Source organism: Clostridium perfringens, from assembly GCF_016027375.1.
Taxonomy (GTDB): Bacteria; Bacillota; Clostridia; order Clostridiales; family Clostridiaceae; genus Sarcina; species Sarcina perfringens.
In genome coordinates this window covers 207,501-265,171 of record NZ_CP065681.1, presented here as the reverse complement: position 1 = coordinate 265,171, position 57,671 = coordinate 207,501, and the positions used below count along the sequence as shown (strand labels likewise).

Genomic DNA, 57,671 nt, shown 5'->3' with positions numbered 1-57,671 from the left:
AGCAGTATTAATAATAAAGGGGATTATAAATCCTATTGGAGATTTAGAAAAGGTTAATTCAGGTAAGTTATTTATGACTGGGATTACTCAAGGATATCAAACAATGGATGCTTTAGGAACTGGAGGAATTGTAGCACTTGTTATGGCTTCATTTGCAAGTAAAGGCTATAAGGACAAAAAAGAAAATAGAATACTTACAATAAAATCTGCCTTAATTGCATGTATTGGACTAGCTATTGTTTATGGAGGATTAACATTCTTAGGGGCTACATCTTCAACTTTATATGATAGCAGTATTTCACAAACAACATTACTTATGAATATAACTAATGCAATTTTAGGGTCAACAGGTACTATTATGTTAGCAATAGTAATAGGACTTGCTTGTCTTACAACGGCTGTAGGATTAACTTCTGTTACGGCTAAATACTTTGAAGATGTATCTAACAAAAAATTAAAATACAAATATATAGTAATAGCAATATGTGTATTTAGTGCATTATCTTCTAATTTAGGAGTAGATAAAATAATAGAAATTGCAGTACCTGTATTAAGCTTAATTTATCCAGTTTCTATATTATTAGTAGTAATGAGTATATTTGAAAAATTCGTTACAAATAATGTAGTGGTAAAGGGAGCTACTTATGCAACTCTTTTAATAAGCTTACTTACTGTAATTGATAGCTTAGGAATAAAATTTGAATTTGTTCATAAGTTACCTCTTGCAAACCTAGGATTTAACTGGGTTGTTCCAGCTATAGTTGGAGGATTAATAGCAGGGTTAGTATTTAGAAAAAGAGAAGTTGTATCTTTAGAAGAATCATATTAAATAATTAAATAAAAAGTTATAAAAAAAAGTAAAACTCCATTAAGTAGATATTTCATATGTCTACTTAAATAGGAGTTTTTACTTTTTATTAAGTCATTAGGAATAAGCATTATAATAACCTCTAAATAAATTATAGCTAAGGATATATTGAAGATTATATCTTTTTATAGTTAAAAAACTTAAACTTATTACCATTTTCTTCATGAATAGAACTTTCATAAGTTTTTATCCATTTAGAATAATCTACTTTAGGGAAATAAGTATCTCCTTCATATTCCTTTAAAACTTCAGTTATATATAATTTTGAAGTATATTTTAAAAGCTCAGAATATATTTTTCCACCACCTATTACAAAAATTTCTTCCATGCTATATTTATACTCAGAAATAAGCTTATTTAAATCATTATAAATAATTACGTCCTTATGATTATAAGAAAAATCTTTCTTTGTAGTTAAAACTAAATGAGTTCTTCCAGGTAAAACAAAAGGAAGAGATTCAAAGGTTTTTCTTCCCATTAATATTTTTTTACCCATAGTAAGTTCTTTAAATCTTTTTAAATCAGATGGAATATTCCAAGGCATTTTGTTATTAACTCCAATGATATTATTAATACTTTTGGCAACAATTATAGAAAACATATAAAAAATCCTTTCAAGGTTAACATAAAAATATTATTAAGATAATTATATATTTATTTTTAAAAAAGAAAATATTAATCATGATATAATGGTTTAACTAAGAAAAATATAAAATAAGTGTGATAGGTATTATGGCTTGTTTTGATGTATAATAATTATATGTTAATACAGGCTTAGAGAGGTGAATAATTTGGCATATAAAGCTTTGTATAGAGAGTGGAGACCACAAACCTTTAATGATGTTGTAGGTCAAGAACATATAACCACTACATTAAAAAATCAGATAATAAATGAAAGAACAGCTCATGCATATTTATTTTGTGGTACTAGAGGAACTGGTAAAACCTCTACAGCTAAGGTAATGGCTAAGGCTTTAAACTGTTTAGATTTAAAAGACGGAGAGCCTTGTAATCAGTGTGAGATGTGTAAAAAAATAAATGAAGGATTAGCAATAGATATAACTGAACTTGATGCAGCTTCAAACAATGGGGTAGATAACATAAGAGATATAATTGATGATGTTCAATACCCACCTCAAGAAGCTAGATTTAAAGTTTACATAATGGATGAGGTTCACATGCTTTCTATTGGGGCAGTTAATGCTTTTTTAAAGACTTTAGAAGAGCCACCAAAGAATGTAGTCTTCATTTTGGCTACAACAGATCCTCAAAAATTACCTATAACTATACTATCAAGATGTCAAAGATTTGACTTCAAAAGGATTAGTAGAAAAGATATAACAGGAAGATTAAGAAAAATAGTTACTGAGCAAGGTATATTCTGTGATGATAAAAGCTTAGACCTTGTTGCAAGAGTATCTGATGGAGCTATGAGAGATTCCTTAAGTATATTAGATCAAGCTATTTCTATAGGGGATGGTAAGGTAGATTATGATGAATTAGTTTCTATGTTAGGTCTTGTAACTAATGATAATTTATTTAAAATAGTAGATTCTATAATAAAAAGAGATATAGAAAGTGCTATGGAAATAATAGAAGAATTAGTTCTTACAGGAAAGGATATGACTCTTTTCATAAAGGACTTAATAGTTCATTATAGAAACTTGCTTATGATAAAGGTAACTTCAAATCCAGAGGAAGTTTTAGATACTGCTGAGGAAAATATAGAAAAACTTAAAGTTCAAGGTGCTAAGTTAAAGGTTGAAGAAATCATGAGATGCATAAGAATTGTGCAAGAATGTGATGAAGAGGCTAAACTTAGCAAGCAGGCTAGAGTTTATTTAGAGCTTGCAGTAATAAAAATGTGCAAAATAGAGTATGATACTTCTAAGGAAGTTATGTTAGCAAGAATAAATAAGTTAGAACAAGCAATAAGAAGTGGAAATATACAGGTTAATACTAATTTAGAAGAGGTTAAATCACAAGTTTCAAATGAAGCTTCAAATAATAAAACTTTAAATAATAAACAACAGAATGCTACTAAAAGTTCAAATAATTATGAGGTAGTAAATGAAAATTCAACCCTAACACCAGAGTATTTAAGAAAGGTTTGGAAAGATATACTTGAAACCTTTAAGAGTAGAGGAAAGTATATGGTTTATATAGCCTTAGCAAAGGGTATAAGCAAAGTTTCTTGTAACAAAGGTGTTGTTGAATTTAGATATACTTATGAATATAGACATAATAAAGAAAGACTTGAAAAACATGATTTCTCTAAAATAGTAAATGATATATTTTCAGAAGTTTTAAAGGAACCTGTAAGAGTTGTATATAGTGTAGAACAAGGAACAGAAGAGGAAAAAGCTGAGGAAGCTGATTTAGAAGCTAGACTTTCAGGCATTATGGGTGATGGTCTAGAAATAGTTGAAGAATAGAATAAAATTGTAACCAAATAATAATGGTTAAGCATATAATCTAATATTATAGTAAATTTTTCAAAAATACTATATAATATTAAGGAGTTAATTTTTAAGGAGGATGTAAGTATGGCAAGAGGTGGATTTCCAGGCGGAATGGGAAACATGAATAATTTAATGAAGCAAGCACAAATGCTTCAAAAACAAATGCAATCAATGCAAGAGGAAATCGAAGCATCAGAATTCGAAGGCTCAGCTGGCGGTGGTGCAGTTGTTGCAAAAGTTAACGGAAAGAAAGAATTAATCGCACTTAATATAAAGCCAGAAGTTGTAGATCCAGATGATGTTGAAATGTTAGAAGATCTAGTTTTCTCAGCTGTTAAGCAAGCTTTAGAAAAAGCTTCTGAAGAAACTTCAGAAAAAATGGGTAAATTAACTGGTGGAATGGGAATGCCAGGATTATTCTAATAGAAATACTTATTAATTTTGAAAACTCTGCTGAAACTTCTCAGCGGAGTTTTTTATAAATATAGAGAATTTAGTTTAAATAATAGGAGGAAAAATAATGGAATTTTATCCAGTAGCTATAGAAAAGTTAATTGAAGAGTTTGCTAAGTTACCTAGTATAGGAAAAAAATCAGCTCAAAGGTTAACTTTACATATTTTAAATTTGCCAAAGGATGAGGTAGAGGAATTTGCAAATGCCTTAGTAAAAGCAAGAGGAACTATTAAATATTGTTCTGTATGTGGTAACTTTACAGATACAGATCCATGTGCAATATGTTCAAATCCTAATAGAGAAAAAGATATAATATGTGTGGTTGAACAACCTAAGGATATTATGACAATGGAAAAAGTTAAAGAATTTAATGGTTTATATCATGTTTTACATGGAACTATTTCTCCAATGCAAGGAAGAGGACCACAGGATATAAGAATAAGAGAATTAGTAGCAAGAATGAGCGGAGATGTAAAAGAGGTTATTGTAGCTACAAACCCTACTATTGAAGGGGAAGCTACAGCTATGTATATTTCAAAGATATTAAAGCCATTAGATGTTAAGGTTACTAGAATTGCAGCAGGAATCCCAGTTGGGGGAGATTTAGAGTATGCAGATGAAGTAACTTTATCTAAAGCCTTAGAAGGTAGAACTGTTATATAAAGATTATTTAGGGCTTGTGATTCTAAATAAGAGCTAAATTATTTTATAGTACAAATTGAGATTAAAATATAGTATTAAATCTTTATATCGATAATTAAATAATATAAATACAAGGGAATTAACTAGTTAAAAAAGTTAAAATACAAAGTTAAATCTTTATAACACCTGAATATAACTTGGACATTTTGGTAATAATTCCAAAGGAATAAGTTGGAGGTGTTAGTTATGGATAAAAAGAAAATTTCTGATTACTTAATAAAAAAGATAGATTATTCAAATGAAGATGAGGAAATATTAAAAGCTATTGAGCAAACAATACTGGAAATGGAGGTTGCAAGATCAGCTTTTCAAAATGCTTGTGATGATAAACTTATAGAATCTTTAATATATAAAGAGCAAGATATTAACGCTAGATATGAATACCTAATAAGAGAAGCTAAAAAAAGAGGTATAAAAGTTAGTATGGAACATATATTTAAGAATGCTAGGATAAGTATAATTTAAAAAGGTGGTAGATTTATGGATATAGGAGCTTTATCCTTAGATGATATAATTCTTCTAATTGTAGGAGTGCTTGTTGCAATATTAATTTTAAGGTTAATATTTGGATCAATAGGGAAAATAATAGGCTTGGTTATTAATAGTGTCTTTGGGGCTATACTACTTATGATTGTTAATTACTTTGGAGCTTATTTTGGAATAACTATAGGAATAAATTTGTTAACTGCTTTAATAGCAGGTATTTTAGGAATACCTGGAGTAGTTTTAATGATATTATTCCAAGTTTTTGTTAGATAAATATAAGAATTTATATAAATAAAAAAACAGGTGAAATCACCTGTTTTTTTATTTTTAGATGGGAGGAAACTTGCAAAGTAAGCAAGGAATGTATTAAGCACTTCTTCCTTTTCTAAGGAGAGGAGTAGTCAAAAAATGAAGAAGCAATTAATCACTCTTTATATTAATATATGTTTTTAAATAAAATTTGCTACTTAAAGAAATAAAAATCATAAAAATATATTTATAAAAGTATATTTATAGAGAATTTATACTTTAGTGAATGGAGAATTTTATGAAGAGTAATAACTTAATTCTAGATAAATACAAGTCTAGAGGGATTAGAGGATTAATAGTCTTAGGAATAACCTATTTCTTTTTAATGGGAAATTACAGTATGATAAGATACTTTTTTCAGGCAGGGCAAGGGAATTTAGATATTTCCATAATAAATAAATGTTTTTCAATGGGGAGTGTAGATAAATTTTTATTATTTTTATTTTTAGTTTGGAGTGTTGGATTTTTATTTGAAGATAAGGAAAAGGAGCTAAAGGAAAATTTAGCTGTGGGAGAGGAGAATACAAAGAAATATTTCTTTTCTAAAGTTATTTTAATTTATGGAGTTTCTCTAATGCCTATGGTGATTAACATATTTATAAAATTAATTTTTTATATACCATATAGAAATTCTTTTAGTTTAGATAAGCTTATTATAAGTTTTCTTTATTTCATAGCATTAGGATTATTATTTACTTCAATAATTTTTACTATGAATTTAATTGTTAAGGATAGAATGTTTGCAGGAATCTTTCCAATATTCTTTATGGAGGGTTTAATTTTAATCTTTTCAGTAAGTGAGCTTTTAATTAGTGATAAACTTATTTGGGTAAGAAACTTCTTAAATTTTATTGGTGAGAAAGTCTTATTAATTTTTAATTTATTAAATTTAGATTTTGATAAAAATTCCTTTTCTTTATGGAGACAGTTTATATTTATAATAATCTTAGTGTTAATTTCAGTATTACTTATTTATCTTTCAAGATTAATTTTAAAAATAATGAATTTTAAATATTTAGATAGACCATATTTCTTTGAAATATCTAGATATTTTATTTATATTTTTATGAGTATATTAATTGGATTTGTATTTGTAAATGCCGTAGGATATTTAATTATAATGTTTATTCAAAGTGTAAGTTATGTTAATGGAACCTTTATTGTTAACATTGTATCTTTAATTTCTATGGTTTTATTATTTGTTTTTCTAGAAGTTTTATATAGAAGAAAGATATTAAACAAGGATTTAGTAGAAGATAATATTGAAGTATGCAATGAGATTCAACCTTGTATAGGTGATTTTATTGAATTTGATGAAAATACAGGGTTTTTAGATAATAAGACAATTGATAAGGAAGAAAATTTTTAATAATAGTTTATAAGATAAATGAGAATTAAACAAATATATTAGTCTTCCTCTTAAACTTACAATTTAAATAAATATAATATTTATAAGAATCTTTTTGTTTTAAAGAAAAGATTAAAAGTGATATACTTTTAACTGTATGTAAGAGAGAAACAGGAGGTTTGTTATGGCTGTTGGAACAAGTATAAATTGTAAGTATTGTATAGATTTTAAGAATGATAGATGTGATGGAACAGAAAAAAATTGTCTCTGTAGACTTTGCCCTAGAAATTTAGGACAATGTATATGTGTAAAATACTGTAGAGAAACAGAGTCAGTTTTATTTTGGAATGATGAAGAGGAATAATTTAGTATAAAAAAACTTTCTTAGAAAATACTAAGTATATAGTATTGTTCTGAGAAAGGAGAATTTGTATGGCTATTAGTGAAGAATTTATAGATATAGCAGAAAATTGTGTTGATTATTCAGCTAGACATAGAGAAGCAGTATCTTCAATGAATTCTTGTAAAAGCTGTTTAAATTGCAATGAGTTTCATAGTGGAACTTGTGAAAAGGAAATGGAGAATAAATTCAACATTTTACAGGATATGATTTAATTTATATTTGAAAGACCTTAATCAATATTTTTTTGATATAGGTCTTTTTTTATTTCTAAAAGGGCAATTTATAATTATTTTTATTTATTTTTGTATCACCAATGAAGAAAATTTATTATATACTAATAAATAAAATAATTGTTCAAGTAAAGGAGGGGATTACATGCATAAAAAGTTATTTATACCAGGACCTGTGGAGGTAAGAGAGGAAGTATTAGAGAAAATGGCTACTCCTATGATTGGACATAGAAGTAAAGAGGCATCTCAATTACAAAGAAGAATAAGCGATAATTTAAGGAAATTATTTTTTACTAATAATGAAATACTTTTATCAACAACTTCAGGAAGTGGATTAATGGAGGGAGCTATAAGAAGTTGTACTTTAAAGAAGGCTGCTGTATTTTCTTTGGGGGCTTTTGGGGATAGATGGTATGAAATGGGGATAAGTAATAATGTTCCTGTGGATAAATTTGAAGTTCCTTGGGGAAAAAGTATTAATGTAGATTTAATTGATTCAGTTCTTAAAACTGGACAGTATGATTTAATAACAGTAACTCATAATGAAACATCTACAGGGGTTATGAATGATTTAGAAGCAATAAGCAAAGTTATAAAGAAATATCCAGAGGTTATATTCTGTGTTGATGCAGTTAGTTCTGCAGGTGGAAGTAAAATAGAGGTAGATAAACTTAATATAGATATATGTATTACTTCTTCACAAAAAGCTTTAGGGCTTCCTCCAGGAATAGCAATATGTACATTTTCAGAAAGAGCTAGGGAAAGAGCAGAAAAAGTTAAGTTTAGAGGAACATATTTAGATTTATTAGCTTTATATAAATATATTAAAAAGAAGGATTATCAATATCCATCAACTCCTTCTATTTCACATATGTATGCTTTAGATTACCAATTAGATTATATATTAAATGTAGAAGGGCTAGAAAATAGATTCAATAGACATATTGAAATGGCTAAAATAGTTAGAGAATGGTCAGAAAAATACTTTGAAATTTATCCTGAAAAGGGGTACTATTCAAATACTCTTACAACTATAAAAAATAATAAAAATATAGATATTGGGGCTTTAAATAAGGAACTTGGAAAAAGAGGATTTCAGATATCTAATGGGTATGGAAAGCTAAAGGATAAGACATTTAGAATAGCACACATGGCTGACTGCCAAGTTAAAGATATAAAAGAATTATTAAGTAATATAAATGAAATTTTAGAATTGGAATAAATCTAAGCCCACACTGATTAGTGTGGGTTTCTTTTATACTAAATAATTTATAAGGGGGCTATTTTAATATGTTAAGAATACTTTTAAATGATGGATTAGATAAAAAAGCTATTAGCAATTTGGAATTGCTAGGTTTTGATGTTGATACTAATCATTATGATATAGAGGATTTAAAAGAAAAGATTAAAAAAGTAGATTGTATAGTTATAAGGTCTGCTACAAAAATTAGAAGAGAATTAATAGATGAAGCGATTAAAGGTGGAAACTTAAAATTAATTATAAGAGGTGGAGTTGGGTTAGATAATATAGATGTTCAATATGCTGAACAAAATGGAATTAAAGTAAGAAATACTCCTAATGCAAGTTCTTCATCAGTTGCAGAGATTATATTAGCCCATATGTTCTCTTTAGCAAGATTTTTAAATCAATCTAATATAACTATGAAAGCTGGTCTTTGGAAAAAGAAAGATTATGTTGGTGTTGAGCTTGAAGGAAAAACTCTTGGAATTATAGGTATGGGAAGAATAGGCGCTGAATTAGCTAAGAAATGTACAGCTTTAGGTATGAAAATAATATACTTTGATCTAATTGATATTAAGAATATAGACAATAATTATAGAAAAGTAGAATTTGATGAGTTATTAAGAAAATCAGATTTTATTTCTATAAATATTTCTGGAACTAAGAGTATAATTGGAAGTGAAGAATTAAAAAAGGTTAAAAAGGGAGCCTTTATAATAAATACTTCTAGGGGAAAAGCACTAGATGAGGAGGCAATAATACCTAGTTTAAATGATGGAAGTTTAGGTGGCGTTGGACTAGATGTATTCTTAGAAGAGCCAAGTAAAAATTTAGAATTAATAAATCATCCTAAAGTAAGTTTAACTCCTCATATTGGAGCTTCAACAAAAGAGGCTCAGATGAAAATAGGGGAGGAAGTTATAGAAATAATAAAAGAAGAGATGTATAAGTAAAATTTAAAATATATAACTGTAGATTTAAAGATTAAACTTTAGATAAAAAAGAAAAAAGCCTTATTTTAAATATTACTGATTTTATATATGAATGCAATCTAATAATAATTAAAATAGGGGTTAATTTTTAGAGGGAGAGTGAGGAATATGGTTAATATAAAAGCTTTTAAAGCTTTAAGACCAAGAAAGGACTTAGTAGAAAAAGTTGCTGCATTACCATATGATGTTTTGAGTAGGGGTGAAGCAAAAGAGGAAGTAAAAAACAATGAGTTTTCCTTTTTAAATATTGATAAAGCTGAGACTTATTTTCCAGAAAATATTAGTGAGTATTCTGAAGAGGTTTATAAAAAAGCGGGAGAGAATTTGGAAAGATTTATTCAAAATAATATTCTTATAAAAGAAGAAAAAGATTGTTTATATGTTTATGAGTTAGTTTTAGATGGAAAGGCCCAAAGGGGAATTGTTTCATGCTTATCTGTTGATGATTATTTAAATAACACAATAAAAAAACATGAATTTACTAGAGCCAAAAAAGAAGAAGATAGAGTAAAACATATAAAAGCTTGTAATGCTCAAACAGGGCCAATATTTTTAACCTATAGAGATTCAGAAAAAATAAGTAATATAGTTTCAAAAATAGTTTTAGAAAAGCCTTTATATGATTTTATTTCTGATGATGGAGTTTTGCACAGAGTTTGGAAGATAGATGATAAATCTATTATAGATGAAATAATAAAAGAGTTTAAAGAAATTAATTCAATATATATAGCAGATGGGCATCATAGGTCAGAAGCAGCTGTAAAAGTATGTTTAGAAAGAAGAGAAAAGGGAGAATGCTTACCTGAGGATGAATGTAATTATTTCTTAGGAGTTTTATTTCCTAAAACAGAACTTACAATTATAGATTATAACAGAGTAGTTAAAGATTTAAATGGATTAAGTGAAGAGGAATTTTTATTGAAATTAGAAGAAAAATTTCAAATAACTAAATTAAATAAGGAAGATAATCCAAAACCTAAACATAAAGGTGAGTTTGGGATGTATATTAATGGAGATTGGTTCAAATTAGAGTATAAAGAGAAAAATGAAAGTTCACTAATAGAAAAAACAAAAAATGATTTAGTTAAAAATTTAGATGTTTCTATACTTCAAGATAATATTTTAGAGCCTATATTAGGAATAAAAGATGTAAGAAATGATGAGAGAATAGATTTTGTTGGAGGTATAAGAGGTCTTAAAGAATTGAAAAGAAGAGTATCAGAGGATATGAAAGTTGCTTTTGCTCTTTATCCAACAAGTCTAGAAGAGGTAATGAAAATTTCTGATAAAGGGTTAATAATGCCACCAAAATCAACATGGTTTGAGCCTAAGCTTAGAAGTGGAATATTCATTCATAAAATATAAAAAGGGATATTATCCAAAATATAATAAAACTTATTTTGGATAATATCCTTTTATATTAAGCCATTTTTAAAATCATTGATTTTAATATTGAAGTAGAGTTTTTAACTCCTATAGCTGTAAACTCAGCGAAGTCCATATGTGCTCCATTATTTGCATTATCAGATATTGATCTTATAACAAGGAATGGAATATTGTTTAAGTAACAAACGTGAGCTATACTTCCACCTTCCATTTCACAAGCAGAAGCTCCAAATTCTTCTTCTAACCATTTAACCTTTTCTACACTAGCAACAAATTGATCACCAGTAACTATTCTTCCAGTAAAGCTCTTTATTTCTTCATTTTCTTTACAAGCTTCTTCACAAAGGTCAACTAATTCTTGTGAGCATTTAAAATCAAAGGTATCTAATCTTGGTATTTGTCCTATAGGATCTCCAAAGGCAGATGTGTCCATATCATATTGAACTAATGAGTTAGCTATAACAACATCCCCAGGATATATTTCCATGCCTATACCACCAGCAACACCAACATTTATAACCTTATTAACTTTGTACTCACTTATTAATATTTGAGTACAAACGGCAGCATTAACCTTACCTATACCACATACAACGGCTACAACCTCTTGACCCCAAAGAGTACCTTGGTGGAAAGTCATATTAGCCTTAGTTTCTTTAGATTTTACTTCCATGTCTCTTAAAAGAATTTCTAATTCTTCGCTCATAGCGGCGATTATTCCTAAAGTCATTTTAAATTCCTCCTCAAATTAAATTCATAAAGTTATTATATATTAAAAAAAGATCATATCATAGAAATTTAGAAAGTAAATAGATTTAAAAACACACTTTAGCCTTTTATTATTAATTAGAATTTACTTAAATTAGGGCTTAATCCAAGAAATTTTATATAAATTTTCTAGATAGAAGTAAGTTTTTAAAAGAATTATATGTTAATATAAATGAAAAACTTTATTTATATTAAGTAGAATGTATATAATATTAATGAATTTGTGTGTTTATTAAGTATAAGAATAAACATTATAAGTTTGAGATATTTATTTTAGAACATATTATAAGGATTAACATAGGGGAAATTTTATTAACTTAAGAAGGAGAGAAAGTTTATGTTACAACATTCATTGTCAAGAACAGAATTACTAATAGGTAAAGATGCTTTAGATAAATTAGCAAAGAGCAAAGTTATGGTATTTGGAGTTGGTGGAGTAGGAAGCTTTACTGTAGAAGCTTTAGCTAGAGCAGGAGTAGGAAACTTAATTTTAGTTGATGATGATACTGTTTGTTTAACAAATTTAAACAGACAAATACATGCTACATATAAAACTATAAGTAAAAACAAAGTAGAGGTTATGAAGGAAAGAGTTCTTTCAGTAAATAGAAATTGTAATGTGGAAACTATACAAGTTTTTGTTACTCCAGATAACTTAGAAGAAATAATACCAGATGATGTAGATTATGTGGTAGATGCTATTGATACTGTTTCAGCTAAGATAGCTCTTGCTGTTTATTGTGAACAAAAAGGAATAAAACTTATGAGTTCAATGGGAACTGGAAACAAATTAAATCCAGCAGAGTTTAAAGTAGCTGATATATACAATACAAAGGTATGTCCGCTTGCTAAGGTTATGAGATATGAACTTAGAAAAAGAGGAGTTAAGAAGTTAAAGGTTGTTTATTCAGAAGAAATGCCTAGAAAACCAAAGGTTGAAGATGTAGTTACTTGCAAAACAGGATGTGTTTGTACTGGTGGAACTAAAAAATGTTCAGCTAAAAGACAAATACCAGGAAGTGTATCTTTCGTGCCTCCAGTAGCTGGTATGATAATAGCATCAGAAGTGGTTAAAGATTTAATAAAAGAATATATTTAATATAGATAATTTGGGGCTTTATCAAAATATGATAATAAAAATTATTTTGATATAAGCTCTTTTTCTATTTATAAAGCTTTTAATTTTAAAATATAAAGAAGTTTTTAATTATGTAGAGTAAGTATACATAATTAAGCACTATTCAATGTTTTTATGGTATAATTTTTATGTTTTTGTTTTTTATAAATAACTACTATAGATTATATATTTTTTATGGTTTAAAGTAGTATATTTTAATAATATAGATCTAATACAGTTTTATTTATTTTAAATAATAAGGAGAGTAATAATGAACAGTAAAAAGCAAAATTATGTTGCATTAGCTTTTCTATTTATAATGATGATTTTAGCAGCTATAGTTGAAAATACTAAGGGTATATTCATACCAGTATTTAAACAGGAATTTGGAGTTAACGATAATACTATAAGTAACTTACTTATTTCTACTTCAGCTGCTTATATGGTATTAACATTTATAGGTGGAATGCTTTGCGAAAAGTTTGGACAGAAAAAGGTATTTTTAGCTGGATTGATGGTGATATTTTTATCACTTATATTTTTATCTTTTACAAAAAACTATTTAATGTTATACACAGGAATGGTAATAAGTAGTGCTGGTATAGCTATGGTTGCAATATCATGTAACACAGTTCTTCCTATATTAGCATTAACGGCACAAAACGTAATAATGAATGTTATGCATGCTTGCTACGGGTTAGGCTCTTCAGTTGGCCAAGGATTATTTGGTTCATTAACTGCAAGAGGGGTTAACTGGAGAACTATGTATTTCTTTGTAGGTTTAGTTTACTTAGCAGTATTCATATGCTTTATATTCGTTAAAATACCTAGAACAGAAATAGTTAAAGAAAAAGATAAAATGACTATAATAGAAGCTTTATCAAATAAGGTAATAGTTGCCTATATGCTTGCCTTAGGATTATATGTATTTACAGAGCAGGGTATATCAAATTGGTTCGTAAATTATATGAAGTATGGTTATAATATAAATGAGCAAAAAGCAGGAATGTATTTATCACTATTTTTTGCTATATTCACCATAGGAAGATTATTTGGTGGATTTGTAGTAGAAAAAAGAGGATATTTCAATATATTATATAAAACATTAATAATAGGAGCTGCACTTTGTATCTTAGGTTTACTTTTAGGTAGAAACGGTATGGTGATAATATCTGTATCAGGATTATTCTTCTCAATAACATTCCCAACTACAGTTTTAACTATTAGTAAGGTTTTTGATAAGAATGTTGCATATATTACAGGTATTGTAATAACATCAGCTAGTTTAGTTGGTATGATTCTTAACAAGGCTATTGGATTGTTAAATGAAAGTGTTGGACCAGATAAGGCATTTTATATTATACCTGCAAGTGCAATTTTATCTGCCGTTTTAATGTTCTACTTATACTTAAATACTAAGAAGAGGCTAGTAAAGTAAAAAATATAAATTGGAGAGTAGAGTATGTCTTTTGATAAGAATGTATTTATAGAAGCAATAAGAGGAAATGATAGGGAATACGTTGTAAAAGATAAAGTTGGCATAATACTAGGTAGATTTTTCTTGAAGGATTTAGATAGTAAAAATAAAAAAGTTGATGTTAAGTTTAAATTTTACAAAGAAGATAACTATAAACTTATGAAAGAGACTTTAAGAAAGATTTTAAAGGTTTTATTTGCTGAAAAAGACATATATAAAATTAATCTTTTTGTTTCAGATATAAAAAACTTTAATGCTTATTTAGATTTAGGTTTTATGCTTGAGGGTATATTATCAGATAATGTATGTAACAATGGTATTCAGAAAGATGAATATATTATGGGGATAAATATAAATGACTTTAATGATAAGGTTAAATTAGTTCAGTTTCAATTAAATACTGAAAGATTAACACTTAGAAATTTAACTCCAGAGAATACAGAAGAAATGCTTGATTATTATATAAGAAATGAAGAGCATTTAAGACAGTATGAACCTACTAGAGATAGCGGTTTTTATACTTATGAAGGACAAAAAGAAATTTTAACAGAAAGTTTTAGACAGTTTATAGATGGAACTTCAATTGATTTAGGTATATTTAAAGATGAAAAACTAATAGGAAAAATAAAATTATCTAATATAGTCTATGGAATATTAAGAAATGCCTTTGTTGGATACTCCATAGATAAGGAGCATCAAGGAATGGGCTATATGAAAGAAGCACTTAATACAGTATGTAGTTACGCTTTTGAAGAAATGGGTTTACATAGACTAGAGGCTTCAACCTTAATGGAGAATTCTAGATCTCAAGGAGTATTAAAGGCTTGTGGATTTAATGAATTAGGTATTAGTGAAAAATATTTATACATTAATGGTGAATGGAGAGATCATAAAATATTTTATAAGGTGAACGATGACTTATAAGGCTTAAGGAGGAACAATATTGTCTCTAAATACGAAAAATAATCTTTACAGAGAGATACTAGATAGGATAGATAGAGGAGGAAATTGGGAAATGATAGTTGTAGATGGAGTTGTTGGAGTAGGTAAGAGTACTTTAATGAACATCTTAGCAGAGAGAGGGTTAATAGCTTATGAGGAACCTGTGGTGGACAATCCTATATTAGAAAAATTCTATTATGATAGGAATAGATATTCTTTTCCACTTCAAGTATTCTTTTTAAATAAAAGATTCAAGCATATAAAAGAAGCTGGACTTGTAGAGAATTCAGTTATGGATAGAAGTATATACGGAGATGTTATATTTGCTAAGATGCTATGTGAAAAGGGCGAAATGACAGTTGAAGAGTTTGAATTATATAAGGAGCTTTTAGAAAATATGCTAGAGCATGTTAAAGCACCAAAATTAATGGTATATCTAGAAATATCAGTAGATGAAGCTATGAAAAGAATTCAAAAAAGAGGTAGAGATTATGAGCAAGTAGTTGAAAGAGAATATTGGGAAAAGCTTAATAATGAGTATAGAGAGTATTTTGAAAACTATAATGTCTCTCCTATATTAAGAATAAATGTTGATGAGTTAGATTTTGAAAATGTACCAGAAGATAGAGAATATGTTTTAAATCTTATAGATGAGAAATTAAGCGAATTAGAAAATAATAAATAAGTTTATTTAAAAGAAGAGGATATTTAGTTATTCTCTTCTTTTTATATTATTAAAGTATTTTTTTTTATTTAAGTTGAGTAATTATATGAATATTTTAAAGAAAAAAGGGTGATTATGATAAATGATTTATTATTAATTTAGGGTTTTACAAGGGTTAAACATACAAAACTATCCATAAATGAATAGTAATTGAATATAATATCTATAAACTTTTCCTAGTGTGTCAATATATGATATACAGAGAAAATAAAAGGATTTAAAAGATTAGTTTGGATGTTTTTCAAAAACTAAAGTAAAATTTAAATTAAATTAAAGAAATGGTGTTAAGATAATACCTGTCACTAAGGACGGGCAACAAAAAAAGACAATAAGTTGAAAGAAAACAACTTAAAAAGTTTTTTAAAAAAAGTGTTGACAAAGTTCGAAGGTGATGATAAAATAAAGAAGTCGCTTGAGGGCGACAAAGAAATGGTCTTTGAAAATTAAACAGAAGATATTAACATAAACCAGCAATTCTTTTATAAGTAATATGAGTATAGATTAAACTTTTAAATTGAGAGTTTGATCCTGGCTCAGGATGAACGCTGGCGGCGTGCTTAACACATGCAAGTCGAGCGATGAAGTTTCCTTCGGGAAACGGATTAGCGGCGGACGGGTGAGTAACACGTGGGTAACCTGCCTCATAGAGTGGAATAGCCTTCCGAAAGGAAGATTAATACCGCATAATGTTGGAAGATGGCATCATCATTCAACCAAAGGAGCAATCCGCTATGAGATGGACTCGCGGCGCATTAGCTAGTTGGTGGGGTAACGGCCTACCAAGGCGACGATGCGTAGCCGACCTGAGAGGGTGATCGGCCACATTGGGACTGAGACACGGCCCAGACTCCTACGGGAGGCAGCAGTGGGGAATATTGCACAATGGGGGAAACCCTGATGCAGCAACGCCGCGTGAGTGATGAAGGTTTTCGGATCGTAAAGCTCTGTCTTTGGGGAAGATAATGACGGTACCCAAGGAGGAAGCCACGGCTAACTACGTGCCAGCAGCCGCGGTAATACGTAGGTGGCGAGCGTTATCCGGATTTACTGGGCGTAAAGGGAGCGTAGGCGGATGATTAAGTGGGATGTGAAATACCCGGGCTCAACTTGGGTGCTGCATTCCAAACTGGTTATCTAGAGTGCAGGAGAGGAGAGTGGAATTCCTAGTGTAGCGGTGAAATGCGTAGAGATTAGGAAGAACACCAGTGGCGAAGGCGACTCTCTGGACTGTAACTGACGCTGAGGCTCGAAAGCGTGGGGAGCAAACAGGATTAGATACCCTGGTAGTCCACGCCGTAAACGATGAATACTAGGTGTGGGGGTTTCAACACCTCCGTGCCGCCGCTAACGCATTAAGTATTCCGCCTGGGGAGTACGGTCGCAAGATTAAAACTCAAAGGAATTGACGGGGACCCGCACAAGTAGCGGAGCATGTGGTTTAATTCGAAGCAACGCGAAGAACCTTACCTACACTTGACATCCCTTGCATTACTCTTAATCGAGGAAATCCTTCGGGGACAAGGTGACAGGTGGTGCATGGTTGTCGTCAGCTCGTGTCGTGAGATGTTGGGTTAAGTCCCGCAACGAGCGCAACCCTTGTCGTTAGTTACTACCATTAAGTTGAGGACTCTAGCGAGACTGCCTGGGTTAACCAGGAGGAAGGTGGGGATGACGTCAAATCATCATGCCCCTTATGTGTAGGGCTACACACGTGCTACAATGGCTGGTACAGAGAGATGCAATACCGTGAGGTGGAGCCAAACTTTAAAACCAGTCTCAGTTCGGATTGTAGGCTGAAACTCGCCTACATGAAGCTGGAGTTACTAGTAATCGCGAATCAGAATGTCGCGGTGAATACGTTCCCGGGTCTTGTACACACCGCCCGTCACACCATGAGAGTTGGCAATACCCGAAGTCCGTGAGCTAACCGCAAGGAGGCAGCGGCCGAAGGTAGGGTCAGCGATTGGGGTGAAGTCGTAACAAGGTAGCCGTAGGAGAACCTGCGGCTGGATCACCTCCTTTCTAAGGAATACATCTTAGGACAACTAAGATGACAATGAATTCTGGATAATATCTCTGTTTAATTTTGAGAGACTATCTCTCAAAATTGTTCTTTGAAAATTGCACATAATTTAATTTATAGAAACAACAAGCCAAATTGGCAAAACCAATTTCTATTCTTTGTAAAATGAGAACTATAACTAATATAGGTCAAGCTACAAAGGGCGCATGGTGAATGCCTTGGCATCAGGAGCCGATGAAGGACGTGATAAGCTGCGATAAGCTTCGGGTAGGCGCACATAGCCTGAGATCCGAAGATCTCCGAATGAGGAAACTCACATGGGAAACCCCATGTATCATTAAGTGAATACATAGCTTAATGAAGGTAACCCAGGGAACTGAAACATCTAAGTACCTGGAGGAAGAGAAAGAAAAATCGATTTTCTTAGTAGCGGCGAGCGAAAGGGAAAGAGCCCAAACCGGAAACTTGTTTCCGGGGTTGTGGACATAGCATGAAAGTGGAGGCTATTGTAACTGAAGAGAACTGGAAAGTTCCACCGTAGAAGGTAATAGTCCTGTAAGTGAAACGAGAAGACCACGAGTTATGATCCAGAGTACCACGAGACACGTGAAACCTTGTGGGAAGCAGGGAGGACCACCTCCCAAGGCTAAATACTACCTGATGACCGATAGTGAAGCAGTACCGTGAGGGAAAGGTGAAAAGAACCCCGGGAGGGGAGTGAAATAGAACCTGAAACCGTGTGCCTACAACCGCTCAGAGCCCCTTATGAGGGTGATGAGGTGCTTTTTGTAGAACGAGCCAACGAGTTACGGTATGTAGCAAGGTTAAGTACTTAAGGTACGGAGCCGAAGGGAAACCGAGTCTGAATAGGGCGACTAGTTGCATGCCGTAGACCCGAAACCGGGTGACCTATCCATGGCCAGGTTGAAGCGAGGGTAAAACCTCGTGGAGGACCGAACCACGTTGCTGTTGAAAAAGCATGGGATGAGCTGTGGATAGCGGAGAAATTCCAATCGAACCCGGAGATAGCTGGTTCTCTCCGAAATAGCTTTAGGGCTAGCGTCGAGTATGAGTAGTGGAGGTAGAGCACTGAATGGGCTAGGGGGCATAGCGCTTACCGAACCTTATCAAACTCCGAATGCCACATACTTTGAGCTCGGCAGTCAGACTACGAATGATAAGATCCGTGGTCAAAAGGGAAACAGCCCAGATCGTCAGCTAAGGTCCCAAAGTGTAAGTTAAGTGGGAAAGGATGTGAGATTTCTAAGACAACTAGGATGTTGGCTTAGAAGCAGCCATTCATTAAAAGAGTGCGTAATAGCTCACTAGTCGAGAGATCTTGCGCCGAAAATGTAACGGGGCTAAACTTACCACCGAAGCTACGGGCTTGAACTTAGTTCAAGCGGTAGGAGAGCGTCGTAACCGGGCTGAAGTCGTACCGTAAGGAGCGGTGGACTGGTTACGAGTGAGAATGTTGGCATCAGTAGCGAGATGTGGGTGAGAATCCCACAGGCCGAAAACCTAAGGTTTCCTCAGGAAGGTTCGTCCGCTGAGGGTTAGTCGGGACCTAAGCCGAGGCCGAAAGGCGTAGGTGATGGACAACTGGTTGATATTCCAGTACCACTACCATCGTTATTATCGATGGCGTGACGCAGGAGGATAGTGTGTGCTAGCTATTGGATGCTAGTCTAAGCGTTTAGGCAGTGAGAGTAGGCAAATCCGCTCTCATAATGCTGAGGCGTGATGGGGAAGGTTCTACGGAACCGAAGTACATGATTCCACGCTGCCAAGAAAAGCGTCTAGAGAGAGAAGTAGTGCCCGTACCGCAAACCGACACAGGTAGGTGAGGAGAGAATCCTAAGGCCGGCGGAAGAATTACAGTTAAGGAACTCGGCAAATTGACCCCGTAAGTTCGCGAGAAGGGGTGCCTACGAGAGTAGGCCGCAGAGAATAGGCCCAAGCAACTGTTTAGCAAAAACACAGGTCTCTGCTAAAGCGTAAGCTGATGTATAGGGGCTGACGCCTGCCCGGTGCTGGAAGGTTAAGGGGAACACTTAGCGCAAGCGAAGGTGTGAACTTAAGCCCCAGTAAACGGCGGCCGTAACTATAACGGTCCTAAGGTAGCGAAATTCCTTGTCAGGTAAGTTCTGACCCGCACGAATGGCGTAATGACTTGGGCACTGTCTCAACTGTAAATCCGGCGAAGTTGTAGTGCGAGTGAAGATGCTCGCTACCCGCGATTGGACGGAAAGACCCCGTAGAGCTTTACTGTAGCTTAGCATTGAGTTTTGGTATTGTCTGTACAGGATAGGTGGGAGACTAGGAAACCAGGGCGTCAGCCTTGGTGGAGTCAACCTTGGGATACCACCCTGACAGTACTGAAATTCTAACTGGCGGCCATGAATCTGGTCACAGGACATTGTTAGGTGGGCAGTTTGACTGGGGCGGTCGCCTCCTAAAAAGTAACGGAGGCGCCCAAAGGTTCCCTCAGAACGGTCGGAAATCGTTCGAAGAGTGCAAAGGCAGAAGGGAGCCTGACTGCGACACCCACAAGTGGAGCAGGGACGAAAGTCGGGCTTAGTGATCCGGTGGTACCTCGTGGGAGGGCCATCGCTCAACGGATAAAAGCTACCTCGGGGATAACAGGCTGATCTCCCCCAAGAGTCCACATCGACGGGGAGGTTTGGCACCTCGATGTCGGCTCGTCGCATCCTGGGGCTGAAGTAGGTCCCAAGGGTTGGGCTGTTCGCCCATTAAAGCGGCACGCGAGCTGGGTTCAGAACGTCGTGAGACAGTTCGGTCCCTATCCGTCGCGGGCGTAGGAAATTTGAGAGGAGCTGTCCTTAGTACGAGAGGACCGGGATGGACTGACCTCTGGTGTACCAGTTGTTCCGCCAGGAGCACAGCTGGGTAGCTAAGTCGGGAATGGATAAACGCTGAAAGCATCTAAGCGTGAAGCCAACCTCAAGATGAGATTTCCCATAGCGTAAGCTAGTAAGATCCCTTGAAGAACACAAGGTTGATAGGTCGGGGGTGTAAGCATGGTAACATGTTCAGCTGACCGATACTAATAGATCGAGGGCTTGACCAAATATAGTAAATTAAATATGTGCAATTTTGAAAGAACAAAGTTTTTTCAAACATCTGGTGATGATGTTCTTTAGGGTAACACCCGTTCCCATTCCGAACACGACGGTTAAGCCTTTAGAAGCCGATGGTACTGCACGGGAGACTGTGTGGGAGAGTAGGTGGTCGCCAGGTCTTATGATTTGCTAGCTCAGTCGGTAGAGCACGTGACTTTTAATCACGGTGTCCAGGGTTCGATTCCCTGGCAGATCACCAAAAACCTCTCTAATAAGAGAGGTTTTTTTTGTATATAAAAATATATTATATAAATTAGTGGTAAAATAATTTATACTTAAGTTAGTTAAGAATGTAAAAAAGAGTTTTAATTATATTTTTATAGTATTTGGGAGGAGAGTAATGAAAGGAATAAAGAAAATATTATCATTAGGTTTGCTTTTAGTATTTTCATTTTCAATGGTATCTTGTGGTGGATCAAAAGAAAATACTTTAGAGGGTACAGTAGTAGTAACAAGTAAATATCCTGATGAAGTTAATAGTTATATAGCTGAAGAATTTAAAAAAGAAACTGGAATATCAGTTAAATATGAAGTGAAAGATGAAATAAAAGAAGATGATTTTAAAAATACAAATACTGATATTATCTTAGGTGGAGATAATGAATTATATAAAAAAATGGCTTCAGATAATATTCTTAAAGGATATAAAACAAGTTGGTATAGTGATGTAGATGATAATTATAGAGATAAAGATGGATATTGGTATTCAATATTTAGAAACCCTATGGTAGTTGCTTATAATAAAGCTAACTTAGCAGCAAATCTTGTACCAAAGAGTTTAGCTGATTTAAAAAATGGGAATTTAGCTAATAAATTATTAATGGTAAATTCTAATAATGATTATACAAAGTATTTTATATCTGCTACAGCTTCTTATTTAAGTAAAGAAGCAAATAATGATGATAATATAGGAAGTACTTTCTTACAAGGTGTAAAGTTAAATGTGGCTACATTTTTTAATAATTACGAAGAATTATTTACAGCTTTAGACAATAAAGAAACTCCAATAGGAATTTTACCTTTAGATGTTTTAAATAAAAAAATCAAAGATAATGCCAATATAACAAGAATTGATTTTGAAGAGGGTGTACCCGTTATAACTGAATGTGCAGGTATATTAAAATCAGCTCCTAATCCAAATGCTTCAGAACTATTTATGGAGTTTGTAGCTGGGCCAAAGATTCAATTAGAACTAGCTCAGAAATTTAATATAATGCCTACATTACCTGTAGCAATAAAATATTCTCCTGACTGGATTAAGAATTTTAAAACCTTAGATATAGAAAATAATGTTGTTCTTGAGAATGAAGATAAATGGGTTCAATTCTTTAATGGTGTTGTTAAACCAGAAGTACCTGCCAAGACAACTAACAATCCTGTTATTAAAGGTAAGAAGAAATCTTAATACATATTAAAAAAGAGATATTATGTTTAAAACATAATATCTCTTTTATATTTAAAGTGTGAATTGTAAATAGCTTATTCGTATTTAAATTTAATGATAACTTCTTTGATTTCTCCTTTAGAGTTAGTTCTAACCTTAAAATCTTTGATATCTTTAAATTCATTGTTAATTTGGAAGTTAAGTTCATTTATAGTAGCTTTGGCTTTTTTAGCTAAATCACTATCTTCGATAACTTCAAATCTTTGCTTTTTAGTTGTAATTTCCTTGTTTCTATCATCAACTACAACATAGTATTTATCGCCTTCTTCAATTACAACATACTCTTTACCAAAAGTTAGGCTTGAGCATAATGAATTATCTATACATCTTACTAGCATAGCTACTCTCCTCTCAATTAATATATTAAATTCTCTACACCTTTAATATATCACAATAAGAGGCTTTGTCCATTATAAATGGATAATTAGATTAAATTTGTGATATCTTACAAATATACTATTTCTTAAGTTTTAATATATTTACTAGTAAATCATTTTTAGCAAAAATAAAGAATCTTTTTACTGAAGCAAGATCATCTTTTAAGGTACTAGTGCTATCATCTTTCCAGTAATCATTGAAGTATATACATAGGATGAAAAATAAAATAGCTAAATTTATATATATATCTTTAAAATCAGCTATAAATAAATTGCTTATACCTATGAAGTCTAAGCTTCCACCATAAAACACTTTATCTATTAAAGAGCATAAAGCACCAGCCATTATAAACACTATACACATATCTGCATTAAAATCTTTATGGCCATTATGGACATAATATCTATAACATTCAAAGAATATTATTAATGCTATTAAATTTAATATTATAAGGAATCCAAAGTCTAATCCAGTTCCAAAACGAACATTTAGCCAAGAGCCATCTGTATTTATAATTGGTTGGAAGGTTAAAAAATTACCTATAATATTAAAATGATCATTGAAAAACCATTTATGTATAATAAATTTTATTCCTTGATCTAAAATCATTAGAATCATGAATATCCATAGCAATGTTTTTTTGCTAAATCCATCTTTATATTTATTTACTAAAACATATACGAGATATCCTACTAATGCAAAAGGAATTATTAAAAACAACATCATAAGAGTTTCAGAATTCTTTTCAATTCTTCCAGTTAAAAACTCAAATAAGAAATAAATCAACCACATTATAGGCAGTATCCCTATAGTTACCCATTTCTTTTTATTCATTATTACCTCCCTATAAGATATACCATTAGAATATTTAATTAAAATAACAATAACTTTTATAAATATTAAAGAGATATCTATAACTTTAGTCTATAATAGTGTCATTAATTAAACTAAATCAATTTTAACATAGTTAATTATTACAATTAAAGAGGATATATAGAATTTTAAAAGAATATATAAATTATCACACATAATAAATAACGAGGTGTTTTATGACAGATATTATAAGAGAGTACTATAATAAAAATAGTAAGAATGAATGGCTTAGATTAAATGATCCATATAATAGATTAGAATTATTTAGTACTATGTACATGATAAAAGAGTATTTTCCTCAGGAAGGAAAAATATTAGATATAGGCTCAGGACCAGGAAGATATTCAATAGAGCTATTAAAAAGAGGATATGAAGTTAGTTTAATGGATTTGTCAGAAAAATCTATAGATATGGCAAAAAATAATATAGAAAGTATGGGATTAAAAGCAAAGGATTATATTTGTGGAGATGCTTTATATTTAGACTTTATAAAAGATAATACCTTTGATGGAATACTTCTTATGGGTCCTATGTATCATGTTAAGTCAAGAGAAGATAGAATTAGAATATTAGAAAATTGTATGAGAATATTAAAACCAGGTGGGATTATATTAATAGCTTATATAAATTCTTTAGGGGTATTAAAGGTAGGTCTTTCAGACTTCCCACAAGAGTATAAAGATATAAATAAGATATATGACTTATTTGATGAAAAAGGATTTAGTCAGGAAGAATCTTTTACTGAAACATATTTTACTGTTCCAGAAAAGGCTATTTCTGAGGTTAATGAGGTAGGTTTTAATATATTAAGTAGAGCAGGGGCTGAAAGCTTTTTAAGTGGACAAGCTTTTTATATGACTAAATATTATTTAGAAGACAAGGAAATATACTTTAATTTATTAAAGGTTGCAACTGAAAAATGTGAAGATGAAAGATTTAGAGACTCAACAGAACATCTTATAATAGTTGCTAAAAAATAATAGTATTTTAAAGGTTAAATAGTTTATTTATATAAATAGTAACTATGAGAATTAATTTGAATCTATGGTTTAAAAGCTCTAGTAGCTATAAAATATAAAAACTAAAAGGGAAAAGAGAGTAAATTACATTAAAAAAACAACAATAATAATATAGTTGTTTTTAGAGGAAAAGAGAGGAGTAATTTTTATGTTAACAATTTTTGCAGTTTCAGATTCCATAGGAGAAACAGCACAGCAGGTGGCTATGGCTGCTGCTAGTCAATTTAAGGATAATGCTGAAGTTAAAAGAATTCCTTATGTTAAAAGCTTAGAAGATGTAGAGGATTTAATGAAAACCATTGAGGATTGTGAAGCATGTATGATTGTATCTACCATAATAACTGTTAATGTTAGAGAGTATCTAACACAAAAATGTATTGAGAAAAATATAAATATAATAAATGTATTAGGTCCAATAATAAATGTAGCTTCAACAATATTAAATAAATATCCAGATTATAATCCAGGTGCTATGTGGAATACTGATGAAACTTATTATAAGAGGATAGAAGCTATGGAATTTGCTATGCAGTATGATGATAGCAAAGACTATAGAGGATTAAAAAATGCTGATGTAGTTCTTGTTGGATTATCTAGAACATCTAAAACTCCACTATGTATGTATCTTGCTAACAAGGGAATAAAGGCAATAAATATTCCACTAGTTCCAGAGGTAGGTGTACCAGAAGAATTATATGAAATTGATAAAAAGAAAATATTTGGACTTACAATAAATCCACTTCAACTTATAGAAATAAGAAAAAGAAGATTAGATAAGTTTCATAGAATATCAGCAGATATAGAGTATGCTTCTGATTCAAGAATATTAGAGGAGTTTGAATTTGCAGATAAGATACTTAGAAAAATAGGATGCAGAACCATAGATGTAACTCAAAGAGCTATAGAAGATACTGCTTTAATAATAATGGAAAAGTTAGGTATGAAATAATTTTTTATAAACATAATTATTTTAAAACACAAAATTTAATATGGATAAATATAAAGCTACTAGTATTTTTTACTTAGTAGCTTATATTTTTATTATTTTAAATAAGTGATTAAATTAATGTTACATAAATAAAAAATAGTATTTTTAAATTTATTAGTATATTAGTTTGCATTATGTTTTGGAATTATTTTGAATATATTATATTAGAATGTAAATAAGAACTAAATATACTAATCCAGGTGTATCAATATAAGAATTAATAAGAAAATAGATGAAAATAAAAGAATTATAATTATAATTTAGAATTTTTAATGTTAATAAATAGTGAATAGAATTAATATCATGGTAAGATAAATCTCGTCGCTGAGAGACACACAAACAACTTAACAAAATAAATTAAAAGTTTTGAAAAAAAGTTGTTGACAAAGTTTCGAAGTGATGATAAACTAAGGAAGTCGCTTGAGAGCGACAACGAAATGGTCTTTGAAAATTAAACAGAAGATATTAACATAAACCAGCAATTCTTTTATAAGTAATATGAGTATAGATTAAACTTTTAAATTGAGAGTTTGATCCTGGCTCAGGATGAACGCTGGCGGCGTGCTTAACACATGCAAGTCGAGCGATGAAGTTTCCTTCGGGAAACGGATTAGCGGCGGACGGGTGAGTAACACGTGGGTAACCTGCCTCATAGAGTGGAATAGCCTTCCGAAAGGAAGATTAATACCGCATAATGTTGAAAGATGGCATCATCATTCAACCAAAGGAGCAATCCGCTATGAGATGGACCCGCGGCGCATTAGCTAGTTGGTGGGGTAACGGCCTACCAAGGCGACGATGCGTAGCCGACCTGAGAGGGTGATCGGCCACATTGGGACTGAGACACGGCCCAGACTCCTACGGGAGGCAGCAGTGGGGAATATTGCACAATGGGGGAAACCCTGATGCAGCAACGCCGCGTGAGTGATGAAGGTTTTCGGATCGTAAAGCTCTGTCTTTGGGGAAGATAATGACGGTACCCAAGGAGGAAGCCACGGCTAACTACGTGCCAGCAGCCGCGGTAATACGTAGGTGGCGAGCGTTATCCGGATTTACTGGGCGTAAAGGGAGCGTAGGCGGATGATTAAGTGGGATGTGAAATACCCGGGCTCAACTTGGGTGCTGCATTCCAAACTGGTTATCTAGAGTGCAGGAGAGGAGAGTGGAATTCCTAGTGTAGCGGTGAAATGCGTAGAGATTAGGAAGAACACCAGTGGCGAAGGCGACTCTCTGGACTGTAACTGACGCTGAGGCTCGAAAGCGTGGGGAGCAAACAGGATTAGATACCCTGGTAGTCCACGCCGTAAACGATGAATACTAGGTGTGGGGGTTTCAACACCTCCGTGCCGCCGCTAACGCATTAAGTATTCCGCCTGGGGAGTACGGTCGCAAGATTAAAACTCAAAGGAATTGACGGGGACCCGCACAAGTAGCGGAGCATGTGGTTTAATTCGAAGCAACGCGAAGAACCTTACCTACACTTGACATCCCTTGCATTACTCTTAATCGAGGAAATCCCTTCGGGGACAAGGTGACAGGTGGTGCATGGTTGTCGTCAGCTCGTGTCGTGAGATGTTGGGTTAAGTCCCGCAACGAGCGCAACCCTTGTCGTTAGTTACTACCATTAAGTTGAGGACTCTAGCGAGACTGCCTGGGTTAACCAGGAGGAAGGTGGGGATGACGTCAAATCATCATGCCCCTTATGTGTAGGGCTACACACGTGCTACAATGGCTGGTACAGAGAGATGCAATACCGCGAGGTGGAGCCAAACTTAAAAACCAGTCTCAGTTCGGATTGTAGGCTGAAACTCGCCTACATGAAGCTGGAGTTACTAGTAATCGCGAATCAGAATGTCGCGGTGAATACGTTCCCGGGTCTTGTACACACCGCCCGTCACACCATGAGAGTTGGCAATACCCGAAGTCCGTGAGCTAACCGCAAGGAGGCAGCGGCCGAAGGTAGGGTCAGCGATTGGGGTGAAGTCGTAACAAGGTAGCCGTAGGAGAACCTGCGGCTGGATCACCTCCTTTCTAAGGAATACATCTTAGGACAACTAAGATGATAATGAATTCTGGATAATATCTCTGTTTAATTTTGAGAGACTATCTCTCAAAATTGTTCTTTGAAAATTGCACATAATTTAATTTATAGAAACAACAAGCCAAATTGGCAAAACCAATTTCTATTCTTTGTAAAATGAGAACTATAACTAATATAGGTCAAGCTACAAAGGGCGCATGGTGAATGCCTTGGCATCAGGAGCCGATGAAGGACGTGATAAGCTGCGATAAGCTTCGGGTAGGCGCACATAGCCTGAGATCCGAAGATCTCCGAATGAGGAAACTCACATGGGAAACCCCATGTATCATTAAGTGAATACATAGCTTAATGAAGGTAACCCAGGGAACTGAAACATCTAAGTACCTGGAGGAAGAGAAAGAAAAATCGATTTTCTTAGTAGCGGCGAGCGAAAGGGAAAGAGCCCAAACCGGAAACTTGTTTCCGGGGTTGTGGACATAACATAAAAGTGGAGGCTATTGTAACTGAAGAGAACTGGAAAGTTCCACCGTAGAAGGTAATAGTCCTGTAAGTGAAACGAGAAGACCACGAGTTATGATCCAGAGTACCACGAGACACGTGAAACCTTGTGGGAAGCAGGGAGGACCACCTCCCAAGGCTAAATACTACCTGATGACCGATAGTGAAGCAGTACCGTGAGGGAAAGGTGAAAAGAACCCCGGGAGGGGAGTGAAATAGAACCTGAAACCGTGTGCCTACAACCGCTCAGAGCCCCTTATGAGGGTGATGAGGTGCTTTTTGTAGAACGAGCCAACGAGTTACGGTATGTAGCAAGGTTAAGTACTTAAGGTACGGAGCCGAAGGGAAACCGAGTCTGAATAGGGCGACTAGTTGCATGCCGTAGACCCGAAACCGGGTGACCTATCCATGGCCAGGTTGAAGCGAGGGTAAAACCTCGTGGAGGACCGAACCACGTTGCTGTTGAAAAAGCATGGGATGAGCTGTGGATAGCGGAGAAATTCCAATCGAACCCGGAGATAGCTGGTTCTCTCCGAAATAGCTTTAGGGCTAGCGTCGAGTATGAGTAGTGGAGGTAGAGCACTGAATGGGCTAGGGGGCATAGCGCTTACCGAACCTTATCAAACTCCGAATGCCACATACTTTGAGCTCGGCAGTCAGACTACGAATGATAAGATCCGTGGTCAAAAGGGAAACAGCCCAGATCGTCAGCTAAGGTCCCAAAGTGTAAGTTAAGTGGGAAAGGATGTGAGATTTCTAAGACAACTAGGATGTTGGCTTAGAAGCAGCCATTCATTAAAAGAGTGCGTAATAGCTCACTAGTCGAGAGATCTTGCGCCGAAAATGTAACGGGGCTAAACTTACCACCGAAGCTACGGGCTTGAACTTATGTTCAAGCGGTAGGAGAGCGTCGTAACCGGGCTGAAGTCGTACCGTAAGGAGCGGTGGACTGGTTACGAGTGAGAATGTTGGCATCAGTAGCGAGATGTGGGTGAGAATCCCACAGGCCGAAAACCTAAGGTTTCCTCAGGAAGGTTCGTCCGCTGAGGGTTAGTCGGGACCTAAGCCGAGGCCGAAAGGCGTAGGTGATGGACAACTGGTTGATATTCCAGTACCACTACCATCGTTATTATCGATGGCGTGACGCAGGAGGATAGTGTGTGCTAGCTATTGGATGCTAGTCTAAGCGTTTAGGTAGTGAGAGTAGGCAAATCCGCTCTCATAATGCTGAGGCGTGATGGGGAAGGTTCCACGGAACCGAAGTACATGATTCCACGCTGCCAAGAAAAGCGTCTAGAGAGAGAAGTAGTGCCCGTACCGCAAACCGACACAGGTAGGTGAGGAGAGAATCCTAAGGCCGGCGGAAGAATTACAGTTAAGGAACTCGGCAAATTGACCCCGTAAGTTCGCGAGAAGGGGTGCCTACGAGAGTAGGCCGCAGAGAATAGGCCCAAGCAACTGTTTAGCAAAAACACAGGTCTCTGCTAAAGCGTAAGCTGATGTATAGGGGCTGACGCCTGCCCGGTGCTGGAAGGTTAAGGGGAACACTTAGCGCAAGCGAAGGTGTGAACTTAAGCCCCAGTAAACGGCGGCCGTAACTATAACGGTCCTAAGGTAGCGAAATTCCTTGTCAGGTAAGTTCTGACCCGCACGAATGGCGTAATGACTTGGGCACTGTCTCAACTGTAAATCCGGCGAAGTTGTAGTGCGAGTGAAGATGCTCGCTACCCGCGATTGGACGGAAAGACCCCGTAGAGCTTTACTGTAGCTTAGCATTGAGTTTTGGTATTGTCTGTACAGGATAGGTGGGAGACTAGGAAACCAGGGCGTCAGCCTTGGTGGAGTCAACCTTGGGATACCACCCTGACAGTACTGAAATTCTAACTGGCGGCCATGAATCTGGTCACAGGACATTGTTAGGTGGGCAGTTTGACTGGGGCGGTCGCCTCCTAAAAAGTAACGGAGGCGCCCAAAGGTTCCCTCAGAACGGTCGGAAATCGTTCGAAGAGTGCAAAGGCAGAAGGGAGCCTGACTGCGACACCCACAAGTGGAGCAGGGACGAAAGTCGGGCTTAGTGATCCGGTGGTACCTCGTGGGAGGGCCATCGCTCAACGGATAAAAGCTACCTCGGGGATAACAGGCTGATCTCCCCCAAGAGTCCACATCGACGGGGAGGTTTGGCACCTCGATGTCGGCTCGTCGCATCCTGGGGCTGAAGTAGGTCCCAAGGGTTGGGCTGTTCGCCCATTAAAGCGGCACGCGAGCTGGGTTCAGAACGTCGTGAGACAGTTCGGTCCCTATCCGTCGCGGGCGTAGGAAATTTGAGAGGAGCTGTCCTTAGTACGAGAGGACCGGGATGGACTGACCTCTGGTGTACCAGTTGTTCCGCCAGGAGCACAGCTGGGTAGCTAAGTCGGGAATGGATAAACGCTGAAAGCATCTAAGCGTGAAGCCAACCTCAAGATGAGATTTCCCATAGCGTAAGCTAGTAAGATCCCTTGAAGAACACAAGGTTGATAGGTCGGGGGTGTAAGCATGGTAACATGTTCAGCTGACCGATACTAATAGATCGAGGGCTTGACCAAATATAGTAAATTAAATATGTGCAATTTTGAAAGAACAAAAACTTTCAAAAATATGTTGACAAATTATTAGAGATTTGATAACATATACATGTCATCTGGTGATGATGCTCTTTAGGGTAACACCCGTTTTCCATTCCGAACACGAAGGTTAAGCCTATTGAGGCCGATGGTACTGCACGGGAGACTGTGTGGGAGAGTAGGTGGTTGCCAGGTAATATGGATCTTTAGCTCAGTTGGTTAGAGCAACCGGCTCATAACCGGTAGGTCCGGGGTTCGAGTCCCTGAAGGTCCACCATTTTTGGGGGTATAGCTCAGTTGGGAGAGCACCTGCCTTGCACGCAGGGGGTCAGGAGTTCGAATCTCCTTACCTCCACCATTAAAGCTATGAACAAAGTTCATAGCTTTTTTATTTTGTAAATAAGAGTATATTTCTATCTAAGATATTGATAATAGTATATTTAGGATCAATACAATTACTATTTATAATTAAATTTCATAGTGCTTATTTAGCAAAACCTTAAGATATTGTTGTAATTTTAGAGTCATTTTTAAAAGATGACTCTAATTTTTCATATTCATTATAATATTATAGAGGTTAAAAAGATCATAATATATGGAAAAAATAAAAAGCTTAATACAATTAAGCATATATTTGAACAATAATTAAGTAAATATATGTAAACTGAGTTTAAAGTATTTTTACAAAAAATAATGCATAAATACTTATATTTTATAGAAAATAATCATGTTTTTATTTATAATTATTTATGAAAGTTAAATTTTGATTATTGTTATAAGTTTTATATTAAGAGAATCTAAGGGCTAGTAATAAGTTCAAAATAAAGTAATAAGATAATATTCTATAAGTAGCATTTTATTTATATATACTTTAAATTATACTTATTAAAATAATTTTTAAACTTTAGCGATTTAAAGTTATATAGTTATTTTTATTAGAGTTTCTTTAAATAATTAAAGTTCTATTTATGTTAATTTACATAGAACTTATATTACAATGAGCAAAGTAAGGGATTTAAAAATTTTAATTGGGGTTATATATACTATATAAAATTATTGAAATAGTACAAACTAATTTTTATATAGTGAAAATTAATGTTTTGGATTTATTCGCTTTTAGGAGGATTAAAAATGGGAAAACCTAAATTAAAAAAGGAAATAGGATTGTTTACTGCTACAGCTTTAGTAGTTGGTAACATGATGGGATCTGGGATATTTATGCTTCCAGCCAGTTTAGCTAGTGTATCTGGTCCTGGTTCAACTATAATGGCATGGTTATTAACGGGATTAGGTTCTTTGGTTTTGGCATTAACGTTTGCTAACTTAGGTTCAAAGATTCCAAAGACAGGAGGAACTTATGAATACTCTAGACTAGCTTACGGAAACTTTATGGGATTCATGACTGCATGGCTTTATTGGAATGGATCTTGGATTGGAAATGCTACTATTTTTATAGTTATTACTACTTATTTAGGTGAAGTTATAACAAGTTTAACTAATTCACCAATAATAGGTTTCTTATTCTGTTCGTCTATCTTATGGATTTGTACATATATAAATATAAGAGGAACAAAGTTAGCAGGTAGAGTAGCTTCAGTAATAACTGTTTTTAAAGTTTTATTATTTATATTCTTCATAGTTGTTGGATTAATTTACTTTGATCCGTCAAACCTAACACCAATGTTTCCAGAAGGAAAGGGTGTTTCAACTATTCCTGTAGCAGCATCTTTAACTTTATGGGCATTTATGGGCTTAGAAACTGCATCTGTAGCAGGAGGAGAAATAAAAGATCCTGAAAAAAATGTTAAGAGAAGTACTATATTAGGTATGTTAATTAGTACTGTTTTATATATATTAATAAGTGTCGTAGCTATGGGAGCTATGAGTCAAAGTGAATTAGCTTCAAGTACTGCTCCTATTTCTGATATAATAGTTAAAGTTTTAAATTTAAAGAGTTTAAACTTCTTAAATATAGCTATAGCTATTAGTATTTTAGGAACAGCTATGGGATGGCTATTATCAACTGCTAGAGTAGGATATGCTGCTGGAGAGGATGGAATTTTCCCTAGTGTATTTGCTAAGGTACATCCTAAGTATAATACGCCACATGTAGCCTTAATAATAGGTAGTATATTTATAAATATTATATTCCTAATGAACTTTACTAAGGGTTTAGCAGGGGCATATAGCTTTATAGTTGTATTAGCTACTTTAAGTTACTTACCAATATATGCGATTTCAACTATTGCAGAAATAATACTTATGGTTAAAGAGGATAAAAAACCTACATTTAAAAAACATTTAGGTTTAATAATAAGATGTTTAATAGGTTTTGCTTTTGCAATTTGGGCAATATATGCTTCAGGAGCTGAAATAGTAATGTATGGATTTATTTTAATATTACTAGGAGTTCCGATTTATGGATATATGAGCATAAAAAAACACTTCCGATAAATTGAATTTTGATATTTAACAAATTTGTTATGTAATATTAGTTAATTTATTATATAATAAATATAAGTTTTGAAATTGGGGTTATATTATTTATGGTACAGAAATTTGCGTGGGGAGTGTATTGAGATGGCAAAAGTAGAAGCTTTAGAAGATGAATTAGTTGAATTAAAACTTAAAAAAAGAAATTTCATTTTAGCCAATAAAGATACAAAAGAGATTGATAATCTTATAAAAAATTTAGAAGAAGAAATTATGAGAATTAAATCAAATAATTGATATTCAGTAGCTATGAAAGAGAAATTACTCTTTCATAGCTTTTTTGTTTAATAAAAAAGAAAGTATTCCCAAAGAAACTTTTAAAGTGAGAGTAGTCAAATATGCCATCATAAGGCTTGAGAGGGATTGGGCAGGAAAAATATTATTTTTATTATATAAAATTTATTTAATGATATGAAATTTTTAAATATTGTTTTGGTAAAAAAATACATTTAATATATTAATGGGTTTATTTTTTATAAGATTATTTTAGAATAATTTAATTAAATAATTAGATTTGAATTTGTATAAATAATATTTTTATTTATATCTTAAGAAGGGCAAGGAGATTTGTGATGACTTTAGTAGAGGTAAAAGATGATAAATTAGAGATAAAACCTGTTGGGGTGAGAAAAGAAAAATATAAAACACAATTAAAAAATAAAATTTTTAATGAAGATGATTTATATTTATTTCATGAAGGGCGAAATTATAATGCTTATAATTTTATGGGAGCTCATTTTACTAGTGAAAATAGAAAACGAGGGGTAAGATTTACCCTTTGGGCTCCAAGGGCAAAGAATATTTTTTTAGTTGGAGATTTTTCAAACTGGGAGACAAAAGAAGAAAATAAACTTGAGAGAATAAATGAAACAGGGCTTTGGAGCATTTTTATACCTAGATTAAAAGAGGGAATTAAGTATAAATATTATATTGAGCAGGAAGATGGAAAAGCAGTATTAAAGGCTGATCCTTATGGAATTTATTCAGAGGTTAGACCTAATACTGCTTCTATTTTATGCGAAAAAACTAAAATAAGATGGTCAGATAAAAAGTGGTTAAATAAAAGAGAAGAAACTAATTATTTTGAAAGTCCTATTAATATATATGAATTACACTTAGGCTCATGGAAAAGAAAAGATGAGGATGAGTTTTTATCCTATGATGAGTTAAGTGTGGTTTTACCTAAGTATGTTAAGGAAATGGGATATACTCATGTTGAATTTATGCCATTAAATGAGCATCCATTAGATGCCTCTTGGGGGTATCAAGTTACAGGATATTATTCAATAACAAGTAGATATGGAGATATTAAAGGATTAAAAAGGCTAATAAATGCTCTTCATAAGGAGGATATAGGAGTTATTTTAGATTGGGTACCAGGTCATTTTTGCAAGGATGAACAAGGATTATATATGTTTGATGGTACACCAACTTATGAATATGAGGAAAAGTGGAAAGCTGATAATAAGGGTTGGGGAACTTTTAATTTTGATTTGGGAAAGCCAGAAGTAAAAAGCTTCTTAATTTCTAATGCTTTTTACTTTATAAATGAATTTCATATAGATGGATTAAGGGTTGATGCTGTTTCTAATATGCTTTACTTAAATTATGGAAGAAATCATGGAGAATGGTTTCCTAATATATATGGAGGAAATGAAAATTTAGAAGCTATTCAATTTATAAAAGAGCTTAATGAGGCTATAAAAACTTATAGCAAAGGGGTAATTACAATTGCAGAAGAATCAACATCTTGGCCTAATGTAACTAATGATACTGAATATGGTGGCTTAGGATTTGATTTTAAATGGAATATGGGCTGGATGAATGACACTTTAGAATATAATGAGTTAGATCCTATATATAGAAAGTATCATCATAATAAATTAACTTTCCCTATGATGTACAATCATTCAGAAAAGTTTATATTACCTATATCTCATGATGAAGTTGTTCATGGGAAAAAATCTCTTATAGATAAAATGCAGGGAGATTATTGGAATAAGTTTGCTAATTTAAGAGCATATATGGCATATATGTATGGTCATCCAGGGAAAAAACTTATGTTTATGGGATGTGAATTTGGGCAATTCATAGAATGGAGAGAATATGAAGAGCTTGAGTGGAAGTTAATTGATAAGTTTGATATGCATAGAAAAACTCATAATTTCTTTAAGGATTTAAATAACTTTTATAAAAATAATTCTGAGCTTTGGGAATTAGATTATGATCAAGAGGGATTTCAATGGATTGATGCTGATAATAATGAACAAAGCATATATATTTTTATAAGAAAAAGTAAAAATATAGAAAAGTATAAAATATTTGTATGCAATTTTACTCCAATGGTTTATTATGATTTTAATATAGGAGTTCCTGAAAAGGGAGTTTATAGAGAAATTTTCAATACAGATAAGAAAGAATATGGTGGCTCTGGACAAGTTATTAAAGAAAATTTATTCTCAAGAAAAGGTTGGTGCCATAATCAGCCATATACTTTAACCATAAAGGTTCCGCCAATGGCAGTTTCTGTTTTTGAAAGAATAATTGAAGAAAATAAAACAGAAGAAAAGATAGTAAAAGAAGATAAATATATTTAATAAAAGATAAAATGGAAGATATTTTATTTGGAGGGGTTTAAATTGATAAAAGTTTTATTTGCAACATCAGAGGCAAATCCATTTATAAAAACTGGGGGACTAGGTGATGTAATGGGAGCATTACCTAAGGAGCTTAAAAGAAAGGGAATAGATGCTAGAGTAATTTTGCCTAAATATAGTGCTATAAAAGGAGAACTTTTAGATAAGCTTAGTTTTAAAAAATGGTTTATGGTTCCTGTTGGTTGGAGAAATCAATATTGTGGAGTATATCAGTGTGAATATGATGAAGTTATATATTATTTATTAGATAGTGAGTTTTATTTCCACAGAAATGGTTTATATGGTGAAGGTGATGATGGAGAGAGATTTGCTTTCTTTGATAGAGCAGTTTTAGAAACTTTAAAAGAGATTGATTGGTGTCCAGATATTATTCATTGTAATGATTGGCAAACAGGAATGATACCAGTACTTCATAAATTAGAGTATTCTAAAGATCCATTTTATAAGTATATTAAGACTGTGACTTCAATTCATAATCTTTTATTCCAAGGTAATTTTTCAGCAGATATTTTACCGGAACTTTTTGGTTATGATTATGAACCAGTGAGAAATGGAAGTTTAGAATTTTATGGTGGAATGAGTTTTATGAAAGGAGCTATAAATTATAGTGATAGGATTTTAACTGTAAGTGAAACTTATGCCAAGGAAATTCAAACTCCTTACTTTGGAGAAAATTTAGATGGCTTATTAAGAGAAAGAGGATATGCACTAAAAGGAATAGTAAATGGTATAGATTATGATGAATTTAATCCTAGTAAGGATAGTTTAATAGCTAAAAATTTCTCAGTGGAAACTATAGAAGATAAAGTGTTAAATAAATTAGCTCTTCAAAAGGAATTAGGGTTACCTATAAATCCAGATATACCTATGATAAGCATTGTATCTAGGCTTACAAATCAAAAGGGATGCGACTTAATAGTTAATATAGCAAATAGATTACTTCAAAGAAATGTGCAATTAGTTATATTAGGAACAGGTGATTATAATTATGAAAATCATTTTAAGGGATTACAAGAGCTTTATCCAACTAAGGTATCTGCAAATATAAAGTTTGATAATGGATTAGCTCATAGAATATATGCATCTTCAGATATTTTCTTAATGCCATCATTATTTGAGCCTTGTGGACTAGGACAACTTATAGCATTAAGATATGGAGCTATTCCAATAGTTAGAGAAACAGGTGGATTAAAGGACACAATTCATTCATATAATAAATATACTGGAATAGGAAATGGCTTTAGTTTCACAAATTATAATCATAATGATTTAATGCATGTTATTGAATTAGCTTTAGAAACATATGATGATAAAGAGATTTGGAGATCATTAATTATACAAGCTATGGATTCTGATAATAGTTGGAATAAGTCAGCAGAAAAATATAAGGAATTATATGAAGAATTAATCAAGTAGTTTTAATCAAGTTTGTAGGAGGCGAGTAGATGCTATCTATAAATAAGGAGAGTTTTAAGAGAGATTATAAAAAAAAGTTCTTAGAACTTCATGGTATAGAACTTGAAGAGGGAAAAAATTTTCATAAGTATGAGGCTCTTGGATGTTTAGTTAGAGATTATATTGCAGAAGACTGGGTAAATACTAAAAAGAAATATGAGAGTTCAAAGCAAAAACAAGTTTATTATTTCTCTATGGAGTTTTTATTAGGAAGACTTTTAGGAGATGCCTTACTAAACTTAGGTATAAGAGAAACATGTAGGGAAGCTTTAAAGGAATTAAATATTGACTTAGAAGAACTAGAAGAGTTTGAAAGTGATCAGGGGTTAGGTAATGGTGGATTAGGTAGATTAGCAGCATGCTTTCTAGATTCAATGGCATCTTTAAATATAGCTGGACATGGATGTGGCATAAGATATAAATATGGATTTTTCAATCAAAAAATAATTGATGGATCACAGGTAGAAACTCCAGATAGTTGGCTTAAGAACGGAAATGTATGGGAAGTTAAAAAGCCTGATAAATCAGAAGTTGTTAAGTTTGGTGGAAATATTAAGTGTGAAAACATAAATGGTAGATTAACTTTTACCCATGTAAATTATGAGCCAATTTTAGCAGTTCCTTATGATACCCCTATTGTTGGATATGAAAATAATGTGGTAAATAATTTAAGGTTATGGAGTGCAGAGCCAGTAGATAATGAATTCGATTTTTGTTATTTCAATAGAGGTCAATATTTAAAGGCTATAGAATATAGAAATTCTATTGAAGCCATATCACAGGTATTATATCCTGATGACTCAATGTATGAAGGGAAACTTCTTAGATTAAAACAGCAATATTTCTTTGTATCAGCAGGACTTCAGAGTATAGTTAGACATTATAAGAAAAATGGTGGAAAAATAGAAGAGTTTGATGAATATATTGCTATTCATATAAATGATACCCATCCAACCTTAGCAATACCAGAGCTTATGAGAATTTTATTAGATGAAGAGGGACTTTCATGGGAAAGTGCCATGAGAATAACTACAAACACAATATCATATACAAATCATACTATTTTATCTGAAGCCTTAGAGAAATGGCCAATAAATATGTTTAAGGAGCTTCTTCCTAGAATATATATGATAGTTGAAGAGATGAATGAAAGATACTGTGCTGAACTTTGGCATAAGTATATTGGTCAATGGGACAAGATTTCTAAGATGGCCATAATAGGAGATGGCTTTGTTAGAATGGCTAATCTTGCAATAGTAGGTAGTCATAGTGTAAATGGTGTAGCAAAATTGCATACAGAAATACTTAAGAAAAAAGAGATGAGTGATTTTTATTATCTTTATCCAAGTAAATTTAATAATAAAACTAATGGAATAGCACATAGAAGATGGCTTCTAAAAAGCAATCCTGAACTTACTAATCTTTTAAAAGAAACAATAGGAGACAGCTTTATAAAACATCCTACAGATATGGAGAACTTTGAGAAGTATATTGATGATGAGTATGTTTTAAAAAGATTAGGAGAAATAAAAAGAAAAAATAAAGAGAATTTAGCTAAGGTAATTTTTGATAATCAGGGAATTAAAGTTGATCCAAATTCAATTTTTGATGTACAAGTTAAGAGAATACATGCATATAAGCGTCAGACTTTAAATTGTTTGAGAATAATGGAGCTTTATAATAGATTATTAGAAAATCCAAATTTAGATATAGCTCCAAGAACTTTTATATTTGCAGGTAAAGCTGCCCCTGCATACTATTTAGCTAAGAATACTATTGAATTAATAAATGCTGTTGCAAAGAAAATAAATAATGATAAAAGAATTAATGATAAAATCAAAGTAGTTTTCTTAGAAAATTATAGAGTTTCTCTTGCAGAAAAGATAATTCCAGCTACAGACTTAAGTGAGCAAATCTCAACTACAACTAAGGAAGCTTCAGGTACTTCTAATATGAAGTTTATGATGAATGGTGCTGTTACTATAGCTACCTTAGATGGAGCTAATATAGAAATAAGAGATGAAGTTGGAGACGACAATATTGTTATTTTTGGATTAACAGAAAATGAAGTTCTCGATTATTACTCAAGAGGTGGATATTCAGCTTGGGATGTAAGAAATAATGATAATAGGTTAATTAGAGTTACAGATGATTTAATAAATGGAGTTTACTCTAAGGATAGAGATAAGTTTAGAAGTGTATATGATAATTTATTGACCTATAATGATGAATTTTTTGTACTAAAAGATTTTGATTCATATTTGAAAGCTCAAGATAAGGTAGATTTGCTTTATAGAAATAATAAAGAGTGGCAAAGAAAATGTGGAGTAAATATAGCACATTCAGGTATATTTTCTTCAGATAGAACCATAACTGAGTATGCTACAGGAATATGGGGTTCAAAAGTTATATACAAAAACCTATAGAAATTTATAACAAAGTATAATCCATAAAGCACTTATATTAATACTATATATTAATATAAGTGCTTTGTTTTATTAAGTAAGAAAGGGGTATTGCCATGGGAAAAGCTTATATTTATCATGATTCTCAAGATACCTTTTATAGGGAACCTTTTGGAGCTGTTTCTGTAGGTTCTAAGGTAAGTTTAAGATTAGAATGCAAAGAGTGTGGAGAAGTTTTTATAGAGGTAATAAAGTTTGATGGAAGTAGATATTCAATACCTATGACAATTGAAGAGCGTAGAAATGAATGCATAATTTATAAAGGAATAATAGACACTACAAACTCCTCAGGAGTAATAAATTATTACTTTAAATACATTAAAGATGGATTTACTAAGTATTATGGAAATAATGATGAGTGTTTAGGAGGAGAGGGAAAGATATACTATGATTTTCCTAATTATTATCAAATAACAGTTTATGAGGATAATAAAATTCCTATTTGGTATAAAGAAGGTATTATTTATCAGATATTTGTGGATAGATTTTTTAATGGGAATAAGGATAGTGTGATATTTAATAAAAAGAAAAATAGCTTTATATATGGTAATTGGTATGATGAGCCAATGTATATAAGAGATAATAATGGAAGTATTAAACGGTGGGATTTTTATGGAGGTAATTTAAGGGGAGTAATTGAAAAATTAGATTATATAAAATCTTTAGGGGTAAATATTATATACATGAATCCAATATTTGATGCTGTGAGTTGTCATAAATATGATACTGGAGATTATGAAAATATAGATAAGATGTATGGAACTAACTGTGATTTTAAGGAATTGTGCCAAAAAGCTGAGGAAAAAGGCATAAGGATAATATTAGATGGTGTTTTTAGTCATACAGGATCAGATAGTAGGTACTTTAATAAATACGGAAACTATGGAGAGCTTGGAGCCTATGAATCTAAATACTCTAAATATTATAAGTGGTATAGGTTTTATGACTATCCTAATAGTTATGAATGTTGGTGGGGTTTTGAAAATCAGCCTAATGTAGAGGAACTAGAAAAGACATATTCAGATTATATAGTTAATAGTGAAAATTCAATAATAGCAAAGTGGCTTAGATTAGGAGCAAGTGGTTGGAGGCTAGATGTAGCAGATGAACTTCCAGATGAATTCATACAAATGATTAAGGAAAGGATGAAAAATGAGAAAGAAGATAGTGTGCTTATAGGAGAGGTTTGGGAAGACGCTTCAAATAAGGTTAGCTATTCAAAAAGAAGAAAATATTTATTAGGAAATGAATTAGATTCTGTAACAAATTATCCTTATAGAGATATAATTTCTAATTTTTTAAATGAAGAAATAAGTTCAAAGGATTTTTATAAAGTGATAATGAGCATAAAAGAAAATTATCCAAGAGAAAATTTTTATGCAAACATGAATCTTCTAGGTAACCATGATACAGAAAGAATACTTACAGTATTAAAGGAGAATTTAAATAAGTTAAAATTAGCCCTATGCCTTCAAATGACTTTACCTGGAGTTCCCTTAATTTATTATGGAGATGAGGCAGGACTTTTAGGAAATAAGGATCCTGAAAATAGAAAGACCTATCCTTGGGGACGAGAAAATAAGGAAATATTAAGTTATTATAGCTTTTTTGGAAACTTTAGAAAGAATGAAGAGGTTTTAAGAAAGGGAGATTTTTATATTTTTAAGGATACACCTGAGGATGTTATTGCTTTTAAGAGAGTTTATAAAGAGAAAGAAATGATAATTATAGTAAATAGGAGTAATTCTAGAAAAACCATAACCTTAGATAGCGAGAAAGGAAGATATAAAGATAAATTTTCTAAGGAAGAATTTTATGGTGATGGTAGCATTACTTTAGAAGTAGAAAGAGAAAATTATAAAATTTTAACTAATTAGAGGTATTTTCTAAGTGAAAAAATCATATTAATCCAATATATGGAGGTGGATAATATGATAAGAACAATAGTATGCCAAAGAGAAGGATGCAATGGAAATGCTTTTTATATAAATAGTCATGATGGTGAAATGAGTGTTGTATGTAAGGAGTGTAATAGTGAGTATAAATATGAAACTGAGAATAATTCACTTTTGATGTTATCTACTTGCTCAAACTGTAATAATGATACTTTTAAGGTCTTTAAAGATACTGAGAGCAATAATATATATGCAAAATGTATTGTTTGTGGTAATCCACCAGAAAATATTTTTATTGATGCTGATGGAAATCAGGTATCTTATGAATCTAAAATTTTAAACGATATAAAGGACATGGTTTATAGAGTTGAGCAAAGAATAAGCAATCTTGAGAGAGAGGTTGAGAGTTTAGGAAGTGGTCAAGTATTGATAGAGCAATCTATGGCATATATAAATCAATTTTTATCAGAAAATAAATAAGGTGTTAAATCAATTTGGGTACTAGAAGGGTTTCTAGTACTCTTTGTTATTAAAAAAAATAATAAAATTTAAGGCTATTTAAGAATATTGTTTTAAAATATTTAATTAATTTAAAATAATTATTTTTTAAGATTAAATTTATTATAAATTAATTTTAATAACTATTAAATTTAAAGTTAAATTATGTTATAATTTCAATATCCATTTAATGGTATATAAGGGGTAAATTGGAGGGGAGACTTGTGTCAAAAAAAGAGATAGTTGCAATGATATTAGCTGGAGGTCAAGGATCGAGATTAGGAGTGTTAACTAAGAATTTGGCTAAGCCAGCAGTTCCTTTTGGGGGAAAGTATAGAATAATAGATTTTCCTTTAAGTAACTGTTCTAATTCAGGTATATATACTGTTGGTGTTTTAACACAGTATAAGCCTTTAAAATTAAATGAACATATTGGTATTGGTGATACATGGGATTTAGATAGAAGAGATGGAGGGGTAAGTATATTGCCTCCATATCAAAAAGAAAAAGGTGGAGATTGGTATAAGGGTACTGCCAATGCAATCTATCAGAATATTGAATTCATAGAAAGATATGATCCAGAATATGTTCTTATTTTATCAGGAGATCATATTTATAAAATGGATTATGATAAAATGCTAGAAATGCATAAACAGAAAGAAGCTGATGCTACTATAGCAGTAATAAATGTTCCTATGCATGAGGCAAGTAGGTTTGGAATAATGAATACAAATGAAGATTTATCAATATATGAATTTGAGGAAAAGCCAGAGCATCCAAAGAGTACAAATGCTTCAATGGGAATATATATTTTTAATTGGAAAGTTTTAAAGAAATTTTTAGAAGAAGATGAATTAGATCCAAATTCAAGTAATGATTTTGGAAAAAATATAATTCCTAAAATGTTGAATGCAGGTAAAAGGCTTATAGCTTATCCATTTAAGGGTTATTGGAAAGATGTTGGAACTATAGAAAGTTTATGGGAAGCTAATATGGATTTATTAAAGCATGAAGATGAATTAAGTCTTTATGATAGTGAATGGAGAATTTATTCAGCTAATCCTGTTAGACCTGCTCAATTTATTGGAAAAGATGCAGAAATAAAGTCTTCATTAACTGTTGAAGGGTGTATAGTACATGGTAAGGTGGAAAATTCAGTTTTATTCCAAGGGGTTTACGTAGGAAAGGGAGCTGTAATTAAAGATGCAGTAATAATGCCAAATACAAGAATTGAGGATGAAGTTGTAATAGAAAAAGCGATTATAGGTAGTGAAGCTATTGTTGGTAAAGGATGCAAAATAGGCGATGGAAATAAAATTTCAGTTATAGCATCTAAAGAGGTTGTAGTAGGCAATAAAGAGATAATAGAAGAATGTGCTATGGTGAAGTAAGAAGAGGTATATGAGAGGGGTAATAGTTCATGAATAATTGCATAGGTATAATAAATTTAGATGAGAATGAAAGCAGAATTGGAGAATTAGCAAAAAATAGGCCTTTAGCAGCAGTACCTATAGCGGGAAGATATAGAATAATTGATTTTATACTTTCTAATATGACTAATGCAGGAATAGAATCTTTAGGTATTTTAAGCAAAAATAAATCTCGTTCATTAGTAGATCACTTAACTAATGGGAGACCATGGGATTTACACAGAAAAAGAGATGGACTAAGAGTATTTAACTTTGGTGAAAGAGATCCTTATTATGATGATATAACTAATCTTTATGAGAATTTAGATTTTTTAACTAAAAGTAGAAGAGAATATGTTATCATGTCACCATCATATATGATTTGTAATATAGATTTAAAAGAAGCTTTAGAATATCACAAGAAAAATGACAATGATATTACAGTAATATATAAAAAAGTTAAAGATGCGGATTCTAATTTTATTGATTGTGATGTTTTAAATTTTGATGAAAGTGGATTTATAAAAAGTATAGGAAAAAACTTAGGTAGAGAAGAAGAAAGCAATATAAGCATGGAAATGTATATATTAAGAACAGATCTTCTAATAGAAATAATATATGAATGTATAAGAAGAGGTTCACATAGAAAATTCAAGAGTTATTTAAGTGAATTCTTAGATGAAATGAAGGTTAGTGGATTTGAATTTAAAGGTTATTTAAGCTGTGTTAATTCACTAAAATCTTATTATAAGGCTAATATGGATTTATTAGAAGAGAAGGTTTATAAGGAATTATTTATAGATAATAATCCTATATATACTAAATCTAGAGATGAAGGACCAACCCATTATACTAAAAATAGTGAAGTAACTAATTCGATAATAGCAAATGGTTCTTATATTGAAGGGAAAGTTGAAAACAGTATAATTGGAAGAAGAGTTTATGTAGGACCAGAGGCGGTTATTAAAAATTGTATTATAATGCAAGAAACTGTTATAGGTGAAAATGCCCATTTAGATAAAATAATAACAGATAAGGCAGCAGTAATAAGAGATGATGAGAAAATAGTAGGTCTTGAATACTGTCCTATGGTTTTAAGCAAACCTAATATAATATAAACTTGAAATAAATCATAGCATCCTTTAAATTTAATTTATACAAAAGGAGAAGAGGAGATGCTATGGAGAATAAAAGAAAAAGAATAATTGCATGGAGTTTAATGATATTATGGATGGCTTTTATATTTTTTATGTCTAGCCAGCCAGGAGAGGTTTCTTCTAAGCAAAGTAATTTTGTAGTTGTTTTACTTGATATGTTTGGAATGGACTTAAATAGTCGTTTCGGTGAATTATCAACTTATATTATAAGAAAGGGAGCACACTTTACTGAATATATGATACTTTATTTCTTAGCTTTTAATCTTTTAAGATTATATATAACTAGAAAGAAGGCATATATATATTCCTTAATTATAGTATTTGGATATGCTTGTAGCGATGAATTCCATCAATTATTTGTAGAAGGAAGAAGTGGACAGTTTAAAGATGTTCTTATAGATACATCAGGAGGAATTTTTGGAAGTTTATTAGCTATTTTAAAAAGTAAAATTTTCTCTAATAAAGCTTAAAATGAAAAAAACATTAAAATATATTTATTTTAAATACAAAAATGGCCTATATTAAAATAACTTTTAACAAAACTTACAAACAGTATGAAGAGAAAACTTGTAATTCTCTGAATATGTTTGTAAGTTTTATTATTCTAATACAGCACCTTTTTCTAATTAATAATTTTTTATAATAATGCTGAGAAAATTCTAGTAACTCCCTCTATAAACTTGTCAAACTTAGTTGATTTTTCATATTCTTCAATTTTAAAATGTCTAGATTTAAGTAAATCTTCAAAAAACAGAGCATCTAACTTACATGTTATTTCCTTATCATATATAACAGTATTTATTTCATAATTAAGCTCAAAACTACGTATATCCATATTAGCTGTTCCTAAAGTACATATTTTCCCATCTATTGTCATTGTTTTAGAATGTATAAAAGAACTTTTATCATAAAAATAAACTTCAATTCCACAATCCATAAGTTCAGCTAAATAACTTTTAGATGCCTTATTTACCATAAAGTGATCTGATTTTTCAGGAAAAATAATCTTTACGTCAACTCCACTTAAAGAAGCTATTCTAAGAGCTTCTATTATGCTTGATGGAGGTACAAAATAAGGAGTAGTTATATAAATATTTTCCCTTGCAGTCATAATCATTTTTAAAATGCTCTGCATTATTGCAGGAAATGTTGAATCAGGTCCGCTTTTAACTAACTGCATTAAAACTCTTTCCTTAGCAACTATATTTTCAGGAAAATATTTATCAAATTCTTTATCATAAAAAGTATAACTATTATTAGCTTTTTCTATGGTTATGAAGTCATCTAGGAAAACTGCTTGCAGTGCTAAAACAAAATCACCTTTAATCATTAGGTGGGTATCTCTCCAATAACCAAACTTTTTGTTTCTCCCTAAATATTCATCTCCTATATTAATACCACCTAAAAAACCTACTTGTCCGTCTATAACAACTATTTTTCTATGATTTCTATAGTTGATTTGAGTGTTTATTACTTTAAGAAGGGGTGCTAAGAAGTAAGAGTACATAACAACTGAGACCCCTGCTTTTTTTAAATCTTTAATGTAGCTTCTTTTTAAGCTGCTTGAACCAACTTTATCAATAATAAATCTAACCTTAACTCCTTCTAGAGCTTTCTTTATCAATATATCTTTAATTTCATTGCCTATTTCATCACTATTTACTATATAGTACTCAAGATGAATATGATGCTTAGCCTTAAGAAGTTCCTCTTTTAAATCTTTAAACTTTTCAACACCATCCTTATATATCTTTATATCATTATTAACAAAGATAGGAGAATCACTGTTAAAAGCTAAAAGCTCCATTAAAGGGACATATTGTTTTTCAGGATATTCATCTAAAATAGGACTTATTAAGTCATTAATTTTAGGATTGGTTCTATCATTAAGTTTATTTCTTTTCCAATTACGTCCTAAGAATATATAAAGTATTAATCCTATAGGAGGCAATAGGGTTAGTATTAGTAACCATGCTATTGTTTTTTCTGGTTGTTTTCTTTCTAGTACCACAATTATGACAGACAAGATTACATTAATTATAAATGCCAAGTATAAAAATGTTGTTATATAGTTTATAATAATCCCTCCCTCATAAATAAAATACTAAATCTTATTGTAACATTAATTATCTCAATAACTAATACTTTCTAAACAGTTTTACATAAAATATATTATCAAAATGTAATTATAAACTATATAAAATATTATAATCTACATATTTATTATTGAAAGTATGAAATCAATAGAGTATTAATAAATTTTAAATAGTTAACATCAAAAAAGATAAAATTTATTTTAGACTAATAATTTTATTTTTCTTTAACAAGATAAAGTGAGAAAATTATCAAAAATATAACCAAAATATTAATATTGTGTTATATAAATGTGATTATATTGAAATTTTAATAATAAATGATATAATAAATTAAGATAATAATAAAAATAAGTTGTTTTTGTTGGGGGTTTATAAACAAAAATCAATAACTATTAATAAAAGGGGGGCATATATATATGAAAGCTGTAAAAGAAGTCAATCAGAAAAAAAGCGGAATTTTAGGCTTCATAGAAACAGTAGGTAATAAATTGCCGCATCCAGCTACTATATTCGTAATATTATGTGCTGGTGTAGTAATTTTATCTCATGTTTTAGCATCAAGGGGTGTATCTGTTACATATGAAGGAATAGATAGAGCTACAAATGAAATTAAAGAGATAACGGTTTCTGTTCAAAGTTTGTTAACTCCAGATGGAATAAGATATATTTTTGAATCATTAATAACTAATTTTACAAGCTTCGCGGCTTTAGGTACAGTGTTAGTTGCAATGTTAGGGGTTGGTGTTGCAGAAGGAACTGGACTTATAGGAACAGCTTTAAGAAGATTAGTGTTAAAAACTCCAAAGAGTTTAGTTACAATGGTTGTTGTATTTGCAGGAGTTATGTCAAGTATAGCTTCTGACGCTGGTTACGTTGTTCTTGTACCACTAGGTGCAGTAATATTTATGAGTTGTGGAAGACATCCACTAGCAGGTATAGCTGCAGCCTTTGCAGGGGTATCAGGTGGATTTAGTGCAAATCTTTTTCCAGGACCTGTTGATGCTTTATTAGCAGGTATGACTACAGAGGGTGCTCATATGTTTGATCCATCATATTCAGCATCACCAGTAGGAAACTGGTACTTTATAATGGCTTCAACAGTTGTAATAACTTTAATAGGAACTTTAGTTACTGAGAAGATAGTTGAACCTAGATTAGGTAAATATAGAGGAGAACTAATAGCGGGTGATGAAGATGCTATGAAACCTCTTGATGAAAAAGAAAAAAGAGGATTAAAATTTGCAGGTTTATTTGCTTTAGTAGGAATTATATTAATAGGAGCTTTAGTTGTTCCAGCTAACGGTATATTAAGAAATCCTGAAACAGGAGAAATATTAAGTTCACCATTTATGAACTCAATAGTTGTTTCTATCGCATTTGTATTCTTACTAGCAGGTGTTGGATATGGAATAGGTGAAGGAAAAATAAAGAGTGATAAAGATATAATTGGTGAAATGGGCAAGACAATGTCTACAATGGGCTCATATATAGTATTAGTATTCTTTGCAGCTCAATTTGTAGCTTACTTTGGAAAAACTAATTTAGGTACTGTAATAGCAGTAAAAGGAGCCGACTTCTTAAAGGCAACAGGAATTCAAGGTATTCCTTTATTAGTAGGATTCATACTTGTAACAGCATTTATAAACTTATTCATGGGATCAGCTTCAGCTAAATGGGCTATAATGGCTCCAATATTTGTTCCAATGCTTATGGGAGTTAATATAAGTCCAGAAATGACTCAAATGGCATACAGAATAGGTGACTCAACAACAAACATTATATCTCCACTTATGACTTACTTTGCGTTAATAGTATCATTTAGTGAGAAGTATGATAAAGAGTCTGGAATAGGAACAATGATATCAACAATGGTTCCATATTCAGTTTGCTTACTAATAGGATGGACAATCTTATTAATGCTTTGGTATGTATTTAAATTACCTTTAGGACCTGGAGCAGGAATAGTTATATAATATATGAATATAAAAAGTTATACATTATATAAGTTAGAAGTATTATTTATAAAGATAATATAAATATAAAAAATATAGAGTATTAAGATATAGGATTTAATATATAACTATTAAATCCTATATCTTTTTTTATGTTTAAATTTAAAAGGGCAGTTATTGATAGTTAATAATCTAATATTATAAATAGTTAATAATTTAATGCTATAAGTTGAAAATAAAAAATAACTTATATTTAAATTGAGTTATAGTTAAATTGAGATTTTACTATAACTAAAAGTTATATTTAGTTTTTAATATGGAATTTTCTAAGTAAAATTTTGGTTGTAAGCTTAAATAAATAGAGTATTTATGTCCTAAATGTAGTAATTATCAAGGAATAGGATTTATAAAAATGGAATGTTTGGAATTAAGTTGAATTAAAATAAAGAACACAAAACCAGGCGTATCAATATAAAGAAAATAAAGTATTCTAATGAAAAATAGAGTATTTTAAGAATAATTGTCGTAACTAATGAAATATATAGTAAGTATATATTATCTAACATGGTAAGATAAATCTCGTCGCTGAGAGACACACAAACAACTCAACAAAACAAATTAAAAGTTTTGAAAAAAAGTTGTTGACAAAGTTTCAAAGTGATGTTAAACTAAGAAAGTCGCTTGAGGGCGACAAAGAAATGGTCTTTGAAAATTAAACAGAAGATATTAACATAAACCAGCAATTCTTTTATAAGTAATATGAGTATAGATTAAACTTTTAAATTGAGAGTTTGATCCTGGCTCAGGATGAACGCTGGCGGCGTGCTTAACACATGCAAGTCGAGCGATGAAGTTTCCTTCGGGAAATGGATTAGCGGCGGACGGGTGAGTAACACGTGGGTAACCTGCCTCATAGAGTGGAATAGCCTTCCGAAAGGAAGATTAATACCGCATAACGTTGAAAGATGGCATCATCATTCAACCAAAGGAGCAATCCGCTATGAGATGGACCCGCGGCGCATTAGCTAGTTGGTGGGGTAACGGCCTACCAAGGCGACGATGCGTAGCCGACCTGAGAGGGTGATCGGCCACATTGGGACTGAGACACGGCCCAGACTCCTACGGGAGGCAGCAGTGGGGAATATTGCACAATGGGGGAAACCCTGATGCAGCAACGCCGCGTGAGTGATGAAGGTTTTCGGATCGTAAAGCTCTGTCTTTGGGGAAGATAATGACGGTACCCAAGGAGGAAGCCACGGCTAACTACGTGCCAGCAGCCGCGGTAATACGTAGGTGGCGAGCGTTATCCGGATTTACTGGGCGTAAAGGGAGCGTAGGCGGATGATTAAGTGGGATGTGAAATACCCGGGCTCAACTTGGGTGCTGCATTCCAAACTGGTTATCTAGAGTGCAGGAGAGGAGAGTGGAATTCCTAGTGTAGCGGTGAAATGCGTAGAGATTAGGAAGAACACCAGTGGCGAAGGCGACTCTCTGGACTGTAACTGACGCTGAGGCTCGAAAGCGTGGGGAGCAAACAGGATTAGATACCCTGGTAGTCCACGCCGTAAACGATGAATACTAGGTGTGGGGGTTTCAACACCTCCGTGCCGCCGCTAACGCATTAAGTATTCCGCCTGGGGAGTACGGTCGCAAGATTAAAACTCAAAGGAATTGACGGGGACCCGCACAAGTAGCGGAGCATGTGGTTTAATTCGAAGCAACGCGAAGAACCTTACCTACACTTGACATCCCTTGCATTACTCTTAATCGAGGAAATCCCTTCGGGGACAAGGTGACAGGTGGTGCATGGTTGTCGTCAGCTCGTGTCGTGAGATGTTGGGTTAAGTCCCGCAACGAGCGCAACCCTTGTCGTTAGTTACTACCATTAAGTTGAGGACTCTAGCGAGACTGCCTGGGTTAACCAGGAGGAAGGTGGGGATGACGTCAAATCATCATGCCCCTTATGTGTAGGGCTACACACGTGCTACAATGGCTGGTACAGAGAGATGCAATACCGCGAGGTGGAGCCAAACTTAAAAACCAGTCTCAGTTCGGATTGTAGGCTGAAACTCGCCTACATGAAGCTGGAGTTACTAGTAATCGCGAATCAGAATGTCGCGGTGAATACGTTCCCGGGTCTTGTACACACCGCCCGTCACACCATGAGAGTTGGCAATACCCGAAGTCCGTGAGCTAACCGCAAGGAGGCAGCGGCCGAAGGTAGGGTCAGCGATTGGGGTGAAGTCGTAACAAGGTAGCCGTAGGAGAACCTGCGGCTGGATCACCTCCTTTCTAAGGAATACATCTTAGGACAACTAAGATGATAATGAATTCTGGATAATATCTCTGTTTAATTTTGAGAGACTATCTCTCAAAATTGTTCTTTGAAAATTGCACATAATTTAATTTATAGAAACAACAAGCCAAATTGGCAAAACCAATTTCTATTCTTTGTAAAATGAGAACTATAACTAATATAGGTCAAGCTACAAAGGGCGCATGGTGAATGCCTTGGCATCAGGAGCCGATGAAGGACGTGATAAGCTGCGATAAGCTTCGGGTAGGCGCACATAGCCTGAGATCCGAAGATCTCCGAATGAGGAAACTCACATGGGAAACCCCATGTATCATTAAGTGAATACATAGCTTAATGAAGGTAACCCAGGGAACTGAAACATCTAAGTACCTGGAGGAAGAGAAAGAAAAATCGATTTTCTTAGTAGCGGCGAGCGAAAGGGAAAGAGCCCAAACCGGAAACTTGTTTCCGGGGTTGTGGACATAGCATAAAAGTGGAGGCTATTGTAACTGAAGAGAACTGGAAAGTTCCACCGTAGAAGGTAATAGTCCTGTAAGTGAAACGAGAAGACCACGAGTTATGATCCAGAGTACCACGAGACACGTGAAACCTTGTGGGAAGCAGGGAGGACCACCTCCCAAGGCTAAATACTACCTGATGACCGATAGTGAAGCAGTACCGTGAGGGAAAGGTGAAAAGAACCCCGGGAGGGGAGTGAAATAGAACCTGAAACCGTGTGCCTACAACCGCTCAGAGCCCCTTATGAGGGTGATGAGGTGCTTTTTGTAGAACGAGCCAACGAGTTACGGTATGTAGCAAGGTTAAGTACTTAAGGTACGGAGCCGAAGGGAAACCGAGTCTGAATAGGGCGACTAGTTGCATGCCGTAGACCCGAAACCGGGTGACCTATCCATGGCCAGGTTGAAGCGAGGGTAAAACCTCGTGGAGGACCGAACCACGTTGCTGTTGAAAAAGCATGGGATGAGCTGTGGATAGCGGAGAAATTCCAATCGAACCCGGAGATAGCTGGTTCTCTCCGAAATAGCTTTAGGGCTAGCGTCGAGTATGAGTAGTGGAGGTAGAGCACTGAATGGGCTAGGGGGCATAGCGCTTACCGAACCTTATCAAACTCCGAATGCCACATACTTTGAGCTCGGCAGTCAGACTACGAATGATAAGATCCGTGGTCAAAAGGGAAACAGCCCAGATCGTCAGCTAAGGTCCCAAAGTGTAAGTTAAGTGGGAAAGGATGTGAGATTTCTAAGACAACTAGGATGTTGGCTTAGAAGCAGCCATTCATTAAAAGAGTGCGTAATAGCTCACTAGTCGAGAGATCTTGCGCCGAAAATGTAACGGGGCTAAACTTACCACCGAAGCTACGGGCTTGAACTTAGTTCAAGCGGTAGGAGAGCGTCGTAACCGGGCTGAAGTCGTACCGTAAGGAGCGGTGGACTGGTTACGAGTGAGAATGTTGGCATCAGTAGCGAGATGTGGGTGAGAATCCCACAGGCCGAAAACCTAAGGTTTCCTCAGGAAGGTTCGTCCGCTGAGGGTTAGTCGGGACCTAAGCCGAGGCCGAAAGGCGTAGGTGATGGACAACTGGTTGATATTCCAGTACCACTACCATCGTTATTATCGATGGCGTGACGCAGGAGGATAGTGTGTGCTAGCTATTGGATGCTAGTCTAAGCGTTTAGGCAGTGAGAGTAGGCAAATCCGCTCTCATAATGCTGAGGCGTGATGGGGAAGGTTCCACGGAACCGAAGTACATGATTCCACGCTGCCAAGAAAAGCGTCTAGAGAGAGAAGTAGTGCCCGTACCGCAAACCGACACAGGTAGGTGAGGAGAGAATCCTAAGGCCGGCGGAAGAATTACAGTTAAGGAACTCGGCAAATTGACCCCGTAAGTTCGCGAGAAGGGGTGCCTACGAGAGTAGGCCGCAGAGAATAGGCCCAAGCAACTGTTTAGCAAAAACACAGGTCTCTGCTAAAGCGTAAGCTGATGTATAGGGGCTGACGCCTGCCCGGTGCTGGAAGGTTAAGGGGAACACTTAGCGCAAGCGAAGGTGTGAACTTAAGCCCCAGTAAACGGCGGCCGTAACTATAACGGTCCTAAGGTAGCGAAATTCCTTGTCAGGTAAGTTCTGACCCGCACGAATGGCGTAATGACTTGGGCACTGTCTCAACTGTAAATCCGGCGAAGTTGTAGTGCGAGTGAAGATGCTCGCTACCCGCGATTGGACGGAAAGACCCCGTAGAGCTTTACTGTAGCTTAGCATTGAGTTTTGGTATTGTCTGTACAGGATAGGTGGGAGACTAGGAAACCAGGGCGTCAGCCTTGGTGGAGTCAACCTTGGGATACCACCCTGACAGTACTGAAATTCTAACTGGCGGCCATGAATCTGGTCACAGGACATTGTTAGGTGGGCAGTTTGACTGGGGCGGTCGCCTCCTAAAAAGTAACGGAGGCGCCCAAAGGTTCCCTCAGAACGGTCGGAAATCGTTCGAAGAGTGCAAAGGCAGAAGGGAGCCTGACTGCGACACCCACAAGTGGAGCAGGGACGAAAGTCGGGCTTAGTGATCCGGTGGTACCTCGTGGGAGGGCCATCGCTCAACGGATAAAAGCTACCTCGGGGATAACAGGCTGATCTCCCCCAAGAGTCCACATCGACGGGGAGGTTTGGCACCTCGATGTCGGCTCGTCGCATCCTGGGGCTGAAGTAGGTCCCAAGGGTTGGGCTGTTCGCCCATTAAAGCGGCACGCGAGCTGGGTTCAGAACGTCGTGAGACAGTTCGGTCCCTATCCGTCGCGGGCGTAGGAAATTTGAGAGGAGCTGTCCTTAGTACGAGAGGACCGGGATGGACTGACCTCTGGTGTACCAGTTGTTCCGCCAGGAGCACAGCTGGGTAGCTAAGTCGGGAATGGATAAACGCTGAAAGCATCTAAGCGTGAAGCCAACCTCAAGATGAGATTTCCCATAGCATAAGCTAGTAAGATCCCTTGAAGAACACAAGGTTGATAGGTCGGGGGTGTAAGCATGGTAACATGTTCAGCTGACCGATACTAATAGATCGAGGGCTTGACCAAATATAGTAAATTAAATATGTGCAATTTTGAAAGAACAAAAACTTTCAAACATCTGGTGATGATGTTCTTTAGGGTAACACCCGTTCCCATTCCGAACACGACGGTTAAGCCTTTAGAAGCCGATGGTACTGCACGGGAGACTGTGTGGGAGAGTAGGTGGTCGCCAGGTCTTATGATTTGCTAGCTCAGTCGGTAGAGCACGTGACTTTTAATCACGGTGTCCAGGGTTCGATTCCCTGGCAGATCACCAAAAACCTCTCTTAATTAGAGAGGTTTTTTTGTATATAAAAATATATTATGTAAATTAATATAAAAATAATTATAGTAAAATAAATCATAATTTAATAAAGTTTCATATAAATTCGACTAGAGTTCAGAATATATTAATATTTAACAGGATTCTAGTCGACTTTATATATTAGTAAAAATAAAAGTTTTAATATATAATTATATGTAATGAATAAAAAAGTATATATTTTTAAGTTACTTTTTTATAAATATGGAATGACTTTAAATAAGAGTTAATATAAATTTAGTTAGCAGTAATAGTGTGGTATAGAGGAGAATATTATGATAAAAAAAACGGAAAAAGCATATGAGGTAAAAAGAGCCTTCAACAATAATATAGTTTTGGTTGATGATGATGAAAAAGAAATTATATTATTTGCTAAAGGTATAGGCTTTAATTGTAAAAAAGGTTCAATAATACCTGAGAATACTAATATAGAAAAAATATTTACTATACAAGATGAGAATAATATTGCTAACTTTAGAAGAGTGGTTGGAAGTAATGATGAGAAGTTTATTGCTTTTTGTGAAGAATTAATATTAGAGATTTCAAGAGATTTTAGTGAGGAATTAAACGAGATTATACATATAGGTTTAATAGATCATATTTCTTTTGCTATTGAGAGAATGAAAAAAGGAGAGATTTTAAGAAATCCTTTTTTAGTAGAAATAGAAACTCTATATCCTAAAGAGTTTGAGGCTGCAACTAAAATGGTTAAAAAGCTTGAGGATTTTACAGGGGTAAGTATAGTTGATGATGAGATTGGATTTATTGCTATGCATATACATTCGGCAAGAACAACAGGAAAGATTTCTCATACAATAAAATTTACCTATATAGCAAATACTGCTGTAGAATATATTGAAGATGCTTTTAATATTGAAGTAGATAGAACTTCATTATCTTATGCTAGATTTATAAGTCACTTAAGATTTGCTATTGAAAGACTTATAAATAATACTCCGGTAAAAAATGAATTACTTTCTATTATAAAACTAAAGTATCCAGAATCCTTTAAGGTTGCTGAAGAAATAGGAAAAGCTATAAATGAAGATTTTTCTCTAGAAGTTGCAGAAGATGAGATAGGGTATTTAGCCTTGCATGTAGAGAGAATAAGAAAAAATGAATAAATAAAAAAGCTGACTTTTAAGTCAGCTTTTTATTATTTAACTTTATAAGTTAAAACAGTATCATTTCCAGCAGTAACTGTTTCACCTATAACAGGTTTCATATCTTTTACCATATCAGGATTTGTGATTAATACAGGAGTGTGTAATTTTAAGCCTTTTCCTAATATAAAATCTCTATCTATTTTTAATATTGGTGTACCAGCTTTAACTTGTTGTCCTGGTTCAGTTAATCTTTCGAATCCTTCTCCTTCTAGAGAAACTGTATCTATACCAACGTGAACTAATAATTCAATACCATTACTTAAAGTCATAGCGAAAGCATGGTTAGTTTTGAATACTAATGATAATTCTCCATCAGCAGGAGCAACAATAGTATCTCCAGTTACTTCAATAGCAACTCCATCTCCAGCCATTTTTTCAGCGAAAACTTGATCTGGTACTTGTGATAAATCAATAGTTTTTCCAGTTGCAGGAGCAATTAATTTTAATTCTTTTTTAAATAATCCAAACATATTTATTTTCTCAACTTATTATATTAAGTTAAGAAATTCACTTCCTTTCTATATATAGAATCAAATATAAAAAAACAGGCATAAGTCTATTAGAACTTATGCCTGATTTAACAGTAACATGTTATGATTACATTATATATTCTTTATTTTTATAAGTCAACACTATATTTATACAATATCATTTGAAGATTTGTATTTATATGTAATAAATTTAGGAAGCGTGAGAAAGATAATATTATAGTGATTATAAAAAATATGTTTATCTTAAAGTTGACACCCTAAAAAAGATATAGTAATATTTAAATGCAAACATTACAGATGTAATGTTTAAGAGATTATTTTAAGCGTGTAACCATAAATTTTGGGCATTAGCTGAAAAGAATTACTATGTTCTTTTCAGCTTTTTTTATGTGTGAATATAATTGTATTAATAGGACAATTTTTAGCTAAAGGGGAAAGGATTTCAAAAGGAATTTCTATATAAGCATTTTATGATTAAAAATATAGATTATAAAATGCTTATATAGGTATTCAATAGGAATAGATAACTTTTATATTTTATTTTTAGAATACCTAATGCTTTAAAGAAGTTAAATTTTTTAAAGTATTACACAAACTTAAACTAAATGAAAAAAACTTATAAGGAGGAATGAACAAATGAGTAAAAAAGGTTCAAAAGTTTTAGGCTTTCTTCAAAGAATAGGTAAATCTTTAATGGTTCCTATAGCAGTAATGCCAGCTTTAGGATTATTATTAAGACTTGGAGATAAAGACTTATTAAATATCCCTTGGATCAGCGCTGCTGGTGGAGCTGCCTTTGGAGATAATATGGCAATGCTTTTTGCTGTAGGTATAGGATTTGGACTTTCAGATGAAAATAATGGAGTTGGAGGATTAGCAGGTCTTTTAGGATTTTTAGTTATGAAAAATGTTGCAACTTCATTTGATCCAAGTATAAATATGGGAGCTTTTGGTGGAGTTGTAGCCGGAGTTGTTGGAGGACTTTTATATAATAAATTTAAAGATATTAAAGTTCCTCAATTTTTAGGATTCTTTGGTGGAAAAAGATTTGTTCCAATAATAACATCAGCGGTATGTCTTATTTTAGGGGTATTCTTTGGATATACTTGGCCAACATTCCAAGCTGGATTAGACGGATTTGCTAATATAATGGTAGCGGCAGGTGCTATTGGGGCTGGAATATATGGAATATTAAATAGATTATTAATACCAATTGGATTACACCATGTAATGAACACAGTAATTTGGTTCCAATTAGGAAGCTTTACAGATCCAGTTTCAGGTCAAATTGCAACTGGAGATATTGCAAGATTTTTAGCTGGAGATCCAACAGCTGG

General features: G+C 33.3%; 38 protein-coding genes, 4 tRNA genes and 9 rRNA genes (2 of these 51 cut by a window edge). 45 read left to right on the top strand and 6 right to left on the bottom strand.

What is annotated here, in order from left to right; genetic code table 11:
• Positions 1-829, top strand: the 3' portion of a protein-coding gene (brnQ, locus tag I6G60_RS01370; RefSeq protein WP_111743966.1) for a branched-chain amino acid transport system II carrier protein. 458 nt of this gene lie to the left of the window's left edge; 829 of the gene's 1,287 nt are visible here — the last part of the coding sequence; its start codon lies beyond the left edge, outside the window; its stop codon occupies positions 827-829.
• Between the two features lie 154 nt (positions 830-983).
• Here the strand turns inward: brnQ and I6G60_RS01365 are convergent, their stop codons facing one another.
• Positions 984-1,469 (bottom strand): dihydrofolate reductase, encoded by a 486-nt coding sequence (locus tag I6G60_RS01365; protein ID WP_111743967.1) that lies wholly within the window; start codon positions 1,467-1,469, stop codon positions 984-986.
• 190 nt (positions 1,470-1,659) lie between these two features.
• Here I6G60_RS01365 and dnaX point away from each other — a divergent pair, with 190 nt between their 5' ends.
• The 11 genes from dnaX to I6G60_RS01310 all read left to right on the top strand — a co-directional run bounded on the left by dnaX (position 1,660) and on the right by I6G60_RS01310 (position 10,862).
• Positions 1,660-3,303, top strand: coding sequence for a DNA polymerase III subunit gamma/tau (gene dnaX, locus I6G60_RS01360; protein WP_057258323.1), 1,644 nt, complete (start codon positions 1,660-1,662; stop codon positions 3,301-3,303).
• Between the two features lie 111 nt (positions 3,304-3,414).
• A complete protein-coding gene (locus I6G60_RS01355) occupies positions 3,415-3,753 on the top strand; it encodes a YbaB/EbfC family nucleoid-associated protein (RefSeq protein WP_003458189.1) in 339 nt (112 codons plus the stop codon).
• Between the two features lie 97 nt (positions 3,754-3,850).
• Positions 3,851-4,447, top strand: coding sequence for a recombination mediator RecR (gene recR, locus I6G60_RS01350; RefSeq protein ID WP_003450875.1), 597 nt, complete (start codon positions 3,851-3,853; stop codon positions 4,445-4,447).
• 225 nt (positions 4,448-4,672) lie between these two features.
• Positions 4,673-4,951, top strand: a complete 279-nt coding sequence (locus tag I6G60_RS01345) for a YaaL family protein (protein ID WP_011591234.1) — start codon at positions 4,673-4,675, stop codon at positions 4,949-4,951.
• Between the two features lie 15 nt (positions 4,952-4,966).
• On the top strand, positions 4,967-5,245 hold the full coding sequence (locus I6G60_RS01340; protein ID WP_003450885.1) for a pro-sigmaK processing inhibitor BofA family protein: 279 nt from the start codon (positions 4,967-4,969) through the stop codon (positions 5,243-5,245).
• 274 nt (positions 5,246-5,519) lie between these two features.
• Positions 5,520-6,650: an ABC transporter permease gene (locus I6G60_RS01335; protein ID WP_111743968.1), complete on the top strand. Its 1,131-nt coding sequence runs from the start codon at positions 5,520-5,522 to the stop codon at positions 6,648-6,650.
• A 163-nt stretch (positions 6,651-6,813) separates the two neighbouring features.
• Entirely contained in the window at positions 6,814-6,993 is a 180-nt protein-coding gene (locus tag I6G60_RS01330; protein WP_003450880.1) for a hypothetical protein, read from the top strand.
• A gap of 68 nt (positions 6,994-7,061) precedes the next feature.
• Entirely contained in the window at positions 7,062-7,244 is a 183-nt protein-coding gene (locus I6G60_RS01325) for a hypothetical protein (RefSeq protein WP_003450908.1), read from the top strand.
• Between the two features lie 163 nt (positions 7,245-7,407).
• A complete protein-coding gene (locus I6G60_RS01320) occupies positions 7,408-8,484 on the top strand; it encodes a pyridoxal-phosphate-dependent aminotransferase family protein (RefSeq protein ID WP_111743969.1) in 1,077 nt (358 codons plus the stop codon).
• A gap of 68 nt (positions 8,485-8,552) precedes the next feature.
• A complete protein-coding gene (locus tag I6G60_RS01315) occupies positions 8,553-9,458 on the top strand; it encodes a D-2-hydroxyacid dehydrogenase (protein ID WP_111743970.1) in 906 nt (301 codons plus the stop codon).
• Between the two features lie 147 nt (positions 9,459-9,605).
• Complete coding sequence (locus I6G60_RS01310) at positions 9,606-10,862, top strand: DUF1015 domain-containing protein (protein ID WP_111743971.1); 1,257 nt, start codon at positions 9,606-9,608, stop codon at positions 10,860-10,862.
• A gap of 55 nt (positions 10,863-10,917) precedes the next feature.
• Here the strand turns inward: I6G60_RS01310 and I6G60_RS01305 are convergent, their stop codons facing one another.
• Complete coding sequence (locus I6G60_RS01305) at positions 10,918-11,613, bottom strand: 5'-methylthioadenosine/adenosylhomocysteine nucleosidase (protein ID WP_111743972.1); 696 nt, start codon at positions 11,611-11,613, stop codon at positions 10,918-10,920.
• A gap of 375 nt (positions 11,614-11,988) precedes the next feature.
• Between I6G60_RS01305 and I6G60_RS01300 the strand changes: the two genes are divergently transcribed.
• The 9 genes from I6G60_RS01300 (at position 11,989) to I6G60_RS01260 (ending at position 22,482) form a co-directional block, all read left to right on the top strand.
• Positions 11,989-12,750 carry a tRNA threonylcarbamoyladenosine dehydratase gene (locus I6G60_RS01300; protein ID WP_003450981.1) on the top strand — a complete coding sequence of 254 codons (762 nt, stop codon included), beginning with the start codon at positions 11,989-11,991 and terminating at the stop codon, positions 12,748-12,750.
• A gap of 289 nt (positions 12,751-13,039) precedes the next feature.
• The gene (locus I6G60_RS01295) at positions 13,040-14,206 is read left to right on the top strand and encodes an MFS transporter (protein WP_003458175.1); all 1,167 of its coding nucleotides are present in this window, start codon (positions 13,040-13,042) and stop codon (positions 14,204-14,206) included.
• Positions 14,207-14,230: 24 nt separating this feature from the next.
• On the top strand, positions 14,231-15,169 hold the full coding sequence (locus I6G60_RS01290; protein WP_197925554.1) for a GNAT family N-acetyltransferase: 939 nt from the start codon (positions 14,231-14,233) through the stop codon (positions 15,167-15,169).
• 19 nt (positions 15,170-15,188) lie between these two features.
• On the top strand, positions 15,189-15,872 hold the full coding sequence (locus tag I6G60_RS01285; RefSeq protein WP_003458147.1) for a deoxynucleoside kinase: 684 nt from the start codon (positions 15,189-15,191) through the stop codon (positions 15,870-15,872).
• A gap of 549 nt (positions 15,873-16,421) precedes the next feature.
• Positions 16,422-17,933, top strand: a 16S ribosomal RNA gene (locus I6G60_RS01280).
• A 187-nt stretch (positions 17,934-18,120) separates the two neighbouring features.
• Positions 18,121-21,025, top strand: a 23S ribosomal RNA gene (locus I6G60_RS01275).
• A 52-nt stretch (positions 21,026-21,077) separates the two neighbouring features.
• Positions 21,078-21,195: ribosomal RNA gene (gene rrf / locus I6G60_RS01270) — 5S ribosomal RNA — on the top strand.
• Together the 16S, 23S and 5S rRNA genes with 1 tRNA gene alongside form the textbook arrangement of a ribosomal RNA operon.
• Before the next feature lie 5 nt (positions 21,196-21,200).
• Positions 21,201-21,276: transfer RNA gene (locus tag I6G60_RS01265), tRNA-Lys, on the top strand.
• 141 nt (positions 21,277-21,417) lie between these two features.
• A complete protein-coding gene (locus tag I6G60_RS01260) occupies positions 21,418-22,482 on the top strand; it encodes an ABC transporter substrate-binding protein (protein WP_197925552.1) in 1,065 nt (354 codons plus the stop codon).
• 74 nt (positions 22,483-22,556) lie between these two features.
• Here I6G60_RS01260 and I6G60_RS01255 read toward each other — a convergent pair whose 3' ends face one another.
• Together I6G60_RS01255 and I6G60_RS01250 are read right to left on the bottom strand one after the other, a co-directional pair.
• On the bottom strand, positions 22,557-22,859 hold the full coding sequence (locus I6G60_RS01255; RefSeq protein ID WP_003448492.1) for a hypothetical protein: 303 nt from the start codon (positions 22,857-22,859) through the stop codon (positions 22,557-22,559).
• A 118-nt stretch (positions 22,860-22,977) separates the two neighbouring features.
• Entirely contained in the window at positions 22,978-23,733 is a 756-nt protein-coding gene (locus I6G60_RS01250; protein ID WP_111917154.1) for a signal peptidase II, read from the bottom strand.
• 215 nt (positions 23,734-23,948) lie between these two features.
• On the opposite strand from I6G60_RS01250, the gene I6G60_RS01245 reads away from it, so the two are divergent.
• The 17 genes from I6G60_RS01245 to I6G60_RS01165 all read left to right on the top strand — a co-directional run bounded on the left by I6G60_RS01245 (position 23,949) and on the right by I6G60_RS01165 (position 45,420).
• A complete protein-coding gene (locus tag I6G60_RS01245; protein ID WP_004456377.1) occupies positions 23,949-24,752 on the top strand; it encodes a class I SAM-dependent methyltransferase in 804 nt (267 codons plus the stop codon).
• A gap of 187 nt (positions 24,753-24,939) precedes the next feature.
• Positions 24,940-25,740 carry a pyruvate, water dikinase regulatory protein gene (locus I6G60_RS01240; protein ID WP_003482191.1) on the top strand — a complete coding sequence of 267 codons (801 nt, stop codon included), beginning with the start codon at positions 24,940-24,942 and terminating at the stop codon, positions 25,738-25,740.
• A gap of 557 nt (positions 25,741-26,297) precedes the next feature.
• Positions 26,298-27,810 (top strand): 16S ribosomal RNA (locus tag I6G60_RS01235).
• A gap of 187 nt (positions 27,811-27,997) precedes the next feature.
• A 23S ribosomal RNA gene (locus I6G60_RS01230) occupies positions 27,998-30,903 on the top strand.
• A 94-nt stretch (positions 30,904-30,997) separates the two neighbouring features.
• Positions 30,998-31,116: ribosomal RNA gene (rrf, locus tag I6G60_RS01225) — 5S ribosomal RNA — on the top strand.
• A gap of 5 nt (positions 31,117-31,121) precedes the next feature.
• Positions 31,122-31,198: transfer RNA gene (locus tag I6G60_RS01220), tRNA-Ile, on the top strand.
• 5 nt (positions 31,199-31,203) lie between these two features.
• Positions 31,204-31,279, top strand: a tRNA-Ala gene (locus I6G60_RS01215).
• A gap of 773 nt (positions 31,280-32,052) precedes the next feature.
• Positions 32,053-33,375, top strand: coding sequence for an APC family permease (locus I6G60_RS01210; RefSeq protein ID WP_003460236.1), 1,323 nt, complete (start codon positions 32,053-32,055; stop codon positions 33,373-33,375).
• Positions 33,376-33,501: 126 nt separating this feature from the next.
• Complete coding sequence (locus tag I6G60_RS01205; RefSeq protein WP_003475955.1) at positions 33,502-33,651, top strand: hypothetical protein; 150 nt, start codon at positions 33,502-33,504, stop codon at positions 33,649-33,651.
• 335 nt (positions 33,652-33,986) lie between these two features.
• Positions 33,987-36,011: a 1,4-alpha-glucan branching protein GlgB gene (gene glgB, locus I6G60_RS01200; protein WP_197925550.1), complete on the top strand. Its 2,025-nt coding sequence runs from the start codon at positions 33,987-33,989 to the stop codon at positions 36,009-36,011.
• A 45-nt stretch (positions 36,012-36,056) separates the two neighbouring features.
• Positions 36,057-37,487: a glycogen synthase GlgA gene (gene glgA, locus I6G60_RS01195; protein WP_197925703.1), complete on the top strand. Its 1,431-nt coding sequence runs from the start codon at positions 36,057-36,059 to the stop codon at positions 37,485-37,487.
• Positions 37,488-37,516: 29 nt separating this feature from the next.
• Entirely contained in the window at positions 37,517-39,952 is a 2,436-nt protein-coding gene (locus tag I6G60_RS01190) for a glycogen/starch/alpha-glucan phosphorylase (RefSeq protein WP_197925548.1), read from the top strand.
• A gap of 95 nt (positions 39,953-40,047) precedes the next feature.
• Complete coding sequence (locus tag I6G60_RS01185) at positions 40,048-41,868, top strand: glycoside hydrolase family 13 protein (RefSeq protein WP_197925547.1); 1,821 nt, start codon at positions 40,048-40,050, stop codon at positions 41,866-41,868.
• 54 nt (positions 41,869-41,922) lie between these two features.
• Positions 41,923-42,366 (top strand): hypothetical protein, encoded by a 444-nt coding sequence (locus I6G60_RS01180; protein WP_003454134.1) that lies wholly within the window; start codon positions 41,923-41,925, stop codon positions 42,364-42,366.
• Positions 42,367-42,608: 242 nt separating this feature from the next.
• On the top strand, positions 42,609-43,775 hold the full coding sequence (locus I6G60_RS01175) for a glucose-1-phosphate adenylyltransferase (protein ID WP_003470092.1): 1,167 nt from the start codon (positions 42,609-42,611) through the stop codon (positions 43,773-43,775).
• Between the two features lie 29 nt (positions 43,776-43,804).
• On the top strand, positions 43,805-44,911 hold the full coding sequence (gene glgD / locus I6G60_RS01170; protein WP_003454130.1) for a glucose-1-phosphate adenylyltransferase subunit GlgD: 1,107 nt from the start codon (positions 43,805-43,807) through the stop codon (positions 44,909-44,911).
• A gap of 62 nt (positions 44,912-44,973) precedes the next feature.
• Complete coding sequence (locus I6G60_RS01165) at positions 44,974-45,420, top strand: VanZ family protein (protein ID WP_003473034.1); 447 nt, start codon at positions 44,974-44,976, stop codon at positions 45,418-45,420.
• Positions 45,421-45,587: 167 nt separating this feature from the next.
• Here the strand turns inward: I6G60_RS01165 and cls are convergent, their stop codons facing one another.
• Positions 45,588-47,018, bottom strand: a complete 1,431-nt coding sequence (cls, locus tag I6G60_RS01160) for a cardiolipin synthase (RefSeq protein WP_096071767.1) — start codon at positions 47,016-47,018, stop codon at positions 45,588-45,590.
• 444 nt (positions 47,019-47,462) lie between these two features.
• On the opposite strand from cls, the gene I6G60_RS01155 reads away from it, so the two are divergent.
• The 6 genes from I6G60_RS01155 (at position 47,463) to I6G60_RS01130 (ending at position 55,801) form a co-directional block, all read left to right on the top strand.
• On the top strand, positions 47,463-49,019 hold the full coding sequence (locus tag I6G60_RS01155) for an AbgT family transporter (protein WP_003473032.1): 1,557 nt from the start codon (positions 47,463-47,465) through the stop codon (positions 49,017-49,019).
• 758 nt (positions 49,020-49,777) lie between these two features.
• A 16S ribosomal RNA gene (locus I6G60_RS01150) occupies positions 49,778-51,290 on the top strand.
• A 187-nt stretch (positions 51,291-51,477) separates the two neighbouring features.
• Positions 51,478-54,382, top strand: a 23S ribosomal RNA gene (locus tag I6G60_RS01145).
• Positions 54,383-54,433: 51 nt separating this feature from the next.
• Positions 54,434-54,551: ribosomal RNA gene (gene rrf, locus I6G60_RS01140) — 5S ribosomal RNA — on the top strand.
• A gap of 5 nt (positions 54,552-54,556) precedes the next feature.
• Positions 54,557-54,632, top strand: a tRNA-Lys gene (locus I6G60_RS01135).
• Positions 54,633-54,952: 320 nt separating this feature from the next.
• On the top strand, positions 54,953-55,801 hold the full coding sequence (locus tag I6G60_RS01130) for a PRD domain-containing protein (protein ID WP_003460620.1): 849 nt from the start codon (positions 54,953-54,955) through the stop codon (positions 55,799-55,801).
• A gap of 32 nt (positions 55,802-55,833) precedes the next feature.
• On the opposite strand, the gene I6G60_RS01125 is transcribed toward I6G60_RS01130, so the two are convergent.
• A complete protein-coding gene (locus I6G60_RS01125; RefSeq protein ID WP_003460618.1) occupies positions 55,834-56,313 on the bottom strand; it encodes a PTS sugar transporter subunit IIA in 480 nt (159 codons plus the stop codon).
• Positions 56,314-56,970: 657 nt separating this feature from the next.
• Between I6G60_RS01125 and nagE the strand changes: the two genes are divergently transcribed.
• Positions 56,971-57,671 carry the 5' portion of an N-acetylglucosamine-specific PTS transporter subunit IIBC gene (gene nagE / locus I6G60_RS01120; protein ID WP_003460623.1) on the top strand. The gene runs 745 nt beyond the window's last position, so only the first 701 of its 1,446 coding nucleotides appear in the window; it begins with the start codon at positions 56,971-56,973; its stop codon lies off the right edge, out of view.

Coding starts and splice junctions, on each gene's coding strand:
- I6G60_RS01365 (WP_111743967.1), bottom strand. CDS start 1,469: ATGTTTTCTATAATTGTTGCCAAAAGTATTAATAATATCATTGGAGTT.
- I6G60_RS01355 (WP_003458189.1), top strand. CDS start 3,415: ATGGCAAGAGGTGGATTTCCAGGCGGAATGGGAAACATGAATAATTTA.
- recR (WP_003450875.1), top strand. CDS start 3,851: ATGGAATTTTATCCAGTAGCTATAGAAAAGTTAATTGAAGAGTTTGCT.
- I6G60_RS01345 (WP_011591234.1), top strand. CDS start 4,673: ATGGATAAAAAGAAAATTTCTGATTACTTAATAAAAAAGATAGATTAT.
- I6G60_RS01340 (WP_003450885.1), top strand. CDS start 4,967: ATGGATATAGGAGCTTTATCCTTAGATGATATAATTCTTCTAATTGTA.
- I6G60_RS01335 (WP_111743968.1), top strand. CDS start 5,520: ATGAAGAGTAATAACTTAATTCTAGATAAATACAAGTCTAGAGGGATT.
- I6G60_RS01330 (WP_003450880.1), top strand. CDS start 6,814: ATGGCTGTTGGAACAAGTATAAATTGTAAGTATTGTATAGATTTTAAG.
- I6G60_RS01325 (WP_003450908.1), top strand. CDS start 7,062: ATGGCTATTAGTGAAGAATTTATAGATATAGCAGAAAATTGTGTTGAT.
- I6G60_RS01320 (WP_111743969.1), top strand. CDS start 7,408: ATGCATAAAAAGTTATTTATACCAGGACCTGTGGAGGTAAGAGAGGAA.
- I6G60_RS01315 (WP_111743970.1), top strand. CDS start 8,553: ATGTTAAGAATACTTTTAAATGATGGATTAGATAAAAAAGCTATTAGC.
- I6G60_RS01310 (WP_111743971.1), top strand. CDS start 9,606: ATGGTTAATATAAAAGCTTTTAAAGCTTTAAGACCAAGAAAGGACTTA.
- I6G60_RS01305 (WP_111743972.1), bottom strand. CDS start 11,613: ATGACTTTAGGAATAATCGCCGCTATGAGCGAAGAATTAGAAATTCTT.
- I6G60_RS01300 (WP_003450981.1), top strand. CDS start 11,989: ATGTTACAACATTCATTGTCAAGAACAGAATTACTAATAGGTAAAGAT.
- I6G60_RS01295 (WP_003458175.1), top strand. CDS start 13,040: ATGAACAGTAAAAAGCAAAATTATGTTGCATTAGCTTTTCTATTTATA.
- I6G60_RS01290 (WP_197925554.1), top strand. CDS start 14,231: ATGTCTTTTGATAAGAATGTATTTATAGAAGCAATAAGAGGAAATGAT.
- I6G60_RS01260 (WP_197925552.1), top strand. CDS start 21,418: ATGAAAGGAATAAAGAAAATATTATCATTAGGTTTGCTTTTAGTATTT.
- I6G60_RS01255 (WP_003448492.1), bottom strand. CDS start 22,859: ATGCTAGTAAGATGTATAGATAATTCATTATGCTCAAGCCTAACTTTT.
- I6G60_RS01250 (WP_111917154.1), bottom strand. CDS start 23,733: ATGAATAAAAAGAAATGGGTAACTATAGGGATACTGCCTATAATGTGG.
- I6G60_RS01245 (WP_004456377.1), top strand. CDS start 23,949: ATGACAGATATTATAAGAGAGTACTATAATAAAAATAGTAAGAATGAA.
- I6G60_RS01240 (WP_003482191.1), top strand. CDS start 24,940: ATGTTAACAATTTTTGCAGTTTCAGATTCCATAGGAGAAACAGCACAG.
- I6G60_RS01210 (WP_003460236.1), top strand. CDS start 32,053: ATGGGAAAACCTAAATTAAAAAAGGAAATAGGATTGTTTACTGCTACA.
- I6G60_RS01205 (WP_003475955.1), top strand. CDS start 33,502: ATGGCAAAAGTAGAAGCTTTAGAAGATGAATTAGTTGAATTAAAACTT.
- glgB (WP_197925550.1), top strand. CDS start 33,987: ATGACTTTAGTAGAGGTAAAAGATGATAAATTAGAGATAAAACCTGTT.
- I6G60_RS01190 (WP_197925548.1), top strand. CDS start 37,517: ATGCTATCTATAAATAAGGAGAGTTTTAAGAGAGATTATAAAAAAAAG.
- I6G60_RS01185 (WP_197925547.1), top strand. CDS start 40,048: ATGGGAAAAGCTTATATTTATCATGATTCTCAAGATACCTTTTATAGG.
- I6G60_RS01180 (WP_003454134.1), top strand. CDS start 41,923: ATGATAAGAACAATAGTATGCCAAAGAGAAGGATGCAATGGAAATGCT.
- glgD (WP_003454130.1), top strand. CDS start 43,805: ATGAATAATTGCATAGGTATAATAAATTTAGATGAGAATGAAAGCAGA.
- I6G60_RS01165 (WP_003473034.1), top strand. CDS start 44,974: ATGGAGAATAAAAGAAAAAGAATAATTGCATGGAGTTTAATGATATTA.
- I6G60_RS01155 (WP_003473032.1), top strand. CDS start 47,463: ATGAAAGCTGTAAAAGAAGTCAATCAGAAAAAAAGCGGAATTTTAGGC.
- I6G60_RS01130 (WP_003460620.1), top strand. CDS start 54,953: ATGATAAAAAAAACGGAAAAAGCATATGAGGTAAAAAGAGCCTTCAAC.
- I6G60_RS01125 (WP_003460618.1), bottom strand. CDS start 56,313: ATGTTTGGATTATTTAAAAAAGAATTAAAATTAATTGCTCCTGCAACT.